This is a genomic window from Parasedimentitalea nitratireducens (assembly GCF_057444295.1).
Genome location: NZ_JBYAXC010000005.1, coordinates 166,294 through 222,669 on the forward strand (window position 1 = coordinate 166,294; position 56,376 = coordinate 222,669).

Genomic DNA, 56,376 nt, shown 5'->3' on the forward strand with positions numbered 1-56,376 from the left:
CACGCACCGCTTTTTGCGGCTGTTTCTGCCCAATGTTCCCCTCCTGCCGCCCCTGCGACGAATTTGTGGTTCCACTGGCCTCTTTGCGCCGCTATAGGGGGGCCGGTTTCAGACAAACACAAAAGGACCAGATATGGCCAATGTCGTCGTAGTCGGCGCCCAATGGGGTGACGAGGGTAAAGGCAAGATCGTGGACTGGCTGAGCGAACGCGCTGATGTGATCGCGCGCTTCCAGGGCGGTCACAACGCAGGACACACATTGGTCATCGATGGCAAGGTCTACAAGCTGCACGCGCTGCCTTCGGGTGTAGTGCGCGGCGGCAAGCTGTCGGTCATTGGTAACGGCGTGGTGCTGGATCCATGGCACCTGATGAACGAAATCGCCACCGTGCGCGAGCAGGGCGTCGAGATCTCTCCCGAAACCCTGATGATCGCGGAAAACACCCCGCTGATTCTGCCAATCCACGGCGAGCTGGACCGCGCCCGCGAAGAGGCAGCCTCCAAGGGCACCAAGATCGGCACCACCGGTCGCGGCATTGGCCCGGCTTATGAAGACAAGGTTGGCCGTCGCTCGGTCCGCGTCGCTGATCTGGCAGACGAGGCAACCCTGATTGCCCGTGTTGATCGTGCCCTGCAGCACCATGATCCGCTGCGCAAAGGTCTGGGCATTGAAGCGGTCGATCGTGATGCACTGATCGAGCAACTCAAAGAGATTGCTGCAGAAATTCTGCCATTTGCCGCCCCTGTCTGGAAAGTGCTGAATGAGAAGCGCAAGGCCGGCAAACGGATCCTGTTCGAAGGTGCCCAGGGCGCGCTGTTGGATATCGACTTTGGCACATACCCCTTTGTGACCTCGTCCAACGTGATTGCCGGACAGGCCTCAACCGGTGTTGGCATTGGCCCCGGATCGATCGACTATGTCCTGGGCATCGTCAAAGCCTATACCACCCGCGTCGGCGAAGGACCTTTCCCGTCTGAGCTGCTGAACGAAGACGGCACCCCGGATGCAGATGGCCAGCGTCTGGGCGAGCGCGGCCACGAGTTTGGCACCACCACTGGCCGTCAGCGCCGCTGTGGCTGGTTTGATGCAGCTCTGGTGCGCCAAACATGCGTGACTTCCGGTGTAACCGGCATTTCACTGACCAAACTGGACGTGCTGGACGGCTTTGAAACCCTGAAAATCTGCACTGGCTACATGCTGGACGGTGAAACGCTGGACTATCTGCCGACAGCCGCTGACCAACAAGCCCGCTGCACGCCGGTCTACGAAGAAATGCCAGGCTGGAGCGAATCGACCGAAGGTGCGCGCAGCTGGGCGGAGCTTCCGGCCAACGCGATCAAATACGTGCGCCGCGTTGAAGAGCTGATCGGTTGTCCGGTTGCCATGCTCTCCACCAGCCCGGAGCGGGAGGACACCATTCTGGTCACCGACCCGTTTGAAGACTGATGGCTGATAAAAAAGGTCTAAGCTACAAGGCCCGGCGTCGCTGGGCCCTTGTGGTGCTGCTGATCGGCTTGCCCCTGTATATCATGGTGGCAACTGTGCTGGGCGGTCTGCTGGTTGATTATCCGGTTGTATTGCAGCTGCTGGTTTTTGTTGTGCTTGGGATTGTCTGGGTTCTGCCGTTCAAATCGCTGTTTCGCGGTATTGGTCAGGCCGATCCGGATGCGCCCAAGGATCCGCTGGAAAAATAGAACCGCTGCGCTGCTTTGGTGGCGCTGTTGCGTGAAAAAGCAAAAAGGCAGGCGCTTGGCCTGCCTTTTTTATTGGGTAGATGTCTGGCGGCTTAGCCCGCGACGCGTTCGTCCGGGCGGAAACCGATTTCGCCAGATGCGGTAAAGTGGCCGCTGTTGGTTTTCTCGATCTTGCCTTCGCGCAGCAACTGGCCAAAAGAGCGCAACCCGTCTTCACGATTGAATTCGGCGCTGTTCAGCAGCTTGACCTTGTTCATCAGCTGTGGGCGCGAAAAGTGATCGCGGCCTTCGACAAAGCTCATGTAAGAGGCCGCAGCTTCAAGCAGTTCGCTGAGCTCAATGGCACCACTTTCCGAGGCGTATTTGGCAAATCCACCTTCTTGGCCGTTCTGCGAAAGCTCAGCTTCGCTTTCTTGCATTGCCGCAATCCGGCGTGGACGGATCGGGCCGCTTGGCTTGGCGGGTGCTTCGTCGATGCGCTGTTCTGCCACCAGTTTCAAAGGCGCCGGGCGCGAGGCAGTGGATGGCCGCTGGGAGACTTTTTTTGTTGGCGCAGGGCGGCGCGGGCGAACAACGCTGGCCAGATCCTCACGATAAGGGTCATCCCGGCTGCCACTGCCTGCGGTGCCACCAGCGGCACGATCTGCCTGCGCAGCGGCCATTGCAGCGCGCAAATGGTCATAGGTCTCGCGCGAGGAGGAAAGTTCAGGATCCTCTAGCTTTTCGTCTGCGGCGTCCATCAGACGCGACACATCGCTGTCTACGGTCGGGGCCGCAGTACGCACCGCAGCGGATTTTGACGGCGCCTCAGCGGTTTCCACTTCAGGCGCTTCTTCAGGCTCGGGCGTGGTCTCGGCCGCCAGGTCCGACGACAAGAGTTCAGCTTCAACGGCAGCCAGCTCTTTTAGCAAGTCAGCTTCTTCAACATCTGTCAGAGATGTCTTGGGCGCTTCTTTTGCGGCCTTCTCAGGCGCATCTTCTTCGGTGATTTCTTGCAGGGCACCGGTCTGCACCGCAGCTTCAATCTGCGACCGTTTCACCCGCATAATGCGGGCACGTCCAACAGGTTTGGCTGGCTGTACCTTGGCTTCTGGTTCTGCAGGTGCTGACTGGGCCGCAATCTCGGCAAGTATATTTGCCTCAGCTTCCAGCTTTTCGCCGTCGCCTTTGGCGGTGTCTTCCTCCAGATCCTCGAATAGGCTGCTGTCATCAGAAAGATCGGTTGCTTCGGTGTCAGCAGGCTCGTGTTCGTCAACCAATGCTTCGGCTGCGGCTTCGGTATCCGCGATGGCTTCGATCTCAGCTTCGACGTCGCCCTGGTCAGCCTCAGCCTCAAGCTGACGCTGGTCGATCCGGTCCAGTGCCTCGGCGATGTCGATCTGGTCCTGAAGGTCCTGATCATCTTCGTCAGCCAGTTCAGCTTCGTCATCCAACCGCATCGCAGCGGCGATATCGACCGCCGATTCTTTGATGAAATTGTCGGCGTGCTGATCTTCCGAGAACTCTTCTTCTTGCGGGGCTTGGGCCACCACGGCGCGGATACGCTGAAGCTTGGCAGCGATGCTGTCAGCCGCAGGGATGGCATCCTCTTCAGCTTCAGGCTCCTCGGCAACCTCGACTTCGGCGGTCAGGTCCTCGACTGGGGGCAGATCCGCAACTTGTTCAGCCTTGGCGTCGACCGAGACTTCGACTGTTTCGGCTGGCGCAGCGACGGCGGCAGCTACGGCAGCCAAGTCCACAGCATCATCCGGCTCATCGACCACTAGCTCATCGACCTGTGGTGCAGGCTGGGCTTCAACTTCAACAGCAGCTTCAACAGTTTCCTCTGCCTCTGCCTCTGCCTCTGCCTCTGCCTCTGCCTCTGCCTCGGCGACAGGCTCAGAAACTGTGGCGACGTCTTCAACTACCTCTGCGGCAATGTCCTGAGCGGCGTCTTCGGCCTCTTCGATAGGCGCGGCTTCAACAGGTGCAACAACCTCGGGTTCGGCTTCCTTGACGGGCTGCGCAACAACAGGTTCGGCTTCAATGGCCGATGCCTCGGCTTGGGCAGCGGGCGGGGCAGGCGTTTGGGCAACAACGGGAGCTGTAACGGCAGGGGCTGCTGGTGTCGGCGCGGCTGGTTCAGCTGCACGCAAATGAACGGCACCTTCGCTGGTGCGGGCTTCAACCTGGCGGTCAATTTCTTTTTGGGCAATGCGTGCCAGCATATCGGCATCGGGCTGGGGAGGTTCAGCGCCAAAATATCGATCATCAGATGCCAGATCGCGGAAATACTCGGCAATGGCCTTCATGGTATCAAACGAATCTTCGAACCCCTCTAGCGTGCAGGAGAAGGTTCCATAAGAAACGGTTAAAACTTTATTATTCTGTACCATAGGAATCTTGTCCTCGCCAAAGCCATTGCCGTTTACATAATAGGCGCAGAGCGTCAAATTCTGTCCGAATCCATGCAATTGATCGTATCTTTTTGTGACCAGATTATGGCTTGTATCGATTATTGCATAAAATCCCGGGAGCGAGCGGTGATTGTTGAAGAATCTGAACCAGTAACCTTGATCGGTGGCGGAGTGGTCGCGGCAGGGGATTTGGAGTTTGCGTTAAGTGTGGCTCCCTTCCTTGTTGCTGCAGACGGTGGCGCCGATTTGGCAGTGGCCAAAGGACACGTTCCGCTGGCAGTGATTGGTGATTTAGATTCCCTATCGAATGTAGTGCGTTCACAATTAGCGCCAAATTCATTGTACGAGATTGCCGAACAGGACAGCACCGACTTTCATAAGGCATTACGCAATATCAAAGCCCCGGTGGTACTGGCGGTCGGATTTTTGGGCGCTCGAATTGATCATCAGCTGGCGGCCTTTCACACCTTGGTTCAGCCATTAGAGAGCCCCTGCATCTTGCTGGCCGAGACCGAAGCGATTTTTCATGTTCCCGCCAGGATCGAACTACCCACGCGGGCCGGGGATATTGTCTCTGTGTTTCCAATGGACGTGGTTAACGCGCGTTCATCCGGTTTGGAGTGGCCGCTGGATGGAGTGCAGTTTTCACCTATGCACTGTGTTGGGACCTCAAATCGGGCAATCGGTCCTGTTTCATTACAGATGGAAGGGCCGGGAATGCTGGGCATTGTGCCACGACGCCTGTTGCCCCAGTTGATGCAGGCTATTCAGCAGGTACCTGGTTTTTAAGCTCAACCTGTCGGGCAGAAATCTGTTCGCGCAGAATGACATAAAGCCCAGCTGCTATGGTTAGCGCGATGCCAAATGAGGCCAAGCCATTGGGAAGCTGTCCAAAGATCAGCCAGCCAAATAGGGTTGCCACCGGAATTTCGAAATACTGCATCGATGCCAAAGTTGCGGCCGGCGCATAGCGCAGGCTCCAGGTCATCAACAGATGGGCGACGGTGCCAAGACCGCCAATGGCAAACAATAAGAACCAGCCATATTGATCTGGCGCCATAATGGTTAACACGTCGAGCTTAAAGAGATCGCCGACCAATAGCACTGGCACCAGCAATACACAGGCCATCACACCCGAAACTGTCTGCAGGCCAATCGGATCGGTTTCTTTGGCGATCTGTCGTGTTACCAGCATAAAGAAGGCAAAGATGACCGCGACCATTAGCGGCCACAAGGCATGCCAGCCCACTTCGGTAAAACTGGGTTGGATGACCATCAAGGTGCCAATGAAGCCGACAATACAGGCGCCCAGGCGCCGCATGCCGACCTGTTCGTCGAGCACGTATTTACCAAGCAGCAGCATGATAAAGGGCATGACAAAAGCAATGGCCACAGCATCTGCCAGGGGCAGGTGTTTAAGCGCGGTGAACATGGCCCCGATGCCCGCGATATGCAGAAGGGTGCGGACAAAGGTCAGGTGCAACACCCGTCCGTTCATCCGCCATTGCCGCCGGGTCATCATCACAATCGGCAACAGCAACAAGACTTGAACCGCAAACCGCACAAAAATAACTTCACCCAATGGCACCGCGTTGGACAATAGCTTGGCGACCGCGTCTCCCAGTGGGGCGACGACGCAGAAGCCCAACATCAACAGGATGCCAAGTATGGGATGATCGCGTGTCATTCTTGAAGGTTAGAACGAAATCCACAAAATGCAAGTAAAGGTTGTGATGCGTTTACGTTTTCAACAATTTGGGATGTTGACCGCAAGCCCCCCAAGCGAGGTTTCCTTGTAGCGCTCATGCATATCCAATCCGGTCTGGCGCATGGTCTCAATGACCGAATCCAGTGGAACAAAGTGCTTGCCATCACCGCGCAATGCCAATGAGGCAGCGGAAACAGCCTTGATTGCACCCAGGCCATTGCGCTCGATACAGGGTACCTGCACCAGGCCTTTGACCGGATCGCAGGTCATGCCCAGATGATGCTCCAGCGCAATCTCGGCGGCGTTTTCCACCTGCTCGGGCGTGCCACCCATCACCGCGCACAGACCAGCGGCAGCCATAGCAGCGGCCGACCCAACCTCGGCCTGGCAGCCAGCCTCGGCCCCGGAAATCGAGGCGTTGTATTTCACCAGCCCGCCAATCGCGGCGGCGGTCAGTAGGAAATCCTCAACATGGCTAGGCGCAGCCCCAGGCACATGGTCCAGATAATAGCGCAGGGTAGCGGGCATCACCCCGGCAGCCCCATTGGTCGGGGCGGTGACCACTTGGCCGCCCGCCGCGTTTTCCTCGTTCACTGCCATGGCATAGACGCTCATCCAGTCGTTGATGGTATGCGGCGCGGTCAGGTTCATGCCGCGTTCGGCCACCAAGGAGTCATAAATCCCCTTGGCGCGGCGGCGCACGTTTAACCCGCCAGGCAAAATACCATCACGAACCAATCCACGTTCAATACAGTTGTTCATCACTTCCCACAGGCGCGCGGTGCCCTTGGCAAAGCTCTGTTCACAGCCCCGCGACACCTCGTTGGCGCGCTTCATCTGCGCAATCGACTTGCCGCTGGCCTTGGCCATCTCCAGCATCTGGGCGGCTGACTGAAACGGAAACGGCACAGGTGCCCCGTCATCGGTGTCTTTGCCATCCGCCAGTTCCTGTTCAGTCAGAACAAAGCCACCACCGATCGAGTAAAACACCTGCTGCAGGATCACATCGCCCTGCGCATCCGTGGCCATCAGGATCATGCCGTTGGCGTGGCCTTCCAGTGCTTGGTCATAGTCGAATATCATGTCCGACTTGGGGTTAAAGGCCAGCGCGCCCAGTCCCTCGGGAGTAACCTGATGATTGGCGTTGATCTCAACCAGGGCCGCATCCGCCTTTTCATCGTCATAGGTATCGGGCAGGAAGCCAGCCAGCCCCAAAATGGTGGCACGGTCGGTGGCATGCCCAACCCCGGTAAAGGCCAGGGAGCCATGCAACGAGGCGTGCACGCCGTGAAATTCAAACGGCGAGGCGCGCATCATGTCCAAAAACCGCGCAGCTGCCACCATCGGCCCCATGGTGTGCGACGACGACGGGCCAATGCCCACTTTGAACATGTCGAAAACAGAGAGAAACATTAGACGGCATATCCTTCTGGCGGAGTGGCTAGGGCAGGGCGGCAAAGGTGAATGGCAACAAACGATCGGGTTACGCCCAAGTCCTAGTTCAGCGTCGGGCAGGACAAGAGTCCGTTTCCGACGTTTCCCATAGGAAACACGCAGTTTCAATGCGTTTTCCGGCGCCAATTGTGATAAACTAGGCTGTCAAGGCATCCCTAGGCTTTGTGGGCCGGATGGAGGTTTGCGTGACTTGCCCGGTCCCAAGGGGTGATAGTATTCTGACCATGGATACGGATCCGTCTCCGAATCCAACTTGTTTTGTTTGTATTTTGTTTAACGAGTGTTGGGAGCGCGCCATGGCCAAAGCCTCAAGTAACATCTCCAAAAAAGCCAAAGAATTTGCCGCAGGGTTGAATGCGGTGATGAAAGCGAAGCGAGACAAAAAGGTCGCCGATCTTACCAAGAAAGGCACCAAGGATGCCGAGAAGAAAGTCTACAACGTAAACTTCAAAGTCTCCAAAAGCTCGATCACACTGAGCAGAACCCCAGAGCAACAGGCCGCCTCCGTTGCCTCGGGGCGCAGCTGGACCTGCGCCAGCGCCCATATGGTGGACAAGGCGCGGCATGTGCCGATGTATTACACTTCCCCCGGCAAGAAGCAGAAATACTCTAGCACAGCCAAAGAACCTTGGGGCAACAAGGACGAGCATTTCATGACCTATGCCCAGTTCTCGGCAGCCTGGACCAAACAGTTGGCTAAGCAGGATATACGCAACTACAAAGGCAAAAAGGCCTTTGACGCCGGGGACGCTTGGCATGTGGAATTGCCATCGGGCAAGTTGCTGTCGTCGGATCCGGCGGTAAAAACCTGCATGGTTGAATATGCCAAGCTCACTCGAATTGATGGCGGCAAACCAAATACCGAATTTGAATCCTCCAAGCACTGGAAGTCTTCACTGGCGCCTCACATCAAGGCCGCCGAGGCCGAGAAAGCCAGGCAGTTGAAAGAAGAGGCGGCCAAAAAGGAAAAGGAGAGGATCGAAGAACTGAAGCAACTCCGCTGGGATGGTTCGATCACAGGCAGCCAGAACCTGCTGAAAAAGGCCAATCGGGACAAGGCGCCCATCGGCAAGTCGTTTGGGGATCTGGAGTTTCATGGCCCGATTGACTGCGGTGCGGGCAAGGAGGCAAAGGTGATCTATCGCCATGTGATCCAGTGGGACTCTTTGGCGCGGGATCTGTTTGAATTTTTGGGGCTGGCGGAAACCAAAGGCTTCGATGTGCAACTCACCTGCGCTGTAGCCTATAAGCTTTGGACCTATGACAACCTAAGCCAGACCTTCCTCAAGGATCTCATTCCCTCCTGCAGGCTGGTGTTCAATACACCAGCGGCCAAGGCGATGGGCATGTCTGTAACAGCAACGGCGGATGTCAAACTCAAGAAAAGCAGCCTGCTGCCCGAAGGATCAGTGACCTTTAACTATGATCTGAAAACGCCAATTGACCGCGAAAAAGGCAAGGCCGTTTTGAAAATCAACGGGGCAAAGGTCACCGCCAAATAGCTCTGCGGGCCGTTTTGCTGTGCGGGTGTGGTGTGCAACTTTGAATTGTTGCTCGCAACACCTGCGGGCTTTGCCTATAACCCCAACAACCAAAGTTACGGAGACACAGTCATGACCGGAGAACTGTCCCCCATCGACAAGGCCAAGTTTGTTGCCGCCAAACGGGCCGCCGACATGGTCGAGGATGGCATGCGTGTTGGGCTGGGCACCGGATCCACCGCGGCCTGGCTGGTGCGTTGCCTGGGCGAAATGGTGCGAGACGAGGGGCTCAAGATCAAAGGGATCCCCACCTCCACCCGCACGGCTGAGCTGGCGCGCGAGGTGGGCATTGATGTGATCTCGCTGGACGAGGCCAAATGGCTGGACATGACCATCGATGGCGCGGATGAATTTGATGGCGATATGAACCTGATCAAGGGCGGCGGCGGCGCGCTGTTGCAGGAAAAGATTGTCGCCACCGCCTCCGATCAGATGGTGGTGATTGCCGATGTGGGCAAAGAGGTGGAAACCCTGGGTCACTTCCCCCTGCCGGTCGAGGTGATCCCATTTGGCTGGCAAACCACCCATGCACTGATCGAGGAAACACTGATTTCCATGGATGTTCTGGGCCGCTCGGCCACGCTGCGGATGAATGGCGAACGTCCTTTTATTACGGACGAGGGCAACCACATTCTGGACCTGCACCTGCAACGGATCGGCAACGCCCGCCAACTGGCGCTGGTGATGAACCAGATGCCGGGTGTGGTGGAAAATGGGCTGTTCATCGATATCTGCGACACCGTGGTCATTGGCTATGGCAACGGCAAGGTCGAGGTGCGCGACATCAACGAAGGCACCATCGAACGCGACCATCTGGACTTTGTTGAAACCGACAACCTGTTCACGGATCTGGCGGACTAAGACGTGGCACGCCAAAAGGTTCAAGAATTTCACGCTACTCGGAACATTCTGGGAAAGCTGCCCTTTGCCTTGATGGCAGGGGTACCCTTGTTTGTGCTGACCCCTGTGTTGCAGCTCATGGGCATCCCCAGTTTTCTGATCGTTCTGCTGATCGGTGTTTTTGTCTACTGCCTCGTGTCCGGGAAAATCCCCCGGCGGTTTTCTATGGGTGGCCGTGTTCGCTATATCGCTGAAACCGACCTGATCGCCAAGGTCGACCGAAAAGGGCTCGACCTCCTGTCTGCCTCAGGAACCTTGGAAACCATCAAATGGAAACAGGTCCGCGCTATCGAGATCCCGGCTTTGGTTGGGAACACGGGCAAGGCCTTTGTGAATTTCCAGAACGCCCAGAGCCAAAAGGAAAGCCAGGAGCTGCCGCTGCGGTTTATGGATCAAGAGGCAACCGCTGAGTTTATCGAGGCGCTGAGACGTCACTGGCCGGATATTGACGCACCATGGCAAGAGCAACTTTGATTTAGAGAATTTTAGAGAGGCAAATTGTGCAAAATTCAGAAGCTGAGCTTGTTCAGTCTAACCGATGGCCCAAGGCGGCACTAAGAATTTATACTTGGTTTTTTATGCTGTGTTTTGGCCTTTATTTGTTGTTGGATTTTGTTCTGGGACTGTACGAATTCAAAACTGTGTATCTCAGTTTGAATACGTTGATTTTCATCTGGGTCCTTCATTACAGCAGCTACCGAGACGAAGTTCCCAAATTCACTTCGATTTCAGGGCAGGGACTAAAGTCGAATGCACGGGGATGGGAGGGGCAGGTTCTGGCTTGGGATGATATCGAGGCCATCAAGCGTAGCTACAAAATCCTGCCATTTGCCCGTAGCAAGGCCAAGGTATTGTTTCGAGGTGACCAAGACCGTCTGACCACGTTGAGCTTTCACGTTGAAAACGAAAACAAGCTGGAAACCGAGCAGTTTCAAACCGTGCTGAACCACTATTGGTCTGATTGGCGAAGACCATAAAACGCCCTCTCACGAACTAACCCAAGGCTGGGAGAGCTCTTAAGCCGTTTCGGTATTGCCAAGTCTCGAGCCTTGGATCGTATGGGGTGCTTCCATTCTAGTGATTTTCTCGGTGGAACACCGGGCAGCACCCACCTCGGCCGAGCGCTGTCCTTATTTTTTTTGAGACTTAGTCCGAGACGAGCAGAGTTTGCGTCGCCAGAATGTTTTTCGCGTCAATTGATGACACCAGAACCTCTGCCTGCGTAACAAGTTCTTGGAATTGTGGGTTCTGTAAATCGATACTTTCAATCTCTTCAATCTGCACCCCTGCAATGCCGTCCGGATCGGCAAGATCGACCAGCAGGAACCGCGTGTCCTTTTCGAAAAGAGCCTGATGCTGATGTCGAAGTAAAACCAACCCCGCACAGATGTCATCGAAAGTGTCGGGGAGGTTCACATGATCAATGAACAGGAACTTGTGAAAGACATCATTCAGACTGGCGGTATCTGGTGCCGCTTGTGCGAGATCAATCACCCAAATCGCTGGGGAGGCCGTCGCCAATATGATCTCATCCGCCCAGTGCGACAGATCCTGGGGTCGCCAAAACCCGCTTTCGATCATGGCATACAGGGCAGCGATCAACTCGCCCTTTGTGCTGGGGCGGCAAAATGGCTGGGTCATGTATCAAGGCTTACGGGTTGACGAGGTGACTATCTGCCTGCACCATAACAACATATTTTCAATTACTTTAGCCCGGACCATACATGACCACGCCTCCCTCCGCCAAACTCTTTGAAACCAAAACGAAGGCGCTGATCGAGATCGGTGGTGGTTTGCTCTGCATGGCCTTGAGTTCTTGGTATATCTATATGGATGCTTTTGACCGACTTCAGTTCCATATTGTCCTCATCGTTTGGGCGTGGTTCTTGATGTTAAAAGGTATCGACGGGTTTCTTCGCGGTATTGGAAGCCTATTGAGGCGCCGGAGCCTTTCGGAGATTTCGCCCAATGGGCTAAATGGGACGCCTTGGCACGACATCCGTTATTTGGACACTATTGAATTTGACGGCACGGCGCGGAAAAAAGGGTTCATATCCTTAAGCAACAGAAACCGATCCGATATCGGCTTCCGGTTTGCCACGCCAGACCGCGAAAGCACCCGCGTTTTTCAGCAAGCGCTTGGCCACTATTGGCCGGACTGGCAGCAAACCTGGAAACAGCAGCTTGCCAATCGCGCCGATTGAGCCGGGATACGAATGGCGCATTACACCTTTGCGTCATCCCCTGCTGCAATAGGTTGAATTCGTCCCATTAGACCCCACCTGCGAGGCTGGTAATTGCGCCCTCCCTGTGGGATAGATCGCGCAAGATATAAGGAAGGCGACGCGAATGAGCTTTGACTACGATCTTTTTGTTATCGGCGGTGGATCCGGCGGTGTGCGTGCGGCGCGGGTTGCCGCAGGCGACAACGGTGCCAAAGTGGCACTGGCCGAAGAAGACCGCTATGGTGGCACCTGTGTGATCCGTGGCTGCGTGCCCAAAAAGCTGATGGTCTTTGCCTCTGAGTATTCCGGTATGGTGGAGGACGCCCAGGCCTATGGTTGGGACATCCAGCCCGGTGCCTTTGACTGGCCCACTTTCAAGGGCAAGCTGCATGCCGAGCTGGACCGGCTCGAAGGGATCTACCGCAATATCCTGAAAAACAATGGCGTTGAAAGTTTTGATGCCCGTGCCAAGCTGGTGGACACCCACACGGTTGAGCTGTCGGATGGCACCCGCAAAACCGCCAAGCACATCCTGATCGCCACCGGCGGTCGCCCGATTGTGCCGGACTTCCCCGGTTCCGAGCTGGCGGTAACCTCGAACGATATGTTCCTGTTGGACAAAATGCCCGAGAGCCTGCTGATCGTGGGTGGTGGCTATATCGCCTCTGAGTTTGCGGGCATCATGAATGGCCTCGGCGTGAAAACCACTCAGTTCTATCGCGGCCCGCAGATCCTGCGCGGGTTCGACGAAGAGGCCCGCAACGTAGTGGCCGAGGGCATGATCGAGGCTGGCGTTGATCTGCAGACCAACACCAATGTGGTTGAGATGCGCCAAGAGGGCGACCAGATCCGGGTGATCGACACCCATGGCAACGAGCAGCTGTTTGACAAGGTGATGTACGCCACTGGTCGCGCGCCAAACGCTGATAACCTAGGCCTCGAAGAGCTGGGTATTGAACGTGGCCGCAAGGGCGAGATTGTCGTTGATGATTACAGCCAGACCGGGGTGCCGTCGGTTTATGCCATTGGCGATGTGACCGACCGGGTCAACCTGACGCCGGTCGCGATCCGCGAAGGCATGGCCTTTGTCGAAACTGTGTTCAAAGCCAATCCAACAAAACCAGATCACGAGCTGATCCCCACGGCGATCTTTACCCAACCCGAAATGGGCACGGTGGGGCTCAGCGAAGAAGAAGCGCGTGAGCTCGAAGAGATCGAAGTTTACGCAACCAGCTTCAAACCGATGCAACAGGCCTTTGCAGGCCGCGCACAACGTGTTTTGATGAAACTGGTGGTTAGCAAGGCCAGCCGCAAGGTTCTGGGCTGTCACATTGTGGCACCGGGGGCGGGTGAAATGATCCAGCTGGCTGGCATCGCGGTCAAGATGGGCGCGACCAAAGAAGATTTCGACCGGACCGTGGCGGTACACCCGACCATGTCCGAAGAATTGGTAACACTGAAAACACCTGTGCGCAGCGCTTGAATTTTTGCGGCCAAGGTCTCAGTTTAGCACAAATGCCGCATTTTGCGGTAAGTAAGGGATAGGAACATATGTCGGGCAATAGTGGTGGCCCCTGGGGGGGCGGAGGCTCTTCCGGTGGCGGAGGCAACCGGGGAAATAACGGTGGTGGCAACAACGGTGGCGGTAAAGGCCCCGATGATGACGGTCCACAGATCCCCGAGATCGACGAGCTGATGAAAAAAGGCCAGGAACAACTGCGTGTGCTGATGGGCGGACGTGGCGGCGGCGGCCAGGGCGGTGGTAATCGTCAAGGTGGCGGTGGCAATGGGCCGCTGTTCACCACCGGCACTGCAATTATCGGTTTGGGTGCTGCTGCTATCCTTTGGGGCATGGCCAGCTTTTACACCGTGAAACCAGAAGAACAGTCGATTGAATTGTTCCTTGGTGAATATTCGGCCACTGGCGAACCAGGCTTGAACTTTGCCCCTTGGCCACTGGTCACCGCCGAGGTGATCCAAGTAAAAGTGGAGCAAACCGAGACAATTGGTGCGGGCGCACGCGGCAACGATGCCGGTCTGATGCTGACCGGAGATGAGAACATCATCGATATCGATTTCCAGGTTGTTTGGAACATCAACGATCCGGCCAATTACCTGTTTAATCTGCGTGATCCACAGCAGACCATTCAGGCGGTGTCTGAATCGGCGATGCGCGAGATTATCGCGCAGTCGGAACTTGCGCCGATTCTCAACCGGGACCGGGGAATCATCTCGGACCGTCTGCAAGAGCTGATCCAGTCGACACTTGATAGTTACGACAGTGGCGTCAACATCGTCCGGGTTAACTTTGACCAGGCCGATCCGCCTGAGCCCGTCAAAGATGCTTTCCGCGCCGTTCAGTCGGCTGGTCAGGAACGCGACCGGTTGGAAAAACAGGCTGATGCCTATGCCAACCAGGTTCTGGCTGGAGCGCGTGGTCAGTCTGCGCAAACACTGGAAGAAGCCGAAGCTTACCGTGCCCAAGTGGTCAACGAAGCCCAGGGTGAAGCCAGCCGTTTTGCTGCGGTTCTAGAAGAATACAGCAAGGCGCCAGACGTGACACGCAAGCGTTTGTATCTGGAAACCATGGAAGAGGTTCTGAGCCGGGTCGACAAGGTGATCCTGGATGAAACCTCGGGTGGTAATGGTCAGGGCGTCGTGCCTTATCTGCCGCTGAACGAATTGCGCCGGACGGAGGGCAACTAATGCGGAAAACTACATTTCTCTTGCCCTTGTTGGTGCTGGCCGTTGTTGCAGGCCTGTCGGCGATATTCATCGTAGACGAGCGCGAAAAAGCGCTGGTTCTGCAATTTGGTCGTGTGGTTTCGGTGAAAGAAGAGCCAGGACTGGCCTTCAAGATCCCACTGATCCAGGAAGTTGTCACCTATGACGACCGTATCCTGAGCCGCGAAGTTGGCCCGTTGGAGATCACTCCGCTGGATGACCGTCGTCTGGTGGTTGATGCCTTTGCACGCTATCGCATCGCCGATGTTCGTCAGTTCCGCCAAGCAGTGGGTGCAGGTGGTATTGCAGTGGCAGAAAACCGTCTGGATTCCATTCTTCGTGCTGAAACACGTGAGGTTCTGGGTTCGGTTAGCTCAAACGACATTCTGTCGTCGGATCGTGCGACCTTGATGCTGCGGATCCGCAATAGCGCCATCACTCAAGCTCGCTCTCTGGGCCTGGAAGTGATCGACGTGAGATTGAAGCGGACCGATCTGCCAACTGCCAACCTTCAGGCGACTTTTGACCGGATGCGGGCCGAACGTGAGCGGGAAGCTGCAGACGAAATCGCCCGTGGTAAAGAAGCTGCGCAGCGAGTTCGTGCGCAAGCGGATCGTACTAAGGTCGAACTGGTCTCCGAGGCTGAACGTGAAGCCGAGATCATTCGCGGTGAATCGGACGCCCGACGCAACGCGATCTTTGCCGAGGCTTACGGTAAGGATGTTGAGTTCTTTGAATTCTATCGGACTTTGGCCGCCTATCGTGCGTCGATGCTCGAAGGCAATTCGTCGATGGTGCTGTCACCTGACTCTGAGTTCTTCAACTATCTGAAGTCCTCGACCGGGGCAGCAGCCAACTGATGGCGATGATCTTTCTGGCCTTCGGGCTGGTGTTATTAGTAGAGGGGCTGGCCTATGTGCTGGCCCCTTCGCTTGTGGAGCGGTTGCTGGAGATGATGCGGCAACTGCCAATGTCCGAACGGCGCCAGGTTGGGGCCTTGTCTGTGGTTCTGGGACTTATTCTGTTGTGGATTGCTCATCAGTTTGGTGTTTGAGCTCTGATTTTAGCCGGAAAACTCTGCTGGATCCGCCTGCTGGGCGGATTTTAGCGCATCCAAGGGCCGGAATGCCCGGCCAGCGCTGAAAGTTTCCTCACTTCAACTTGAAACCTTGCAACATTTATTGCGGCAAGCGCGGAAGTGACTACATTGTCATCTATGCCTCCTTGGGACCTGTAAGGACCCGCGCCCTAACGGGGAGGAGGAAGAGAACAATGACAAGGAGTAGTTCCGTGCAGCCTCAGGCAAAAGCAATTTCAATCAGCCAAGATGGATTGGTCGCGGGTCCCCGGCTGATGTGGCTGGCGTTGGTCACCACCGTGATGGTTCTGGCTCAGGCCTTGATGGCTCAGGCGCGTCCCGAGAGCCTTGCACCGCTGGCTGAGAAAATCAGCCCTGCGGTGGTGAATATCACAACGACCACAGTGATCGAGGGCCGTACAGGTCCACAGGGCGTGGTTCCCGAAGGGTCGCCGTTTGAAGAGTTTTTCCGCGAGTTTCAGGACCGCAATGGCGGGGACGACAATGGCAACGGCAACGGTGGCAGCGAACACCGCCCGCCACGCCGGTCGTCGGCTTTGGGGTCGGGGTTTGTGATTTCGGAAGACGGTTACATCGTCACCAACAACCACGTGATTGCTGATGCAGACGAGATCGAAATCGAATTTTTCCCGGGTGATGGTCAGCCTGCAGAACTGCTGCCTGCCAAATTGATTGGCACCGACGAGAAAACCGACATCGCATTGCTGAAGGTTGAAGCGGAGATGCCGCTGAGTTTTGTCAACTTTGGTGACAGCGATACCGCCCGCGTTGGCGATTGGGTCGTGGCCATGGGCAACCCACTGGGGCAGGGGTTCTCAGTTTCGGCAGGTATCGTATCAGCGCGTAACCGCGAGCTGAGCGGCTCTTATGACGACTACATCCAGACCGATGCGGCGATTAACCGGGGCAACTCGGGGGGGCCGCTGTTCAACATGGACGGTGACGTGATTGGTGTGAACACAGCAATCCTGTCGCCCAACGGCGGATCGATTGGCATTGGCTTCTCAATGGCATCTAACGTTGTCACCAAGGTGGTCGACCAGTTGAAAGAATTCGGCGAAACCCGTCGCGGCTGGCTGGGTGTGCGTATCCAGGATGTCGATGAAGACTTGGCCGAAGCCATGGGGCTAGCCAGTGCCTCGGGTGCTCTGATTACCGATGTGCCTGACGGCCCGGCTAAGGAAGCGGGAATATTGGCAGGCGACGTGATCCTGACCTTTGATGGTGTGGATGTCGAAGACACTCGCGCGCTGGTACGCCAGGTTGGCGCCACCGAGGTCGGCAAGGCTGTGCGTGTTGTAGTACACCGCGAAGGTGGCACTGAAACTTTGCTGGTCACTCTGGGGCGGCGTGAAGACGCCGAACGGGCTGCCGGATTGACGCCCCCAACAGAGGATGAGGCGCCGGTCACCGCCGAGAAAGAAATATTGGGGCTGACCATCGGTACGCTGACCGACGAAATGCGCGCCGAACTGAATGCGCCCGAGGGCCAGGAAGGCTTGGTGATCCTGTCGGTGGATGAAGCCTCGGAGGCCTGGGAAAAAGGCCTACGCAGCGGCGATATCATTACCGAAGCAGGGCAGCAAAAAGTCGCGTCCATCAGCGATTTCGAAGATCGCATTACCCAGGCTCAGGAAGCCGGTCGCAAGTCTCTGTTGTTGCTGGTGCGCCGCAATGGCCAGCCTCGGTTTGTGGCGCTGAACCTAGGTAAGTAAGCCACGACTATTTTAGAGTAAAAGGGGCCGGGTATCATGCTCGGCCCCTTTTTGTTGCGCAAATTCACGAGAGCGGGCCGACTGCGAATTGCGCCGTAGACGATCCGAAGTAGACCGCTAACTTTTGACCAGCTGTAATGAAGGAAAGACCGTTTATGACAGTTCCTAAACCACCCTATCAGGGTGCCTGCCTTTGTGGATCCGTGCAGATCCGTGTGACAGCTTCTCCGCTCCTGACTTTGGCCTGCCATTGTCGTGATTGTCAGAAACTTTGCGCAAGTGCTTTTTCACTGACCACAATGTTTCCAGCCGATAGTTTTTCCTGCACCGGAGAACTGATCAAAGGTGGCCGAGGCACGACTGGGCGCAGGCATTACTTTTGCAAATCATGCCTGAATTTCGTGTATTCGCAAATTGGTGAAACAGGTCAGCGGATCAATCTTCGAACTTCAGTCCTTAGCGAAGCCGGGGCTTTTGAACCCTTTGCTGAGATTATGACAGAGCAGAAAATGCCATGGGTAAATGTGCCCGCCGCTCACAGTTTTGCCCGCTTTCCAGAAACTATGGAGGAGCTACAGGTGTTGATGGATGAGTATTCCAAGCGGTGAAGGGCTTTGCTGAGAGGTGTCCGGAATATACCTGTGTGGGCAATATTGCTGGTCACAAGCCTGCGCACCAATTATTTCATCATGGCAGAAAACTGGCGACGATTTTTCAAAGTGATGTATACTAAGAGGACACCAGGGAATTACCAAGATTTGAGTATTTTCCCGACCCAATCGGGAATGGTTGCGTGGTTGAGAAACTCAGCTCCTGCCCGTGTTGTGAACAGGAAAGAACCTTCATGTACGTCGGGCCCATTTACTGCGTGGATGACATAAGCGAGGTATGCCCATGGTGCATTGCCGACGGTTCAGCCGCAGCAAAGTGGACTGCAAGCTTTAACGACCTCTACAATATACCTCGAGATGTGCCTCAAAATGTTATCGCGACTATCGATGCACGAACGCCTGGATACTCAACTTGGCAAGGCTATAGATGGTTGTTCTCAGATAAAGACGCTCTCATTTTTGTCGGTGAGGTGACTGGATCAATTATTTGCAAACAAAACGAAACTGGTAAAATTGCAGCCTGCCGAAAAGCTCAGGTTGAATGGAATTTCCCCGATGACTTTGATCTGTGTAACGTTGTCGTAGGTGGCCAGCCGGCCATTTATCTATTCCAAGATAAGAACACTGAAGAATACTGGGCTTACGCGGACATGACCTAAGCAATGTGGAGGATCAGACGTTTTCGGCACGGTGAATTTAATCCACTCTGGGCTATTTGTCGGCCTTAACAGGTCTCCAACATGTGTATTACACGACATCAAAACCTAAAGAGCCATGTGCGCTGGGCACATGGCTCTTGTTTGGACGGACGCGCCGATGGGATGGAACAATCACGGCGCTACCAATTCCCATCATGGGCCAAACCCGGCAGGAGATCTGTGATCTAGTTCACACCAACACTGTTTTTTGGTTTCATTTCTGCGTTTAAGGCGGCGATGGGGGCTAGATGAATTCGGGCTCGGCCAAGCCTTGCAGGACTGGACGGTCAAGGATCACCACGCCGCCACGCGAGATTTCAATTACACCGCCACGTTTCCAGGCTGCCAGTGTTTTTGACACGGCTTCACGGGTGGCACCGATAAACTCGGCCAGCTCAGATTGCGACAGTGCCAGTTTTCCATCCCCGGTTTCCGAGGTCAGATGCAGTAGCTTACGAGCCAGCCGGACCGGCATCGCCAGGAAAACCTGTTCGTTATATTGATTGCCCATCCAGCGCATGCGCTGGCCGGCCAGTCGCAGCAGGTCTCCGGCCAGTTCTGGTTGGCGCAGGATCTGGGCCAGCACATCGCGATTGCGAAGTCGCAACACCCGGCTTGGTTCAATGGCTGTGGCGGTGGCGGTGCGCTCACCTGGGTCAAACAGGGCAATTTCTCCAAAGACCGAACCACTGCGCATGATATCGAGCGAAAGTTTTCGCCCCGCAGCCGAGAGAATCGAAAATTCCAGTGCCCCACTGGTGATGGCAAACAGCGCATCTCCGGCATCGCCTTGCTCAAACAGCACGTCGCCAGGGTCCAGGCGAATTTCACTGGCCTGGCTTTCCAGCATTTGTTTCAGGCCCGAGGAGCTCCCTTTGAGAAAACCTGTTTGCGGCAGGGTGTCGCTTGGCATTGTTAGGTCTCCGGTAGACTGCTGAATTGGCGTGTCATTTTGTGATGGCCACAAGGCCCAATTGGCGGGCGGCGGCGAGGGACAGGATGCTACTATCAAGTCCCAGTGGTTTTTGATAGCGGCGCACGGCGGCAAGTGTCGGGCGGTCGAGCTGGCCAGTGATTGGCCCGCGATAGAGGTCCCGCGCGGACAGGGCACGCTGTACGGAGGAAACCAATTCAAGTGTCAGCTCTTCGGTACACAGCACCTCGTACCAGGTTTCGCGGCGCGGGCGGACGATGTCCTGGCGGGTTTCGGTCTTAAACACTGCGGGGCGGGTTACTGTACCATCTGACAGCACCTCGGCCGGTTGCAACATCACCTGATGGGTGACGGTTTCGATGATAGCAGGGGTGGTCTGCTTACCCCAACAACTGTCTGGTGGCGCCCCCGGAGGCGCATTCTGTCCCGCGCGGGTGACCACACCCAGATCGCCCCCGGTCGGGGTGCAGGCGCTTAGGGTACCTAGCAGCAGCGCAGCTAGGAAAAGGGGGCGTGTCAAAGTCATGCTCGAAAGCCTCTGGTGGCAGTGATGCCGGGCAGTTTGGCGCAGAATAACCTAGTTCCGGCGGTGGCGCAAAGGGGCGTCGTGTGAAGAGGGGCGGATGCAGCACCGCGACTGTTGAAAAACGGCGACAAATGGCGGTCTGATCCAGTGGCGTTGCAAATGGGTCTGGTGTTGCAGGGGGGGCTTGGCTACACAGACCGTCGAGTACCGAAAGGGGAAGACCTGATTATGGCAAAGATTACTTATGTCGAGCATAACGGCACTGAACACACCATCGACGTGGCCAATGGGCTAACGGTGATGGAAGGTGCGCGCGACAATAACATCCCGGGCATCGAAGCAGACTGTGGCGGCGCCTGTGCCTGCTCTACCTGCCACGTCTATGTGGACCCTGCCTGGGTAGAAAAAGTCCCGGCCAAGGACGACATGGAAGAAGACATGCTGGACTTTGCCTTTGAGCCCGATCCAGCGCGGTCACGCCTGACCTGCCAGATCAAGGTCACCGATGCACTGGACGGCCTGGTTGTGCAGATGCCGGAAAAACAGATCTGATGTTTGCCTCGGGTCCAATGGCGCGGCGTCTGATGCCCCGCCCTTGGCTCGGTTCCTTCCGCCGCGCGCTGCAGCTGTTGTGTTTGTGGCTTGGTGGGATATGCGTTGCCGGGGCGGTGCAAGCCGCGCCGCCGGATGTTATTGTTGGGGCCGAGTTCATTGAGCCCACCACCCGCTATGACCATGCCATATTAGGCGATGATGTAGAGTGGGGCGCCCTGCGGCTAGAGGTCGACGCGTGCTGGCAATGCGAGAGCAGTCAGACCTATAGGCTGATCATCCGCCTGCCGGAAAATCACGTATTCGAAGACCTGGAACCGCGTATCATCGAAGGTGACGATGGTCCGACGCTGGTGATGGTGGTGGAAACCAGCCTGACACAGGGCGCGCGGTTGTCGCTGTATGACGAGGCTGGGCTTTACGCCGCAACGCCATTCATTGGCCGCCCACATCGTTGGCTGGCCCCCATCGGCTCGGCGGATCTTGATGGAGATGGCTGGCCCGAGGTGGCGTATATCGATCGGCCTCATTTGGCCAAGACATTGCGGATCTGGAGCTTGCGGGATGGCAAACTGGTTGAAGTTGCCAGCAAGGCTGGGCTGACCAATCACCGCATCGGCGAGGATTTCATTACCTCGGGTATTCGCGACTGTGGGGATGGTCCTGAGGTGGTGACGGTTGATGCCACATGGTCTCGGATCATGACGTCGGGGCTGGAAGGTGGAGAGATCAAAAGCCGGGATATTGGGGCGTTTGAAGGGCGCGCGAGTATGGACCGGGCGTTGGAGTGCCGGTGAGGAGGACCCGCTGATGCTTTGGTCACTCGTCTTCGGTAGTCAGTATCTCTAAGCAACGGGTTTCCATAACAAGATCCGCTTGAAGCTCGGAATCATCGAAAGGCTTGCTTATCAGTTCTCGACACATTTCCAGCTCTCGGTTCATCCTCACCAAATTTCGATATTCTTGATAGCGCTTTGCATCATTCCAGTTTCCAAATACAAGGAATGAATAAAAAATCTCATCGGCTATTCTTGCAACTCCCCATTCGATGCTTGACTCGGAATATCCATATTCACTTGAAATATCCCCTAGGCACCGGAACTTGCTCATGTCCTTTATTTCAAATGGATGGAAAAGCCATACACTCAACGCAAACCGCGAAAGCAGGCGTTGTGACCTATACCCACATTGGTACCCGAGTTTTACTACAGCACTGAGGTAGCCTGTCGAGAACCGTTTGAATAATCCCGGAGCGGTAAAGCCCAATTCGGTGTCAGCATACTCAAAGACACCAGTGAGGCAGTCTTTCAGTTAAGCTTCTTCGCCTGATGTTAACTGAAACTTCCCAAATTCGTGTCTTTTGAAAAATTCAGCAAAATCTTCTTTATTTCCACAGGAAAGGAGAAGTGTCGGTAGGATCTGTTCTGAGACGACCTCAAATTTCAAAATATTAGATAGATCGAAGTCATTTGAATGCTGGTCAATATTTCGAATACGAGTTCGAAGCTCTTCCACATCAACAATCGTATCCTCGATAGACTTTATTGGCGTAGCTATTGTGAAAGAGGTTTTGGGGTCTGCAGAGATTTCAGATGAAACCAGTAGACAGGAAAAAAGTGCAAAAATGTATTTCTGCATGCTTTGTCGAAATCCGTATTAGGGTAAATCGTTAGTTTGAAAGGCATTAATTGATCAAATAGGTTGACCTTGCACATACTGCCTCTCGTTCGCCTTGCGCACAAGCCTTTTGAATATGTTGCGAATGAACTGTCTATGCCCTACGCCGCGCAGCGGCGCTGGGCCCAACGGGAGACGGCATCGATAGATGCCAGCCAACTGACGGGAGGACCTGGGGTTGCGGGGTAACCCATGGGTTACCTGGGAGGCTGTGCCCTTGGTGTTGGAATGCAAAGAGCACAGGAACCCATAGTTAAACACATTTGGATTGCTAAGGTGTCAAGGCAGCGTTCGCCTGATCGCGCAATGGGCAACGCTGGCCTCTCAACAAAGTTTCTGGGTCAGGCAGCCACGTGTTCAGCAACACCTCGCCGTTAGATTTTGTCTACCGGAGGTCGGACCAATTGATACCAGCCCACGAGATGTCCGGTTGTGTTCTTGCAGCTTTTCCCGGACTGTTTGTGAAACCGTTTTTGAAAGCAATTTTGATGTTACGCAAGATCTTGTTGGGCCTGGTATGGATCGCTGCCTTGTTCGCTGTTGTCGGGTTCTTGGGGCCGTTGCACCGGGCTGCCGACAGTTTTTCAATTGGAAGGCCTGTTTTTGGCCTTGCCTGCCTTTTGGGAATAGCTCTTGGCAGGTCGCTTTGGGACAGGACGGTTTTTGCAGCAATTGCGGCTTTGGCATTGATCAGCACTGCGATCTCATTTCTGCCGCAGCGCCCGGGCGGAGACATTCGCGTGTACTCCAAAAACCTCTGGTTTGCGACTGCGCAGGTTCAGTCTGTGGTCGCTGATATTGAGGCCGCAGATGTGGATGTTGTGATGTTGCAAGAAGTGTCGAGCAAGAACAGGTCCATCCTTGCGCTGCTGGAACCAAGCTTTCCTCATCAGCATTTATGCAAGTTTTCAGGCCAGATCGGGATTGCTGTGATTTCGCGTCATCCGTTTGCGGGGGAGCCTGTGTGTTCTCGCCAACGGGCGATTGCGGCAGCACCTGTCAATTTAGATGGTCAAAAGGTCTGGGTCGTGTCGGCGCATCTTCCGTGGCCTTGGCCGCACAACAGTGTTGAGAATGAATTGGCCGCCTCTGATGTCTTATCCGTGCTGGAGGGGCCTGTGGTCATTGCAGGGGATTTCAACAACGTTCCGTGGTCTGACCGGGTGAAGTCAATTGCGGCGATGACCAATTCGCAATTAGCGGGGCCGACTTGGCCGGCGTTTTATTTGCGAGGCATTCCACTGCCGATCGATTTCGTGTTGGCTCCGGGAGGTGGGGCGATGGAGTTGCGACCGTTATTAGGATCACGTCATGCAGGTGTGGTTGCAAACTTGAAGTTTTAATGACGGTCAAGCCAACGTCCGAAAATCTGTTCAGTCTTGTGCTACGAATGTTTATGCAGGGGGGTAGCGTACGGTCGAAGAGGGGCTGCCTGTGTGAGATGTCGACATCTTTAACCTGATCCGCCCGGTTTTCTGAACTTGCTCAGTGAGCCGAGCCACGCATAGCTGACCCAAACGTCAAGTATTTCTGACCCAGGCCATCCATCCAGCACGCCAGTGCAAACACTGCACATCACATTCTGAAGCAACCTTCCCCAATTGGCTTGCCGTTTGAGGTCAAGCCGAAACGCTCTAGAATTTGCCGCCTATGCCGAGACCAAAGAAAAACTGTAGCTTGCCCTTCTCGATGCTTTTCCAAGGGTCGACGCCTATGAATATCGGGATGTTCAGTTCCACTTTGTCTTTGGTCAAGACTTGGACTTTGACTTCCTTGTAGAGTGCGGCACCCTTTGGTTTCGGTAATTTTAACGGCTTTTCAGGATTAACGACCGTGGCCTTTTTTGCTTTTTCCAAATCATCACGGAAGCCGTCTAATTTCAATTTTTGGGCTTTGGCGGGATCCTTCTTGATCACTGCCTCGGCCTTCTTTTTCTCCTTTTCCGCACTTTTCTTTACGACGGTTTGAAGGTTTTTGGTGAGATCCTTGCCGAGTTTTCCAATCTCGGCACAAATCGTCTCCTCAACAATTTTTTCGGTGAATTTCGCGCGCGGTAGCGACTTCGCGCTCTTCTCAATTTTTTTTGATGCCTCTTTACAGGCTGCTTCGAGATGTTTTGTCCATGGCAAAGCAATGATTGTCGGCAGCAGGGTAGGTATGACAGCAGCGGGCAGCATGGGTTGGCCTTCCCTGTGAGAACGCTTTGAATGCGACTAATGTAGCACAAAACGCGGCTCTGAGGAACGGCAAACGAATGATTGAATTGTCCGGCCAGGCCATCATCGAGCTCCGCAGAGGCGGTCTCAATTCACATTGAGGATTGGTGAGTTTCCACTGAAGCTGTCATTCGTTTTTCATGCAGCATTTACCACTTGGGTTCAAATCTGACATTTGAGGCGTCGCTGCAAATGTCTGGGTTGACGCAAAGGTCAAATCATCTGATGCCCAATAGCCCGGCCTTACGGCCGAGCGATTTTCGTGTCGACCAACCGCTTATTTCAGCGCGCGCCAGCCGATGTCTCGGCGCATAAAGCCTCCGGGCCAATCGATGGCATCGGCGGCGGCATAGGCGCGGTCGCGGGCCTCTTGCAGGCTGTCACCGCGGGCAGTCACGTTTAGCACCCGGCCACCGGTGGCGAGCACCTTGCCGTCTTGCGCCTTGGTGCCTGCGTGGAACACCATGTTGTGGCCATCTTCGGTCAGGGCGTCCAGCCCCTTGATCTCGGAGCCTTTATCGTATGATCCCGGATAGCCCTTGGCGGCCATGACAACGGTGATGGCGTGGTCATCGGCCCAGTTCACCTGAGCCTGATCCAACCGGCCCTCGGACGCGGCGTGCATCAGGTCCATCGTCTGCGCGCCAAGGCGCATCATCAGCACCTGACATTCGGGATCACCAAAGCGCACGTTGTATTCCACCAGACGCGGCTGGCCGTCTTTTATCATCAGACCAGCGTACAGGATGCCCTGATAAGGCGTGCCACGGCGGGCCATTTCTTCCATGGTGGGTTTGATGATTTCAGCCATTGCCTTGGCCTCGATCTCGGCGCTGAGCACTGGGGCAGGGGAATAGGCCCCCATGCCACCGGTGTTCAGCCCGGTGTCGCCGTCGCCGACGCGCTTGTGATCCTGCGCGGATCCCATCGACAGAACATTGGTGCCGTCAACCAAGACGAACAACGAGGCTTCCTCGCCTTCCATGAATTCTTCGATCACCACCTCGGCGCCGGCCTCGCCAAAGGCACCGCCGAACATATCGTCGATGGCGTCCAGCGCGGTGGCTTCGTCAAAGGCCATGATCACGCCCTTGCCAGCGGCCAGACCGTCAGCCTTGACCACGATGGGCGCGCCTTGCTGGCGGATGTAGTCCTTGGCAGCGTCTGCGTCGGTGAAATGGCCGTACCCTGCGGTTGGTGCATCGACGGCGGCGCAGATTTCCTTGGTAAAGGCTTTGGAGGCCTCCAGCTTGGCGGCTGCCTCGGAGGGGCCAAACACCAGCAGGCCCGCATCGCGCAGGCGGTCGGATACCCCTGCGGCTAGCGGGGCCTCGGGGCCGACGATGACAAAGTTGATGGCGTTTTCTTCGGCAAAGGTGACAACCGCGCCACCGTGATTGATGTCGAGATCAGCGCAGGTGGCGATCTGCGCGATGCCCGCATTGCCGGGGGCGACGATCAGCCGGTCACATTTGGGGTTCTGCATCACCGCCCAGGCCAACGCATGTTCGCGCCCACCGCTGCCGAGGATAAGGATATTCATCGTGCTCTCCAAATGCTAAGCTTTGCGCGCGGTCTAGAGGCTGACGACGAAACAGGCAAGAGTAGCATTATTTTATGGCGCATTTAAGCAAGCCCGACTTATGGGCGAAAATTGAGGCTTATGAGTTCCCTGAGTTTGAAGGGGGTTTGAAATTCAGGAATCTGGTTGGCAAAGAAACTGGGTTTTCGGTTGGCAAGACACAACAGGCAATTTTTGAATACCGAAGATTTGTATACATTTCACAGGTTAGCCAAGATGCTGTTGTCCCGTCAAAAGAGGTGGATGCTGTCTGGCACGTCCATTTGACGCTGACCCGAGACTATTGGCAGGGTTTTTTGATGGAGTGCTAGGCAACAAGCTGCACCACACGCCAGAAGGTGGATCTGTTCAGGAGAACAAAGGTTATGCCCAGACATTAGAGCTATACCAACGTGAATTTGGTGAGCCTGCGCCAAAGGAAATATGGCCGGGACAACGGAACGTGGCTGCTAGTCGGGCTTGGCTTCTGGGTGCTTTGGGTGCTGTAGTCCTGTCTTGGCTTTCAGGTGAACCAGAACTGCTTTTTTTCGCCCTTGTTTTCGGCATTTTCTCTGTGACGCATTTGTTTACTTCAAAGAATAAGTCAGACGGCGGAAGTTGTAGTAACGGCAGCAGCTGTTCCAGCTGCGGCGGTGACTGAGCTTTCCGGGATTGGCCTTGGCAAAGGCTGCCTCTATGGTGGCTCGACAAATAGACCTCACCTAACCAACCGAGCCGAGTACCAGCCCCGTGTCAGACCTGTTTGACGACCCGACACCGGGTCAGAATACCCCCGAATTCACCGTCTCGGAACTCTCCGGCGAGGTAAAGCGCACGCTTGAGGGCACGTTTGGCCGGATCCGGGTGCGCGGCGAGGTAGGCCGGGTGTTCACTGCGCGCTCGGGCCATTTGTATTACGACGTCAAAGATGATCGCTCGGTTCTGGCCTGCACCACCTGGAAAGGTCAGGTGTCAAAACTCGCGGTTGTGCCCGAGGAAGGGCTGGAGGTGATCGTCACCGGCCGCTTGACCGCCTTTGGTGCGCAGTCGAAATACAACATGAATGTCGAAGAGGTTGCGGTTGCCGGGCAGGGCGCACTGATGGCGCTGCTGGAGAAACGCAAGAAGCAGCTGGAGGCCGAAGGGTTGTTTGCAGTTGAGCGCAAAAAGTCGCTGCCCTACCTGCCGCGCTTCATTGGCGTGGTGACCTCGCCATCCGGCGCGGTGATCCGCGATATTCTGCACCGGCTGCGCGATCGTTTCCCGCGCAAGGTTCTGGTCTGGCCCGTCGCGGTGCAGGGTAAAAACTGTGCGGCTGAGGTCGCCAATGCCATCAACGGGTTCAACGCATTCACTCCCGGCGGTGCCTTACCGCGTCCGGACCTGATTATTGTTGCCCGTGGTGGCGGCTCGGTCGAGGACCTGTGGGGGTTTAACGAGGAAATCGTTGCCCGTGCGGTCGCAGCCTCACAAATCCCGTTGATCTCGGCGGTGGGGCACGAGACTGATACGACGCTGATTGATTTTGTCTCGGACCAGCGCGCGCCAACGCCAACGGCGGCCGCAGAACTGGCGGTGCCGGTGCGGTTGGAGCTGCTGAGCTGGACAAACGACCAAGGCGCGCGGATGTCGCGCGCCGCAGGGCAGGGCATCCAGCAGCGTCGCCAACGGCTGCAAGACTTGGGCCGCGCTTTGCCGCGCCCGGAAACCCTGCTTGAGTCCTCGCGCCAGCGGTTGGATCATATTAGCGACCAACTGCCCAATGCGCTGATCCGTGGGGTGCAGAACCGCCGGGTTGCACTCAGCCAGAAATCGGCCGGTTTGCGCCCGCAAGCGCTGCAGCAATTGGTGGCCCGACGGCGGGATAAGCTGATCAGCCTGTCGTCACAACTGAACCTGCGCAGCACGTCACAGAAACTAGCGTTGCAAAAGGAGCGGTTAGAGCATCTGGGTAAGCAGTTGGACAGCGCCCATCGGCAGCGGGTGGAGAAAACCCGCCAGCAGTTGGACAGTACCGGGCGGCAGTTGGAAATCCTTAGCTATCGCGCCACGCTGGAGCGCGGCTATGCAGTGGTGCACAGTGGCAAGGATCTGGTCACTTCGACCGCCCAAGCCAAGAAAGCCGCAGCGCTGACCGTCGAGTTTGCTGATGGTTCGGTTGATCTGGGCAAAGCCAGAGCCTAAATCCCCAAGGGGTTCTTTTTGCTGACAATACTCAAATCCCGGCGCAGGCCTTATACCCCAACGTCGGGGCCATAACACAGCATCTCTTCGTCAAGTTCCTGAACCTCAAACAGTTCGGTTGCGCGGGGATCGTTTTCGAACTGGGCGCGCAGGCCTTGTGGCTCCTGATAAAAGCTCCAGCACTGTGGCTCTATCTGACCTTCATAGACAAAACAGATCTGACTGTTATCTTCGTACCAGCGCCCCTCTTGGCAGCGCCCGTCAAGAAAGGACCACAGCACCCGCTGGTCTGACAGATACCGCTCTACGCCGTAGATAGAGCCCTCAAAACCATAATAAAGCGTGCGGCCCTGGGTGTAGCGTTCAAATTCTTCACCTGACATCGGTTCAGCGGCGGTCAACGAGCTGGGCAGCAAGAACCAGAATAACAATGGAATCATCAACATGAGGCGCATGAGCGAATTGTGCCAGATTCCACGGCTTCAGGCTATGGGTTTGCTTGGCGTCGGCGTTTGGTTGGCGCGGCGTCACCTTTGACCAAAGGAGCCTGTTGGGGCAAGCATTGGGGCCTATCCCAGAGGGCATCCTGTGTCGCCAGAGCAAGTTCTATTCGTTATCGCCGCGCTCTGCGCCATTGCCTATTTGTGGCAAACCTCCCTGTCCGAGGGCGCGCTGCGCAGCCTGACCAAAACAGCGGCTGTGGCCATGCTGGCCCTGGCGGCAGCTTGGGTTGGGGCACCTGTGTTACTGATCGTGGCGCTGGCAGCCTGCGCGCTGGGCGATTTTTGCCTGTCGCGTGAGGGTGAGCAGTTCTTTATGGGCGGCGTTGGGGCCTTTGCACTGGGGCATCTGGGTTATATCGCCTTGTATTTAGGGCTAGAGGGCAGTGATCTGGCGCGGGTGATGCAAGTGCCGCAGATCCTGTTAACGGTGGTTTTGATTTGCATTGGTGGTGTCATGGCGATGGTCCTTGCACCGCGTGCGGGTGCGCTGAAACTTCCGGTTCTATGCTATATCCCGATCATTCTGGGCATGGGGCTGGCGGCGCTGACTGTACCGGGGCAGGGCGATATGGTTTGGCTGCTGCCTGCTGCGCTGCTGTTTATCTTATCAGATCTGGTGCTGGCCTTTGAAACCTTTGTGCTGGCGGATGATCATGCGGCCCGTCGGGTCACCCCCTATGTCATCTGGGTTACCTATTGGGGCGCACAGCTCGGGTTTTTCACAACATTTACCTGAGGCGCTTTGCATGTGCCGCAAATCCGCATTAAGTGGGGAAGAAACCCTTTGCGGAGACCATGATGGCGTTTTTCTCCAAACTAAAAGACAAACTGTTCAAGTCTTCATCGAAGCTGGAGCAGGGGCTTGATGCAATTGTCGAAGAGGCGGCTGAGCCAGCCGCTCAGGCCGCCGAGCCTGCACCGGTTGAGGCCCCCGAGGCATCGGCCCCCAAGGCGGCTGAACCTGCGGCTCCGCGACCCGTTGCTGAACCTGCTCCGGCGCCGTCTTCGCCCGGATTGGTTGGGCGCCTGCTGGGCCGCAAGCCAGACGAGCCGCGCCGGGTTCTGGATGATGACATGCTGGAGCAGCTTGAAGAGCTGCTGATTACATCCGACATGGGCGTGGACACGGCGCTGCGGGTCACCGCCAATATGGCCGAAGGGCGGTTTGGCAAAAAGCTGTCGACGACCGAGATCAAGGAACTGCTGGCGGCGGAAATCACCCGCATTATGGAAAATGTTGCCAAACCGATGCCGATTTACTCCAAGCGCCCGCAGGTAGTGTTGGTGGTTGGCGTCAATGGATCCGGCAAGACCACCACCATCGGCAAGCTGGCTAGCCAGTTTAAGGCGGCGGGTAAATCTGTGGTGATTGCCGCTGGCGATACCTTCCGCGCCGCTGCTGTGGAACAGCTGCAAGTCTGGGGCGAGCGCGCTGGGGTGCCGGTACTGACCGCTCCCGAAGGCTCCGATCCAGCTTCGCTGGCTTTTGACGCCATCACCAAGGCGCAGGAAGACGGCGCAGACCTGTTGATGATCGATACCGCCGGCCGGTTGCAGAACCGGGCGGATCTGATGGAAGAGCTGGCCAAGATTGTGCGCGTTATCCGCAAAGTGGATGAGACCGCACCGCACAACACGCTGCTTGTGCTGGACGCCACCACTGGCCAGAACGCGCTGAACCAGGTTGATGTGTTTCGGAAAATTTCGGATGTTTCGGGTCTGGTCATGACCAAGCTGGACGGCACCGCGCGGGGTGGTGTTTTGGTGGCGCTGGCAGACAAATTCGGCCTGCCGATCCATGCCATCGGTGTGGGGGAGCAGATTGACGACCTGGCCCCGTTTGACCCTGAAGATTTTGCTGCGGCCCTGACCGGGATTGAGAAATGAAACTAGCACTTGTGGTTTCGGTTCTTGCTGCTGGGGCTGGCCTATTACAGGCTTCCTTGGCACGGGCTCAGGATGGTCCGATAATGGGATTTCGGCAGCATGATAGCGCCGAGGAAATTGCTGGTATCCGCGACACGTTGGTTGCAGGGTTTGGGATGAAAACACGCGCTGAATGGGGCTTTGTGACTGTGCACGCTGACCCATATATGCGTTGCTACTTTACCTCAGAACAGCATGAAGAACACCCGTCGTATGTGTGCCAAGAGCTAAAACCTCGTAAAAGCCAGACCGTGGTTTCTTATTTCTGGGGCACTGCGAGAGCGGATGATGTTTTCAAGGATAATGCTTGGGATCAGATCAAGCTCTGGGAATACGGTTTGCCAATGATAGTAAGCACCTATTCGCTTCCCAGAGAAATTGTCTACGAATGATCCTTAGTTCTGGTATTGCCGTCTGGCTAAGCCGTGAGTGAATGGCTGATCTCCCTCGAAGGCACCGAAGCGGGCCATACGGCGGCGCTGGTGCTGGCACTGATGGCTGCGGTGCTGCACGCGGTGTTTGGCGCCTTGCAAAAGGGCCGGCATGACCCTTGGCTGTCGCGTGGCGCGATTGATTTTTTCTATGGTTTGATGGCCGCGCCTTTTGCGCTGTTTGTGGTGCCTTGGCCGGAACCACATATGTGGGTGATTTTTGCCTGGGTTTGGCTGATTCATATTCTGTACAAGACCCTGCAGGCGCTGGCCTATACCAAGGGCTCATACACCGTGGTTTACCCGGTGGTGCGCGGCACCGGGCCGCTGTTTACGGTGATTGGCGCCTATTTTCTGTTTGGTGAGAGCTTTACCCTGATCCAGTGGGGCGGTGTGATGGTGCTGTTGATGGGGATCTTTGGCCTGGCCGCCTATAACCTGCGCTATCTTGAAACCAACCGCGACACGCTGGTGATTGCCCTGACGTTGGCTGGGATCACGGGACTGTTTGTGGCGCTGTACACCACGTATGATGCATATGGGATCCGGGCGACGGCGGATCCGTTCACCTTTTTGGCCTGGTTCTTCATGATCGACGGCGCGGCGCTGCCGGTGTTTGCGTTTCTGCGTTGGCGCAATATGGCGGATCGGCCCACTGTTGGCCCGCTGATGTTGCGCGGCTTCTTTGGCGGCTTGGTGGCGTTTATGTCCTTTGGTGCGGTGATGTTGGCGACGCGTTTGGACAAGGTCGGCGAGGCGGCAGTGCTGCGGGAAACCTCAACCGTGTTTGCGGCGTTGATCGGTTGGCTGGTGCTTAAGGAAACGGTGGGACCGCGCCGCATTGCCTTGATGGCTTTGATCGCGCTGGGTGCCGTGATAGTGGAGATGGGCGGATAGGCTCAAGACAGGAAGACAGGAATAAAAATGGCAGGCAAGAAGATCAACCCGACATTGAAGATGGCGCTGGAATTTGGCCCCATCGTTCTGTTTTTCCTTGGCTATCTCAAGTTCAAGGATGAGATTTTTCTGATCAGCGGCACGGAATACAAAGGCTTTATCGTCATAACGGCGGCGTTTATTCCGCTGATGGTGGCGTCCTCGATCGCGCTGTGGAAACTGACCGGCCATATCTCAAAAATGCAGATCCTGACCTTGGTGCTGGTGATCCTGTTTGGCGGCATGTCGGTCTGGTTCAATGACGAACGTTTCTTCAAAATGAAGCCAACAATGATTTACATGCTGTTTGGCGGATTGCTGGGCATTGGCCTGCTGCGCGGGCGCAGCTACCTGAAGGTGGTGATGGAAGAGGTGATGCCGCTGGAAGATGAAGGCTGGATGATGCTGACCCGCCGCATGTGTGTTTTCCTGTTTGCTCTGGCTGTGGCGAACGAGCTGATCTGGCGCACCCAAAGCACCGAAACCTGGGTGTATTTCAAAACCTTTGGCCTATCGATTGCGATGTTTGGCTTCTTTATGAGCCAGGCCGGGCTGTTCCAGAAGTACGGCATAGAAGACGAAGAAGAAGAGGCCTGAGCCTTTTGAGCATCGAATAAATGCCATTTTGAGCCTGTTGCGCGAGCAGCAGGCACGCGTCCGCCCGCCCCTCGGCGGGCGCGTTCGGCACCCACCCGGGCGCACGCTCAGTACATTTGTTGAATGGTCGGCGCAGATTACCCAAACAGATCTTCTTGCACCCAGGTATCTGACCGATCACCTCGCAGTTCCGCACAAAGTGCGCGGCCAGCCCGGACGCCGGGGCGCTGCCAGACCTCTTGCAACCAACGGTCCAGATGCGGTTTGTCGTCCAGAGTTTGTTCTTGCCCTTCCCACAGCGAGGCCCAGGGCCAGATCGCCATGTCGGCGATGGTGTAATCCTCACCGGTGACAAAGCGATTGTCGGCCAGTTGTCGGTCTAGCACGCCGTACAGGCGGGCGACTTCGGAGCGATAGCGGTCTTTGGCATAGGGCAGGTCTTCGCCTGCGTATTTCAGGAAGTGATGCGCCTGACCGGCCATGGGGCCAACGCCGCCCATTTGCCACATCAGCCATTGTTCGACCTGCAACCGGCTACGTTCGTCCTTGCCATAGAACTGTCCGGTTTTACGGGCCAGATACATCAGGATCGCGCCGCTTTCGAACAGCGAGACCGGTTCGCCATCGGGGCCGCTGGGGTCGGTGATGGCGGGCATGCGGTTGTTTGGGGCGATTTTCAGGAAATCAGGCGCAAACTGGTCGCCCGCGCCAATGTTGATCTTGTTCAGCTCATAGGGCAGGCCCATTTCCTCGAGCGCGATCGAGACTTTCCAGCCGTTTGGGGTTGGCCAGTAATAGAGCTGGATTGGGTCCTGCATGCGGGTGCCTCCTGTTGGTTGCCTAAATCTTGGGCAATTTCGTCGCAAGCACAAGAGGGCAGGCGCCTGTGATCTTGACCTTATCCCACAATCATCGTATGCGCGGGGCATAGATATCGTGGCGATTTGTTACCGGATTGCGGGCCACGTTAAACACACCCGCTAAAGAGGTCAGGATGTAAGGGACCCCCTTTTCGCTTGGCCGAATTGGGGTTTTTTTATTGCGCGATGGGCGCAGGAGGACATGTGATGAGTGACAGCTGGAACAAGGCCACCAAGATGGTGCATGGCGGCACACGCCGCAGCCAGTACAACGAGGTGAGCGAAGCGATTTTCCTCACCCAGGGCTTTGTCTATGACAGCGCTGAACAGGCCGAGGCCCGGTTTATCGAAACTGGCCCGGATGAGTTCATTTATGCCCGTTATGGCAACCCAACCGTGGCCATGTTCGAGGAACGCATTGCGGCGCTGGAAGGCGCCGAAGATGCTTTTGCCGCGGCATCCGGTATGGCGGCTGTCAATGGCGCGCTGACTTCGATCCTGAAGGCGGGTGACCACGTAGTGTCGGCCAAGGCGCTGTTTGGCTCCTGTCTGTATATTCTGGAAAGTGTTCTGGCGGGCTTTGGCGTTGAAGTGACCTTTGTGGATGGTACCGATTTGGACCAGTGGCGCGCGGCTGTGCGGCCCGAGACCAAGGCGGTTTTCTTTGAATCCATGTCCAACCCGACGCTCGAGGTGATCGACGTGGCCGCCGTGGCCGAGATTGCCCATAGCGTGGGCGCGACTGTGATCGTCGATAACGTGTTCTCGACCCCGGTGTTTTCCAATGCAATCGAGCAAGGCGCTGATGTGGTGGTTTATTCAGCTACCAAGCACATCGACGGGCAAGGGCGCGCGCTGGGTGGTGTGGTGCTGGGCACCAAGGAGTTTATCCGTGGCCCACTTGAGACCTATATGAAACACACTGGCGGCTCGCTGAGCCCGTTTAACGCCTGGGTGATGCTGAAGGGGCTGGAGACCATTTCGCTGCGGGTGAATGCACAGGCTGAAACGGCTCTGAAGATTGCCTCCGCACTGGACGGCCACGCGGCGCTGGAGCGTACGATTTATCCCGGTCTGCCCACCCATGCCCAAAACGCGCTGGTGCAGCGGCAGTTGGGTGGCAAAGGCGGCACGGTGTTGTCGCTGGACCTAAAAGGCGGCAAGGAGGCTGCGTTTAAGTTCCTGAACGCGCTGACCATTCCGGTGATTTCCAACAATCTGGGCGACGCCAAATCTATCGCCACTCATCCGGCCACCACCACCCACCAGCGTTTGCCCGAAGAGCTGAAGGCCGAGCTGGGCATCACCCCCGGTTTGGTGCGGTTCTCGGTTGGGCTGGAAGATGCGGAGGATCTGATTGGTGACCTGAAACAGGCGCTTGAAGTGGCGCAGGGCTAGGCGACGCCGGGCTTTTCGCGACAGCACAGATCGCCGGGTTTGGTTCGGGTTCTGAGATGAACATTGCAAAGAGCGTTTTGGTGCTAATGCCAGAACGCTCTTTTCTGTTGAGCGTCAGATAAAATTTGCTGTTTCGTGATTAGGTGACGCAACCGTTACGAACCGGGTGTTTTCTTCGTAGCCGCGAATGTTAGCTTTGTGCCCACTTTGACCAAATAAAGCACCTTGTGATAAGGTCCGCTTTTTGACGCAGCAAATCCCCCTTAGGGGCTTTATGAACATGACCGACTTCAATCCACAAACCCATGTTGTGCTTTCAGATGATGAATTGGCATTTCAAACCGACTCCGCCAGTTGGCGGTACGGCCCTACTTTCGATGTCCGCTTTTTTTTCAACCATTCGCTCGATTTTACTGATTTCGAGACTGCATTGCTGAATGAACCGCTTCGTATTGTTGACCCGAGAATCGACACACCGGGCCGAGTGCTCCTTCGTCACGAGCTATGGCCAAATTGCGTTGGTGCGCGGTACTATGACTTTCAGAGACCTAATCGTCGCGAGCCGACAATCCTGTTCTACCCGAAACAGTATAAAACTATATTGGATGGAATGTATTTTTCCCGCGGTCGTCGCGAGGACATTTGTAAGTTCTTGAATCCAATCGTTGCCCTCGCGCGCCGCATCAAAACGGCTTGCGACGCTCATGAAGTTATGCTGTTCACGCAGGATTTTTACCCAAGAAAGAGCCCCGAAACTGAGATCTTTCCTGGTGTGTTTCTTGCCGAACCGATATTCGAAGCAGTGAGATAACTGGCATCGGAACTCGAAAGCGGTTGCCGACAGGCCTCTAGAAAGCTTTCGATCATTGATCGGTATCGGTTGCCACAAATTGAGCGCACCTTTGGGCAAAGCCTAGTCAGAGAAACACAGCTTATTCCCATCCAAGTCTCGGACATAAGCCGAGTAGCGTGGGCCGCGTTGGTTGGGGTTGCCTTCGCAGGTGCCGCCCAGGTCTAGGGCCAGTTTGTGTAGCCGGATGACCTCGGGCTGGGTGCCGACACAGAAGCCGACCATGGTGCCGTTGCCGACGGTGGCGGGGTTGGTGTCAAAGGGGATCGCGGTGGCAAAGGCGAAGTCTTCGCCGATCCAGTAGGTCATGCGATCAGACGGTGACAGGCTTTGCAGGCCGGACTGGGCAAAGAGCGCGTCGTAGAAGGATTTGGCGGCGGTCATGTCGTTTGTGCCAACGGTAAAGTAGTTCATTTTCATGTATTTAGATCCTGTGTACCGCGCAGGTCGGCGGGGTTGAGGGGGAGGAGAACCTCGGTTTCCTCGTCACTCATATTGATAAATATGACATTTTATGTCCTATTTGTTGCATGACACGGACACATGCAGGCGACAGGCTACGGCGGATGGAATTGCTGGCGGTTCAGCTCAAGCAGGATAGCCATTGCACGGTCAAAGATCTGGCGCAGGCACACGGGGTTAGCGCGCGGACCATATCGCGGGATCTGGCGCTGATGCGCGAGCAGGGGATGCAGATTGACGCCGACCGCGGGCGTGGTGGGGGCGTGCGGCTGGAGCGGAACTGGGGTGTTGGGCGGCTGAACCTGGACTACGGCGAGGCGGTTGATCTGTTGATCAGCATTGCGGTGGCCGAGCAGATGAACTCGCCCATGTTTCTGGCCAGCCTTGGGTCGGTGCGGCGGCAATTGGAGGCGTCGTTTTCGCCACAAAAGCGCAACAAGGTGAACCAGTTGAAAGCGCGCATACTGATTGGCGTGACCGCGTCGACCTATGTTCAGGCTGGGGTTAGCACGCCGCCAAAGCGGGTTGTGCAGGCATTACACCAGGGCTTTATCGATCAGGAAATGTTGGAAATTCGATACCAGCGCGAGGATGGCGAAGTCTCAGAGCGGCAGATCGCGCCGCATTATCTGCTGCTGAAATACCCGGTTTGGTATGTGGTAGCCTATGATGAGCTGAGGCAGGGGCCCAGAACCTTCCGCTGTGATCGGATTTTGGCGGCGGCCAAGACAGGGACGCATTTTAAACTGTTGCCCAAGGCGGCGTTCCACCCCTCGATCAAGGATGATGATTTAACGGTCGCCGGGTAGGACTGGTTTGGGCTGTCACTGGTCAAATTACAGATCCTCAATCCGCTGTGGCGCGCTTAGCACGATGGGATCGTTCGGCGTGCCGTCATTTTGATCCGCATGTTCCCTGAAAACGGGAGTATGCGCCGGGAGGATGGTTTCATCTTGGGCGGTGTCTATGAAGATATGCTTGGAGTTCTCGGGGGTGATCTTTACCCAGTTCGGATCATCGAGGGTGCCCCGGTATAGCCCAACCGCACCGTCAAAACGTTCAAAGGTTTGAAATAGCTTGGTGCCGCAGGTGTCGCAGAAATTGATGTGGATCTGTTTGCCGCTGCTCGCAGACACATAAGTGTATTGCTTGGGTGTGCCTTGGGTCACCGCAAAGTCAGAGGCGCTGAGCGCGGGTTGCACCATATAGGCGGCACCCGTTGCGCGCTGGCAGAAAGTGCAGTGGCACATGGTTGTTCTGTCGGGCTGTTTTGACACCTCGTACCGGACCTGGTTACACAGGCATCCGCCTTGCATTTTGGACATGATGGCTCCTTGTGAAATCTCTTGATTTGAACAGGGTATCCGTACCTTAAGAGGCCGCAGGATTTTGGATAGGCGTTTGAAATGTAATTATTTTGAACATACTTGTAATGCGCGTAAAGGCGAAGTGATATTGCGCGTTCATTTGGAGTGAAAAGTGATTTTGACTAACGTAAAGAGCTGTTGGGCATTCCTGAGGATGATTTTCCTGGAAGGAATGCTGCACCGAACCGAAAGTGGAGAGAAGCTTGGTTTTTTCACAAGGCGTGGTACCGGCTCAAACCATATGTTTGCGGGGATCACCGGTACGCTGATTGGAACGGTCTGGTTCGCGCAGCGCGCTCATTTTGAGCTCGACGCAATGGCAACAACGTCAGAGGTTATCGAGGTCAGCCGGGAACTCACCAGTGACAGAGAAGCAGTTTACCAACTGACGCTTCGATGGATTGATCAGGATGGTCATACGCAGGTGACCGTGCCGAAGGTGAAAGCCAACTATTATAACGTTCCTGTTGGAACGGAGCTGGACATTAAGTATGATCCAAACGATCCGGCAGATGTGCGTGTTGAGACTGAGGACGGGCCTTGGTATCTACCACGTCTGATACTGATTAGTGCTATCGTAAGCTTTTTCATTGGGCGGGTGATACGAGGGCGGCCTTGAATTGGGGCATAACGCCTTGGAAGAGTGAGTTGCCCCGGGAAAGAGTTGCTGTGGGCTGCGCCTTTTGTGGCTTTGAACGCCAGCACAACGGCTGTTTTCAATGCCAAGCTGCCGCATTTGGTGGTTCACTTTTGTATTTCTGGCGTTAAAGCCCTACAAGAGAGATCTATGGCTCTGTTGCACCCGGCATCGCGAAGGAAACGTGCTGATGAATATTCATGCCCCCAACTCTGACGCATCGCCAGATCGTGAGGCCGCCGAAGAGGCGCTGGCTGTCCTGCGCAATTGGGCGGCAAGTGCAACGGTGACGGAGATTGCACAGCTGGACCCAGCCGTGGCGCGGCTGTTGCCGGGGCAGGAGTTGAACAATTATCCTGACCTGTCGCGTGAGTATCCTGCAGATTTCAAATCGGATGAGGCCTATCGCGCCACACTGCCGGATTTGCAAAATGGTCCGGCGAGCCTGATCCGGGGCGCGCGGCAACAAATCCAACATGTGGGCATTTCCAATTTTCGCCTGCCGATCCGGTTTCACACCCGAGATGGGGGTGATCTGACGCTGGAGACCTCGATTACTGGCACGGTCAGCCTGGAGGGCGAGAAGAAGGGCATCAACATGTCCCGGATCATGCGGACCTTCTATAAACATGCCGAGCGCACCTTTAGTTTCGAAGTGATGGCGGCTGCCGTGGATGACTATCTGAGCGATCTGGACAGCCCCGATGCGCGCATTCAGATGCGGTTTTCGTTCCCGGCCAAAGTTGAAAGCCTGCGATCAGGCCTGACCGGGTATCAGTATTACGATATTGCGCTGGAGCTTGTTGATCATGACGGCATCCGCGAAGAGATCATTCATCTGGATTATGTTTACTCCTCGACCTGTCCCTGTTCGCTGGAATTGAGCGAGCATGCGCGGTCAGCCCGAGGCCAGTTGGCGACTCCACACTCGCAGCGTTCGGTGGCGCGGATTTCGGTGCAGGTAAAGCAGGGGGCCGATTGCCTGTGGTTTGAGGATCTGATTGATCACTGCCGCAAGGCGGTACCGACTGAAACCCAGGTGATGGTGAAGCGCGAAGATGAACAGGCCTTTGCCGAGCTGAACGCCGCCAACCCGATCTTTGTCGAAGACGCGGCGCGTTTGTTTTGTGAGGCCTTGCAAAGCGACGGACGTATAGCCGATTTTCGGGTGTTGGCCAGCCATCAAGAAAGCCTGCACAGCCATGATGCGGTGAGCGTATTGACCAGTGGTGAGACCTTTGTGGCGCGCAGTTTTGACCCCAAACTGTTTTCAACTCTGATCCATCAGGGGTGATCTGCCGGGCCTGTTTCGGCACCTGTAAGTGACTTCAATTTAACACAGCGTTTGATGTCTGGTTCCTGGGCTCCGCCCGTTCGCGCCTCAAGCCCTCTCCCAGAGGGTTTGCCGCTGCGCGGACCGGCGCGAACTCCCGCCCGTCGGCGGTCTCTGGTCAGAGACACCCTCCCGTTGGGCGTGGCACCGCGCATAGCGCGGTGCCACGCCCAACCCTGCAAGGGGATCGGCGAAAGCCGATGGTCCGCGCAAGGGGCGGGAGCTCTTGTGATAGCACTGTCTTTGGCTTGACACTTGCGGCTGCGGAGGCCAACGCTGCGCGTCATGTTGGATATACGCCCTATTGGATATGTGATTGGCCTGCTGGTCTCCATTTTGGGAGCAACCATGTTGCTGCCGCTGCTGATCGACCTGTTTGATGGACAGGGCGAGTGGCCGGTATTCCTGCAAAGTGCTGTGTTCACGGTATTGGCGGGCGGCGTGATTGCGCTGAGCTGTGCCAATGGGGTGAAACAGGGGCTGACCATTCAGCAAACCTTCTTGTTGACCTCTGGTGTTTGGTTGGCATTGCCCTTGTTTGGGGCTTTGCCGTTTGCGCTGGGCGAAACCGAGCTGCGGTTTGTGGATGCGTTTTTTGAGGCGATGTCGGGGCTGACCACAACCGGGTCCACCGTGATTTCGGGACTGGATGAGCTGCCACGTGGAATTTTGTTGTGGCGCGGGATACTGCAGTGGCTGGGTGGCATTGGTATCATTGTTGTTGCGATGGTTTTCTTGCCTGAACTGCGGGTGGGGGGCATGCAGATCTTCCGGTCCGAAGGGTTTGATACCTTTGGTAAAATCTTGCCGCGCGCCACCGAGATTTCATCCAGGATTTCAGTTGTGTATGTGAGCCTGACGGTGATCTGCGCGCTGGCTTATGTGGCGACCGGGATGCAGGCTTTTGATGCGGTAGTACATGCAATGACCACCATTGCGACGGGCGGTTTTGCCAATTACGACGCCTCGTTTGGGGCGTTTACTGGCCAGGCTGAATATGTGGCTGTGGTGTTTATGCTGCTGGCAGCGCTGCCGTTTGTCCGTTTTGTGCAGTTGACCGCTGGTCATGCGCAGCCGCTGTTACGCGATAGCCAGATCAGGGTTTTCTTTGCCACCGCGTTGGTGCTGGTTTTAGTTCTGACGTTGTGGAACATGACCCGGATCACCAACACCGAGGTGGGGTTTCGCGAAACTCTGTTTAATACCGTATCCCTGATGACAGGCACCGGCTATGCCAGCACTGACTACATGGCCTGGGGCGGCTTTGCCGTGACCGTGCTGTTCTTCACTGGCCTTATCGGGGGGTGCGCGGGATCAACGGCTTGTTCGATCAAGATCTTCCGGTATCAGCTGCTGTTTGCCTCTATCCGGGCGCAGATTTACCGCATCCGTTCCCCGCATGGGGTGTTCACGCCGCGCTATGCCGGGCGGGCAATTGGTAATGATGTTCTGAGCTCGGTGATCTCGTTCTTTGTGTTTTTCATCGTCACGATTGGCGTCGTCGCCTGGGGTTTGGCGCTGACAGGGCTGGATTTCACCACTGCCGTATCCGGTGCGGCCACGTCGGTGGCCAATATCGGCCCCGGTCTGGGCAGCACAATTGGCCCGGCGGGCAACTTTGCCAGCCTGAATGACACCGCCAAGTGGATCCTGATTGCAGCCATGCTGATTGGCCGATTGGAACTGCTGGCGGTCTATGTCCTTTTTACCATCCGCTTCTGGAGAGCTTGATATGACACGACCCTTGGGTGTGCAAATTTCTCAGATGTTGAGCGACCATGGGGTCGAGGTGATTTTTGGTGTGCCGGGTGTGCATAACCAAGAGCTGTACCGCGGCATCGAGGAGGCCGGGATCCGCCATGTGCTGGCGCGGCACGAGCAGGGCGCGGGGTTCATGGCCGATGGCTATGCGCGGGCCACAGGGCAGCCTGGGGTAGCCTATGTGATCACCGGGCCGGGGCTGACCAATATCATGACCCCGATGGGGCAGGGCTATGCGGATTCGGTGCCGATGCTGGTGATCTCATCCGGCTTGGACGAGACGGGCGCCCGGCGCGGGCAGTTACACCAGATGAAGGATCAGGTTGGGGCTGGCGCTGCGGTGGCCGACTGGTCCCAAGAGGCGCGCAGTGCGGATGCGGCCTATGGGCTGATTGAGCGTGCTTTTGATGAGTTTGAGACGCGTCGGCCACGCCCCAAGCATATTCAGGTGCCGGTTGCTCAGTTGATGGCTGAGGCTGAGCCACCCTTGCCGCCGAACATACCTGCGCAGCGGGTGGAGGCCAGCAAGGAAGCGGTGGCCTCGGTTGTGTCCTTGTTGAATATCGCGCGCCGTCCGCTGTTCATTTTGGGCGGTGGGGCGACTGGGGTTTTGTGGCGGGATGTTCTGGAGCCTTTGGGAGTTGCGACATTCACTACCAGTGCTGGACGGGGCGCAGTGGGCGATAGCTACGCTTTGGATTTTGGCAGTTATCTGGCCCGCGAAGACAGTGCCGAGATCATTGGATCAGCGGATCTGGTAGTGGCAATTGGCACTGAGCTGTCCGAGGTGGACCTGTGGCGCAAGCGTTTGGGACATACGTCGACGCTGGTGCGGGTGGATCTGGACAGCGAGGTCCTAACAGACGCGCAGCGCGCCATGATCAAGCTGGACTGCGATGCCGAGAGCTTTGCCCGGGCGCTGTGGGAGGCGGCCAAGGATCAGCCCCCGGCAACTGGTTGGAGTGCGCAAGAGGTGGTTGAAGCCAAGGCGCGCTGGCAGGCGGAGGTGGACGCGGTGCGACCCGGTGTTTTGCCTGTTGTCGAGGCGCTGCGGGAAGCGGTGCCGCTGGATGCGATGATTTATTCGGACATGACCCAGCTTTCCTATGTTGCCAAACAGATCTGGCAGATGAGCCGGCCGGGACACTGGCACCATCCTAGTGGTTTTGGCTGCTTGGGCTATGCGCTGCCAGCGGCCATTGGTGGTGCGGTTGCGCGGCGCGGCTCTCCAACATTGGCCATCGCAGGTGACTATGGCTTTCAGTACACTCTGCAAGAGCTGGGCATTGCGGTCGAACTGGGGCTGAGCCTGCCGATTATCCTGTGGGACAATGGCAAACTGAAAGAGATCGAAGACAGCATGACCCGCGCCCAGATCGCGCCTTTTGCGGTTGAAGCGCGTAATCCGGATTTCTGCAAGCTGGCCGAGGCCTATGGGGCAGGGGCCGTGGCGCCTAAATCATTGTCGGAGATGCAAGAGGCGGTAAAAGCAGCGTTCCATGCACAAGGGCCAACCCTGATCCATGTGACACCAGAGGTTCTGGAAGGGTGATGAGTGGTGCGTGCAAGCACGCACCCTACACTGAGAGCACCCGGTGGGATGCCGGGTGATCTGTTGGAGCTGTTACTTGTTGTCCAGCAGTGAATTTGGGATTTCAAACCGTTCTTCGGGGGTGATGTGAACGATGGTGGTGTTTGCCAGACGTTTGGACCCCAGCGAACCGGTGCTGTCGGTCGAGGTGATCGCACCCTCGGTCACATACAGGTAACGCACTTGGCCGCCGGGCAGCATGACCCGCAAAGTGACAGTCCCATCATCTTTGGGCAGGATCTCGATCGGGCAATCCGCGTAGGGTTGGCCATCCTGGGCGGCACAGGGCACGTGACCAATGGAGCGGGTGCCATCGGTGCCTGCGATATTTGCGCCGCTGGCTAAGGCGGACAGGGGTAGAAGGGTGGCACCAGCCAGCAAGGTAAAAAATCGCATGAAAATCCCTTTCTCGGATAACTATTTATCGAACTTTTGCACTCGCGCGCCGACGCTGTAAACCCAAGGAATGTGGCAGCACAGGCAGCGGCGCTTGGTCGCGACCAATCAGGTGCTCTTGCTCTTGGCTCGGGGCTCGCTTATGAGGCGGGAGATCAAAAACCGCGAGCGCACGGAGACACTCCCATATGCCGGTACTTGTGATGAAATTCGGCGGCACATCTGTCGCCAACCTGGACCGCATCAAGCGCGCTGCAAAACGCGTTGGTGTTGAAGTGGCCAAGGGCTATGACGTGATTGTCATCGTCTCGGCGATGTCCGGTAAAACCAACGAGCTGGTGGGCTGGGTTGAAGAAACCTCGCCGCTGTTTGACGCCCGCGAGTATGATGCAGTTGTCTCATCTGGCGAGGCGGTGACGGCTGGCTTGATGGCACTGACGCTGCAAGAGATGGATGTTCCGGCACGCAGCTGGCAGGGGTGGCAGGTGCCGCTTCAGACCACCAGTGCCCACAGTCAGGCCCGGATCGAAGAGATCGGCACTGACAACATCACCCAGAAGTTTGGTGAAGGCATGAAGGTGGCGGTGGTTGCCGGTTTCCAAGGGGTGAGCCCCGAAGGCCGTATTACCACATTGGGTCGCGGTGGATCGGATACCACGGCGGTGGCCTTTGCTGCGGCATTTGAGGCCGAGCGCTGTGATATCTACACCGATGTCGACGGCATCTATACAACTGATCCACGGATCTGTGAGAAGGCCCGCAAGCTGGACAAGATCTCGTTTGAGGAAATGTTGGAGCTGGCGTCGCTGGGAGCCAAGGTTCTGCAGACCCGCTCGGTTGAGCTGGCGATGCGATTTAAGGTTAAACTACGTGTTCTAAGCAGCTTTGAAGAACAATGCGATGAGGCGGGCACGCTGGTCTGTGCCGAGGAGGAAATCATGGAATCCAATGCAGTAGCCGGTGTGGCCTATTCCCGCGACGAAGCCAAGCTGACCCTGTTGTCGGTGGCAGATCGCCCGGGCATTGCGGCCATCATCTTTAACTCGTTGTCCGAGGGCGGCGTGAACGTTGACATGATCGTGCAGAACATCTCGGAAGATGGGCGCACTGACATGACATTCAGCTGCCCAACCGATCAGGTGGCGCGGGCTGAGCAAGCCCTGCTGGGCACCAAGGATGCTGGCGAGTTGAACTATGCCGAGCTGGTGGCTGACAAGGATGTCGCCAAGGTGTCGGTTGTTGGGATTGGCATGCGCTCGCAGTCTGGTGTTGCCGCCAAGATGTTCAAGGTGCTGTCGGATGAAGGCATCAATATCAAGGTGATCACCACATCCGAGATCAAAATTTCCGTGCTGGTTGATCGGAAATACATGGAACTTGCGGTCCAAGCACTGCATGATGCATTTGATCTGGACAAGGTTGCCTGAATACCTCTGGCAACCTGACACCAAAATGCGTGAACAGGGGCCATGTCGGACGGTACTGAATCTGAGAGCCGCAAGCTGCTGGGGCGGCTGCGCGAGGCAATGGCTGGCGATGACGCTGGCCAGGCCCGTCTTAACAAAATTACCCATCTGATTGCAGATAGCATGGGCACCGAAGTGTGCTCGGTCTATCTGTTTCGCGATGATGAGACGCTGGAACTCTGCGCCACCGAAGGTCTGAATACAGAATCGGTACACCAGACACGGATGCGCATGGGCGAAGGTCTGGTTGGGCGGGTCGCCAAGTACGGCAAGATCGTCAACACCGCTGATGCGCCCAACGCTAAGGGCTTTCGCTATATGCCGGAAACTGGCGAAGAGCGGTTCTCGTCGTTTCTGGGTATTCCTGTTCAGCGACTAGGCGAGAAGCTTGGGGTTTTGGTGGTTCAGTCCAAAGAAGCCCGAGAGTTTTCCGCCGACGAGGTTTACGGCCTGGAAGTGGTGGCCATGGTCATTGCTGAGATGACTGAACTGGGGGCCTTTGTTGGCGAAGGGGCAGCCCTGTCGCCGTTGCACCAGCAATCTGTCCTGATGCATGGAACCACGGCGCAGGAAGGCGCGGCCGAGGGGCATGTCTGGCTGCATGAGCCCCGTGTTGTCATTACCAACCCTATTGCCGACGATCCACACCGCGAGAGCGAGCGCCTGCACGAGGCGGTGGAGGAACTGCGGGTGGGCGTCGATAAGATGCTCGAGATGTCGATGGATGGCGACAAAGAGCAGATGCAGGTGATGGAAGCCTATCGCATGTTTGCCAATTCCAAGGGCTGGATGCGGCGCATGGAAGAGGACATCGCCCGTGGCTTGAGCGCAGAAGCTGCTGTTGAGAAAGAACAATCGCAGGCACGCGCCCGGATGGGGCAGGTGCAGGATGCCTATCTGCGCGAACGGTTAAGTGATCTGGATGACCTGTCTAACCGGTTGTTGCGCATTCTGACAGGGCAGGGGAGCACATCGAGCACTGACTTGCCTGCTGATCCAATCTTGATTGCCCGCAATATCGGCCCCGGTGATCTGCTGGAATACGGCCGCAGCCTGCGTGGTGTGGTGTTGGAAGAAGGATCAGTTGGTAGCCATGCAGCGATTGTAGCGCGTGCCCTTGCGATACCTTTGGTTGTGAATGTTGATCGGATCACCAACGAGGCGCTGAACGGTGACCATATCATGGTTGATGGTGAGCAGGGGGTGGTTCACCTGCGCCCTGAAGACACTGTCTCCGGCGCATTTCGTGACAAGATTGCGATGCAGGCCGAGGCACAGGAAAGATACACATCGATCCGGGACATGCCAGCGGTTACCAAGGATGGCAAAACCGTCAATATGATGATGAACGCGGGGCTGATGGCAGATTTGCCGTCGTTAGAAAGCTCGGGCGCCGAAGGTGTTGGGCTGTTCCGGACCGAGTTACAGTTTCTGGTGCGTAACAAGATGCCCAAACGGCTGGAACTGGTTGAGCTATACAAACGCGTTCTGGACGCCGGTCATGGTAAGAGGGTGGTGTTTCGCACGCTGGATATCGGGTCGGACAAGGTGCTGCCCTATATGAAGCCCACGGACGAACCAAACCCAGCCTTGGGGTGGCGTGCGATCCGTGTGGGGCTGGACAAGCCCGGCGTCATGCGAATGCAGCTGCAGGCGCTGATGCGTGCGGCGGATGGTCGACCTTTGACTGTGATGTTCCCGTTTATCGCGCAGTTCGAGGAATACCGGGCCGCGCGTGCCGAGGTTGAGAAAACCCTGGAGCGCGAACGAAAGCTGGGCCACCCGTTGCCGGAAACCCTGGATGTGGGGGCCATGCTGGAAACGCCCTCGTTGGCCTTTGCGCCGCAAAAGTTTTTCGAAGAAGTTGGGTTTCTGTCGATTGGCGGCAATGATCTGAAACAGTTCTTTTTTGCGGCGGATCGTGAGAATGAACGGGTCCGTAAACGGTATGATACGCTGAACGTCAGCTTCCTGAGTTTGATTGAGCGGATTGTTGAGCGTTGCCAATCCACCAATACACCGCTGAGCTTTTGTGGCGAAGATGCGGGGCGCCCGATCGAGGCGGTTTGTTTGGCGGCAATTGGGATCCGCACATTGTCGATGCGACCGGCCTCGATCGGTCCGGTGAAATCACTGCTGATGCGTGTTGATCTGGATGCCTTGCGTAAGATCATCACCGATGCGCGGCATCGCGGCGAGCAGTCTGTGCGGCCGGCAGTGATGAGCTATCTACGCGATCTTTGAGGAAATTCGGGAGACGAACTACACCAGCTTGCTTTGACGTGTGCTGGTGTCTTTCTGCGAGTGCGAGATTGGCCTGATTTGTGGCGAATAACGGGTGGGTTGGGGGTGCGTTGATGTGCATGCATTGCACTAATGGATCCATAATTGGCGCGAATATGGGTAAATTGCTATGAAAGTTTCAGTTTTACGACCATTTGTGATTTTTGGGAAATTCCAGCAGAATTAGAGTGAATTTGCCGAGTAGCGGTGAAAATCAGGTATCCAACTAAAGAATATTCCTCAGTTCATGGCATGATCAAACTATCCGCAAGTACTTGGTAAGTTAATAACATCATATATGCCTGTTTAGCATTTGTTTTTTAACGAATTATTAAGGTTATCCTCGGGCCAAATTTTAACTTGTTTCCGGTTCACGCTGCGATTTTTTCAAATTTGAGAACCGCAGCAGCATAAGATAACGCGTTGATTATAAATAATTTTAGAGACCTTGTTCTTTAAGCTTATTTATGGCTGCGAGCCTTGTTTGAGGCGGAGATCCAGACCTGGAGATCAGATGCGGACAGACAAATATTAGAATGTCTATCTAGCTTGTTGATTAATAAGTAATAAACAGAAATGCTTGCGGAAAATTTGATCAAGCGCAAAGGTGACTTTACCGTTTGAAAGGATAGTCCATAGGCAGGGATAAATGCTTCTATTGGCGTGTTTTTTTTGTTGTTTCTGCAACTGCATGGGTGCGGTCATTTCTGGGGGGGCGTCGCTGCGGGAATTTCATTTTACACTTGAAGCTTTAAGCTTGAAATTTATTTTCGGTGACCTATCGTGATGGTGAGAAAGCCGTTTGCATGGAGTGTGGTTGATGAAGATCGTTTGTCTTGGAGGAGGACCCGCGGGTCTATACTTTGCAATCTCGATGAAGTTGCGACAACCCGAGGCAGAAGTGACTGTAGTTGAACGCAACAAACCGGATGATACTTTTGGCTGGGGCGTTGTCTTGTCAGACGATGCATTGGACAACCTGACCTCAAATGATCCTGTGAGCGCAGAACAGATCCGTCAGAATTTTGCCTACTGGGATGACATCGCCGTTATTCACAAGGGGCAGCGCACCGTTTCGGGTGGCCACGGCTTTGCCGGGATTGGACGGCGCAGTATGTTATTGATTTTGCAGCAACGAGCGCACGACCTGGGCGTGGATCTGAAGTTTGAAACCGTGGCTAAACCCGCTTCTCAATACCAGGACGAATACGATTTGGTGGTCGGGTGTGATGGGTTGAACTCGGCTGTTCGAGCAGAGTTTACCGATAAGTTCATACCCAACATCGATGTCCGCCCCTGCAAGTTCCTATGGCTTGGAACTCATCAAAAATTCGATGATGCCTTTACCTTTATCTTCGAGAAAACAAAGCATGGATGGGTCTGGATCCATGCCTATCAGTTTGATGATGATACCGCGACGGTGATTGTCGAGTGTTCTGCCGAAACCTGGGAGGCCTGGGGTTTTGAGGCGATGTCCAAAGAGGAGACCATTCGAACATGCGAGCAGATTTTCGCAGAACATTTGGACGGCCACACGTTGATTTCGAACGCAGGCCATTTGCGTGGGTCTGCTATTTGGATCAATTTCCCCAGGGTTCTTTGTGAGTCCTGGCATCATGAGAATATTGTTCTGCTGGGCGATGCCTCGGCAACGGCGCATTTTTCTATCGGATCTGGCACGCGGTTGGCCTTTGACAGCGCCATTGCGCTAGCGGAATTTGTCAGTTCCGAACCCAACTTGCCGCAAGCCTTTGATCGCTACCAAGAAGAGCGACGATTGGATGTGCTGCGCCTGCAATCAGCGGCGCGCAATTCATTAGAGTGGTTTGAAGACGTGGAACGATATCTTGATATGGATCCTGTTCAGTTCAATTATTCCCTGCTGACCCGATCGCAGCGCATCAGCCATGAGAATCTAAGATTGCGCGATGCCAAATGGCTGGCGTCAGCCGAGGCCTGGTTTCAGGCTCAGGCGGGTGTTCCTGTGACTGCGCCGGTGCGCGCGCCAATGTTTGCCCCTTACAAACTGCGTGAGATGGAGTTGGCAAACCGGATCGTTGTTTCGCCAATGGCGCAATACAAAGCCATGCATGGCTGCCCGACGGATTGGCATTTGATTCACTATGCAGAGCGTGCAAAGGGCGGGGCCGGGTTGGTCTATACCGAGATGACCTGTGTAAGCCCCGGGGGGCGGATTACACCGGGGTGTACCGGCCTGTACTCACTAGAGCATGAAGTGGCTTGGAGACGCGTGACAGATTTTGTTCACGCGGAAACCTCAGCCAAAATCTGTTGCCAGATTGGTCATTCCGGGCGCAAAGGCTCGACCCAGTTGGGGTGGGACGAGATGGATGCGCAGTTGTCAGATGACAACTGGGATTTGGTGTCAGCATCGGCCATCGCATGGTCACCTGACAACGCGACCCCACGAGAGATTACGCGAGCTGAAATGGATGAGATCCGCGAGCAGTTTGTTGCCTCGGCTCAAATGGCAGAGCGTGCTGGGTTTGATATGATCGAGCTGCATGCCGCACATGGGTATTTGATTTCCTCGTTCATTTCACCGCTGTCTAATCAGCGAACGGATGAATACGGTGGGAACCTGGACAATCGCATGCGGTATCCGCTTGAAGTGTTCCGGGCGATGCGGGCTGTTTGGCCTGTGGATAAACCCATGTCGGTACGTATTTCCGCAAGTGATTGGGTTGGACAAGGTGGAGTGACACCGGAAGATGCCATAGAAATTGCTGCGAAGTTCAGCGCAGAGGGTGCGGATATTATTGACGTCTCTGCAGGTCAAACATCTGTCGATGCTAACCCGGTTTATGGCCGAATGTTCCAGACACCGTTTTCAGACCAAATTCGTAACACGGCAAAACTATCCACAATGGCTGTGGGTAACATTTACGAGGCGGATCATGTCAATTCGATCCTGATGGCGGGGCGGGCTGACCTTGTTTGTATCGGAAGACCACATTTGGCGGACCCTTACTGGACGTTGCACGAGGCTGCCAAAATTGGGGATCGCCAACAAGATTGGCCTTTGCCATATCATGCCGGGCGCGATCAAACTTGGCGCTTGGCCGACCGCGAAGCGGAGGTGATCCGCGCATGACCGTGGCAGGTAAGCATGTGGTTATTTCAGGTGGTGGGTCCGGTGTTGGAGCTGAAATGGCTGCGAGGTTCATTGAGGCAGAGGCCAAGGTAACCATTCTAGGGCGGCGGGCTGAAGCCTTGGATGAAGTGGCGCAGAAGATAGGCGCATTGCCGGTGTCCTGTGACGTGACGGATCGCGCTGGCTTGGATGCTGGGCTGAAAGTTGCTGTGGACCGAAATGGACCAATTGAGATTGCGATTGCCAATGCGGGTGCAGCGCCAAGTGCAGCGTTTGAAAAGACCTCTCCAGAGGAGTTTGAGAGCACGCTAGCAGTGAATCTAACAGGGGTGTTCAACCTTTGGCAGGCCTGTGTGCCAGCTATGAAAACGCAAAGCTGGGGGCGGCTTATTGCGGTTTCTTCAACTGCTGGCTTGAAGGGTTACCCCTATGTGGCGGGCTACTGCGCGGCAAAACATGGGGTAATTGGGCTGACCCGCGCATTGGGTGTTGAACTGGCCAGGACCGGCGTAACGGTGAATGCAATTTGTCCCGGATTTGTTGACACGCCTATGTTGCAAAACTCCATCGACAATATTGCCGCCAAGACCGGACGAAGCCCGGAAGAGGCGGCAAAGTCTTTGCTGGTGGGCAATCCCCAACGACGCTTTATTCAACCGGCTGAGGTCGCCGAAATGGCGCTTTGGCTGGCAAGCGATGCGGCCCAATCGGTGAACGGTGCTGCATTGCCTATTTCAGGAGGTGAGATTTGAACGTGGAAACCCCGATCGAAACTAATGGATCAAAAGACCGGCTGCGGCTGTGGCTACGGGTGCTAAAGGCAACCCGCGCAGTTGAGAGCGAAGTGCGTGAAAAGCTGCGTATTGAGTTTGCGACAACATTGCCAAGGTTTGACGTGATGGCGGCGCTGACACAACACCAAGATGGCTTGAAAATGAGTGAGTTATCTTCGGTTCTGAAAGTGTCAAATGGCAATGTGACCGGGATTGTTGACCGGCTTGCCGAGGATGGATTTGTCATTCGTGAACAGGTTCCGGGGGATCGGCGGGCGAGCCTGGTCAAGATGACCGACAAGGGAAATGTCGAGTTTGCGGCCCAGGCGACGCATCATGAGACTTGGATAAATGCGATGTTTTCTGATGTCTCTGGGGAAGACGCGGTGCAGATTTCTAACATTCTGGACGCTGTAGCCCGACAGCTGGACAGTAAGGGGGAGTGAAATGGTCAACACGGAAACCAAACATTTTCTGTGCAGTGTACAGACCGGTATAGCCACGATTTCACTGGATCATCCCGAGCGAAAGAACCCGCTTAGTTTCGATAGCTATGCGGAGTTGCGAGACTGGTTTCGCGACCTTGTTTATTGCGATGAAATCAAAGCCGTTGTGTTTGCCCCAAATGGTGGCAATTTCAGTTCTGGCGGGGACGTACATGACATTATCGGCCCGCTGACCAAGATGAGCATGAAGGAACTGCTGGATTTTACCCGGATGACGGGGGATCTGGTGAAGGCCATGGTCAATTGCGGGAAACCGGTGATTGCTGTTGTGGATGGCGTCTGTGTTGGGGCTGGCGCGATAATTGCCATGGCGTCGGATCTGCGGATTGCCACGCCCGAGGCCAAGACGGCGTTTTTGTTCACACGGGTTGGATTGGCAGGCTGCGACATGGGAGCCTGTGCGATCCTGCCGCGTATAATCGGGCAGGGGCGCGCGGCGGAGTTACTGTATACTGGTCGGTCTATGACCGCTGAAGAAGGCGCGAACTGGGGGTTTTACAACAAACTGACCGGATCAGACGAGTTGTTGGAGGAGGCTCAGAAATGGGCCGCACGTATCGCCGCGGGGCCAAACTTTGGGCATATGATGACCAAGACCATGTTGGCGCAGGAATGGTCGATGTCGATTGAGCAGGCGATAGAAGCCGAAGCGCAGGCGCAGGCCATTTGTATGCAGACCGCGGATTTTGAACGCGCGTACAAAGCCTTTGTGAACAAAGAAAAGCCGCTGTTTGAAGGGGATTGAGGAATGGTGCGTGCAAGCATGCACCCTACGCAAGAGCCAAGAGTAAAGTTTGAGTGCCGAACTGGTGTGGCCCTTGGAGGGCGTGTTTGGTCGAGAAAGAGTTGAGGGAGGCATCAGATGTCGGATCAAACGTTTTTAAGCTGGCCGTTTTTCGAGGATCGGCATCGGGTTCTGGCGGAAGAGCTAGAGAGCTGGGCCAAAGAGAGCCTGGGAACCGTAGATCATGGCGATGTGGATGCCAGCTGTCGTAAGCTGGTGGCGGATTTGGGCGCGGCGGGCTGGACGCAGCACACAGGGGCTGCAACTGGTGAGTCATTGGATGTACGCACGCTATGTCTGATCCGCGAGACCTTGGCGCGGCATGACGGGCTGGCGGATTTTGTTTTTGCCATGCAGGGATTGGGGACTGGGGCAATTTCACTGTTTGGCACGGCTGAACAACAGGCACAGTGGTTGCCGCTGACCCGGTCTGGCCAAGCCATTGCGGGGTTTGCTCTGACCGAACCGCAATCTGGGTCGGATGTGGCAAACTCGACGATGACGGCGGTGAAAGATGGCGAACACTATGTGCTGAATGGGGAGAAGACCTGGATTTCCAACGGCGGGATTGCAGATGTCTATACGCTGTTTGCGCGGACAGGTGAGGCACCGGGAGCCAAAGGGTTGAGTGCATTCATTGTGCCAGCGGACCTGCCAGGCCTCGAAGTCGTTGAACGGTTAACTACTATTGCGCCGCACCCGCTGGCGCGGTTGCGCTTTATCGAGTGTCGGGTGCCTGTATCGGCGATGTTGGGCCAGCCCGGCGCGGGCTTCAAGATTGCGATGTCGGTGCTGGATGTGTTCCGCTCAACCGTGGCGGCGGCGGCCTTGGGGTTTGCGCGGCGCGCCTTGGATGAGGCGTTGGGGCGGGTTTCCAGTCGCGAGGTTCAGGGGGCTCCCCTGTTTGAATTGCAGATGGTGCAGGGGCATATCGCCGATATGGCACTGGACGTGGATGCGGCGGCGTTGCTGACTTATCGGGCTGCCTGGGCCAAGGACAGCGGCGCGGCGCGGGTGACGCGCGAGGCGGCGATGGCCAAGTTGTTCTCAACCGATCAGGCGCAGCAGGTGATTGACCGGGCGGTGCAATTGCACGGTGGCGATGGCGTGCGCAGTGGTCAGAAGGTTGAGGAATTGTATCGCGATATCCGCGCTTTACGTATTTACGAAGGGGCGTCTGATGTGCAGCGCGTGGTGATCGCGCGGCAGGCGATGTCTGCTTATTTAGGAGGGAAATGATGTTAGGTCCGACGGCGCATAGTGATACATTTTCCCGAGACAACTTACCGCCAGAGGCGCAATGGCCCGAGATCCTGCTGGAGGGGTTTGATTATCCCGAGCGGTTGAATGCCGGGGTGGAGCTGACCGATGCCATGGTGGGTAAGGGGTTTGGAGATCATACGGCGCTGATCGGCAATGGGCGGCGGCGTACCTATAAGGAACTGTCGGACTGGACCAACCGGATTGCCCATGTACTGGTCGAGGATCTGGGCGTTGAACCGGGTAATCGGGTGTTGATCCGGTCGGCGAATAACCCGGCGATGGTGGCCTGTTGGCTGGCGGCAACCAAGGTTGGGGCGGTGGTGGTCAATACCATGCCGATGCTGCGGGCAGGGGAGCTGTCAGCGATTGTTGACAAGGCCGAGATCAGCCATGCGCTGTGTGACACCCGGTTGTTGGAGGAGTTGGAGACCTGTGCCAAGGGATCGAAGTTCCTGAAGTCTGTGACTGGTTTTGACGGGACCGAAAACCACAATGCTGATCTGGATCACATGGCGCTGGAAAAGCCAGTGACATTTGATGCGGTAGAAACCGGGCGCGATGACGTGGCCTTGCTTGGCTTTACCTCGGGGACCACGGGATCGCCCAAGGCGACGATGCATTTTCACCGCGATCTATTGATCATTGCCGATGGATACGCACGCGAAGTGTTGGATGTTCAACCCGAGGATGTCTTTGTCGGTTCGCCGCCTTTGGCGTTCACATTCGGGCTGGGGGGATTGGCGATCTTTCCGTTGCGGTTTGGGGCTGCTGCGACTCTGCTCGAGGATGCCTCTCCCCCAAACCTGATCGAGATCATCGAAAAATATAAGGCCACGGTCTGTTTTACCGCACCTACAGCCTATCGAGTGATGTTGCGGGCGATGGATGAAGGTGCGGATCTGTCATCCTTGCGAGCGGCAGTGTCGGCCGGAGAGACCCTGCCAGCGCCGGTCTATGACGAGTGGATGGAGAAGACGGGTAAGCCGATGCTGGATGGGATCGGCGCAACCGAAATGTTGCATATCTTTATCACCAATCGCTTTTCGGATCACCGCCCGGCCTGCACGGGTAAGCCAGTGAAGGGCTATCAAGTCAAGATCTTGGATCAGGATGGCAACGAGGCAAATCCGGGTGAGGTGGGACGATTGGCGGTCAAGGGGCCAACGGGTTGCCGGTATTTGGCCGATGATCGCCAGGGCAGTTATGTGCGAGATGGCTGGAATATCACCGGCGACAGTTTCCGCATGGATGAAGATGGCTATCTGCATTTCGCCGCTCGCAATGACGATATGATCATCTCGTCGGGCTATAACATTGCTGGACCCGAGGTAGAGGCCGCACTGTTGGCGCACCCGATGGTCGAGGAATGTGCTGTTGTTGGCACACCTGACGAGGCCCGCGGAGAAATTGTGCAGGCGCATGTGGTGCTGGCCGCCGAGGCCGTGCCCGACGACGCCACGGTCAAGCTGTTGCAGGACCATGTAAAAAGCGTGATTGCACCTTATAAGTATCCGCGCTCTGTGGTGTTTATCTCAGCGCTGCCAAAGACTTCGACAGGCAAGATTCAACGGTTCCGGCTTAAGAGCTAGGGCGAATATGTCACAGGTTTGTGAGCTGATTGCCCCTGCGGCAAGCCGCCGCTTGTAAGGGTGCATATTGGTTAATATCAATTTACGAGTTACTAGGCCATTTGCCTGCGTGTTGTCAGTGGTCCGAGGATGTCAGTGCATGCCCGGGCAGTGGTTCTGTTTCTTTCTGGTTTTTTTGTAATCGAAACGTGCAAACGCCAGAAGGAAATGACACGCGCCATGAATCTACTTGTTCGAGAAGACTTGGAAGATCTGCAACAGCAGAGCTCTTTTCAGTTATCGCGACAGATCAATGGCGTGTCTCTTGTTGCATGCGCTGGTGTGAACAGAGATTGGCTGGGCCTTGCTCCGTTGATGGGAGCTTGCTGTTCCGAATTGTCGTTTGAAACTCCGACCTGCGACATGGCTCCGGGTGCTACTGTTGGTGGCCCGCCGCAAAGCGACGGGTCGTATTTTCGCAAAAGCAGTGGCGGCACCTTGCTGGCTGGCGGTGTTCCCTCGCTGGGGGGGATTTTCCAAGTGTTTCAACACGCCCGGTCGCTGGCGATTGAAACTGGATTGTATACCGAAACCGATGACGTGGATGTTCTGACGTCGCCTCAGGCACGTGCGGTGTTTGCCAATCATGTGATAAGTGTCGCAGCATCAAGCAACGTTGGATTGGCTGTTGGGCTGGCGGCGCGGGCGCTTGGGTTTATGACCGAAGTGCATTTTTCTGCAGCGACCGCGCAGTGGAAGATTGATGTATTGCGTAAGCAGGGTGCTATTGTGGCCAGCCACCGCGGGAACTTTCAGGATGCCGTTGCAGTTGTTCGCGCGCAGGCTCAGGCAGATCCGATGGGGTATCATGTCGATGACACGCGGCAGGATCTTCTGAATTCGGGTTACAGTGCAATGGCTTTTGAGTTGCAGGCGCAGTTGGCTCAGCAGGGCGTGCAAATTACCAGAAGCAACCCGCTACATCTGCATTTCTCTAAGCAAAGTAAGAGTGGCCAATCTCCGTTTTCTTTGGAGATGGCAATGCGCCGAGTTTTTGGAAACCATGTCCAGTGTACATTCGATGCCGTCGGCCAGGTGGACGCTGCACTGGGGCTTGTCGCCGGAAGCTATCAGGGTGACAAATTTTCACCTG

55 protein-coding genes, 1 pseudogene and 1 riboswitch (1 of these 57 only partly in view) are annotated in these 56,376 nt (G+C 55.9%); of the genes and pseudogenes, 41 read left to right on the plus strand and 15 right to left on the minus strand.

Annotated features, from left to right (window positions below; genetic code table 11):
- Positions 1-133 precede the first annotated feature (133 nt).
- Positions 134-1,447 (plus strand): adenylosuccinate synthase, encoded by a 1,314-nt coding sequence (locus AC2T28_RS16280; RefSeq protein WP_486749685.1) that lies wholly within the window; start codon positions 134-136, stop codon positions 1,445-1,447.
- Positions 1,447-1,695, plus strand: a complete 249-nt coding sequence (locus AC2T28_RS16285; RefSeq protein ID WP_486749686.1) for a DUF2842 domain-containing protein — start codon at positions 1,447-1,449, stop codon at positions 1,693-1,695. Before AC2T28_RS16280 ends, AC2T28_RS16285 begins: the two co-directional genes overlap by 1 nt.
- Positions 1,696-1,787: 92 nt before the next feature.
- On the opposite strand, the gene AC2T28_RS16290 is transcribed toward AC2T28_RS16285, so the two are convergent.
- Positions 1,788-4,070, minus strand: coding sequence for a chemotaxis protein CheA (locus AC2T28_RS16290; protein WP_486749687.1), 2,283 nt, complete (start codon positions 4,068-4,070; stop codon positions 1,788-1,790).
- 72 nt (positions 4,071-4,142) lie between these two features.
- On the opposite strand from AC2T28_RS16290, the gene AC2T28_RS16295 reads away from it, so the two are divergent.
- Positions 4,143-4,880 (plus strand): thiamine diphosphokinase, encoded by a 738-nt coding sequence (locus AC2T28_RS16295; RefSeq protein WP_486749688.1) that lies wholly within the window; start codon positions 4,143-4,145, stop codon positions 4,878-4,880.
- Here the strand turns inward: AC2T28_RS16295 and AC2T28_RS16300 are convergent.
- On the minus strand, positions 4,855-5,778 hold the full coding sequence (locus AC2T28_RS16300) for a DMT family transporter (RefSeq protein ID WP_486749689.1): 924 nt from the start codon (positions 5,776-5,778) through the stop codon (positions 4,855-4,857). The genes AC2T28_RS16295 and AC2T28_RS16300 overlap by 26 nt on opposite strands.
- A 60-nt stretch (positions 5,779-5,838) precedes the next feature.
- Positions 5,839-7,212, minus strand: coding sequence for an L-serine ammonia-lyase (locus AC2T28_RS16305; protein ID WP_486749690.1), 1,374 nt, complete (start codon positions 7,210-7,212; stop codon positions 5,839-5,841).
- 338 nt (positions 7,213-7,550) lie between these two features.
- Here AC2T28_RS16305 and AC2T28_RS16310 point away from each other — a divergent pair, with 338 nt between their 5' ends.
- From AC2T28_RS16310 to AC2T28_RS16325, 4 genes are all read left to right on the plus strand, one after another.
- Positions 7,551-8,756 carry a hypothetical protein gene (locus AC2T28_RS16310; protein WP_486749691.1) on the plus strand — a complete coding sequence of 402 codons (1,206 nt, stop codon included), beginning with the start codon at positions 7,551-7,553 and terminating at the stop codon, positions 8,754-8,756.
- 111 nt (positions 8,757-8,867) lie between these two features.
- Positions 8,868-9,656 carry a ribose-5-phosphate isomerase RpiA gene (gene rpiA, locus AC2T28_RS16315; protein ID WP_486749692.1) on the plus strand — a complete coding sequence of 263 codons (789 nt, stop codon included), beginning with the start codon at positions 8,868-8,870 and terminating at the stop codon, positions 9,654-9,656.
- A 3-nt stretch (positions 9,657-9,659) separates the two neighbouring features.
- Positions 9,660-10,169 carry a hypothetical protein gene (locus AC2T28_RS16320; RefSeq protein WP_486749693.1) on the plus strand — a complete coding sequence of 170 codons (510 nt, stop codon included), beginning with the start codon at positions 9,660-9,662 and terminating at the stop codon, positions 10,167-10,169.
- 26 nt (positions 10,170-10,195) lie between these two features.
- Entirely contained in the window at positions 10,196-10,672 is a 477-nt protein-coding gene (locus AC2T28_RS16325; RefSeq protein WP_486749694.1) for a hypothetical protein, read from the plus strand.
- A gap of 169 nt (positions 10,673-10,841) precedes the next feature.
- Here AC2T28_RS16325 and AC2T28_RS16330 read toward each other — a convergent pair whose 3' ends face one another.
- Complete coding sequence (locus AC2T28_RS16330) at positions 10,842-11,336, minus strand: hypothetical protein (RefSeq protein ID WP_486749695.1); 495 nt, start codon at positions 11,334-11,336, stop codon at positions 10,842-10,844.
- 83 nt (positions 11,337-11,419) lie between these two features.
- On the opposite strand from AC2T28_RS16330, the gene AC2T28_RS16335 reads away from it, so the two are divergent.
- The 8 genes and pseudogenes from AC2T28_RS16335 to AC2T28_RS16370 form a co-directional block, all read left to right on the plus strand.
- On the plus strand, positions 11,420-11,899 hold the full coding sequence (locus tag AC2T28_RS16335; RefSeq protein ID WP_486749696.1) for a hypothetical protein: 480 nt from the start codon (positions 11,420-11,422) through the stop codon (positions 11,897-11,899).
- A 145-nt stretch (positions 11,900-12,044) separates the two neighbouring features.
- The gene (gor, locus tag AC2T28_RS16340; RefSeq protein ID WP_486749697.1) at positions 12,045-13,403 is read left to right on the plus strand and encodes a glutathione-disulfide reductase; all 1,359 of its coding nucleotides are present in this window, start codon (positions 12,045-12,047) and stop codon (positions 13,401-13,403) included.
- Positions 13,404-13,471: 68 nt separating this feature from the next.
- On the plus strand, positions 13,472-14,626 hold the full coding sequence (gene hflK, locus AC2T28_RS16345; RefSeq protein WP_486749698.1) for an FtsH protease activity modulator HflK: 1,155 nt from the start codon (positions 13,472-13,474) through the stop codon (positions 14,624-14,626).
- Positions 14,626-15,504, plus strand: coding sequence for a protease modulator HflC (gene hflC, locus AC2T28_RS16350; protein ID WP_486749699.1), 879 nt, complete (start codon positions 14,626-14,628; stop codon positions 15,502-15,504). Before hflK ends, hflC begins: the two co-directional genes overlap by 1 nt.
- Complete coding sequence (locus tag AC2T28_RS16355) at positions 15,504-15,698, plus strand: DUF2065 domain-containing protein (protein ID WP_486749700.1); 195 nt, start codon at positions 15,504-15,506, stop codon at positions 15,696-15,698. Before hflC ends, AC2T28_RS16355 begins: the two co-directional genes overlap by 1 nt.
- A gap of 218 nt (positions 15,699-15,916) precedes the next feature.
- On the plus strand, positions 15,917-17,458 hold the full coding sequence (locus AC2T28_RS16360; protein WP_486749701.1) for a Do family serine endopeptidase: 1,542 nt from the start codon (positions 15,917-15,919) through the stop codon (positions 17,456-17,458).
- Positions 17,459-17,613: 155 nt separating this feature from the next.
- Positions 17,614-18,066 (plus strand): GFA family protein, encoded by a 453-nt coding sequence (locus tag AC2T28_RS16365; protein ID WP_486749702.1) that lies wholly within the window; start codon positions 17,614-17,616, stop codon positions 18,064-18,066.
- 152 nt (positions 18,067-18,218) lie between these two features.
- Positions 18,219-18,728 (plus strand): annotated as a pseudogene (locus AC2T28_RS16370) (CbrC family protein); the annotation flags it as partial.
- 283 nt (positions 18,729-19,011) lie between these two features.
- Here AC2T28_RS16370 and AC2T28_RS16375 read toward each other — a convergent pair.
- The gene (locus tag AC2T28_RS16375) at positions 19,012-19,680 is read right to left on the minus strand and encodes a Crp/Fnr family transcriptional regulator (RefSeq protein WP_486749703.1); all 669 of its coding nucleotides are present in this window, start codon (positions 19,678-19,680) and stop codon (positions 19,012-19,014) included.
- Positions 19,681-19,714: 34 nt separating this feature from the next.
- Positions 19,715-20,227, minus strand: a complete 513-nt coding sequence (locus AC2T28_RS16380) for a peptidoglycan-binding domain-containing protein (protein ID WP_486749704.1) — start codon at positions 20,225-20,227, stop codon at positions 19,715-19,717.
- A 228-nt stretch (positions 20,228-20,455) separates the two neighbouring features.
- Between AC2T28_RS16380 and AC2T28_RS16385 the strand changes: the two genes are divergently transcribed.
- On the plus strand, positions 20,456-20,779 hold the full coding sequence (locus tag AC2T28_RS16385; protein WP_486749705.1) for a 2Fe-2S iron-sulfur cluster-binding protein: 324 nt from the start codon (positions 20,456-20,458) through the stop codon (positions 20,777-20,779).
- Between the two features lie 17 nt (positions 20,780-20,796).
- Positions 20,797-21,576, plus strand: a complete 780-nt coding sequence (locus AC2T28_RS16390; RefSeq protein WP_486749706.1) for a VCBS repeat-containing protein — start codon at positions 20,797-20,799, stop codon at positions 21,574-21,576.
- Between the two features lie 22 nt (positions 21,577-21,598).
- On the opposite strand, the gene AC2T28_RS16395 is transcribed toward AC2T28_RS16390, so the two are convergent.
- Together AC2T28_RS16395 and AC2T28_RS16400 are read right to left on the minus strand one after the other, a co-directional pair.
- Positions 21,599-21,889: a hypothetical protein gene (locus AC2T28_RS16395; RefSeq protein WP_486749707.1), complete on the minus strand. Its 291-nt coding sequence runs from the start codon at positions 21,887-21,889 to the stop codon at positions 21,599-21,601.
- Between the two features lie 201 nt (positions 21,890-22,090).
- On the minus strand, positions 22,091-22,417 hold the full coding sequence (locus AC2T28_RS16400; protein ID WP_486749708.1) for a hypothetical protein: 327 nt from the start codon (positions 22,415-22,417) through the stop codon (positions 22,091-22,093).
- Positions 22,418-22,809: 392 nt separating this feature from the next.
- On the opposite strand from AC2T28_RS16400, the gene AC2T28_RS16405 reads away from it, so the two are divergent.
- Complete coding sequence (locus tag AC2T28_RS16405) at positions 22,810-23,799, plus strand: endonuclease/exonuclease/phosphatase family protein (protein WP_486749709.1); 990 nt, start codon at positions 22,810-22,812, stop codon at positions 23,797-23,799.
- Positions 23,800-24,090: 291 nt separating this feature from the next.
- Here the strand turns inward: AC2T28_RS16405 and AC2T28_RS16410 are convergent, their stop codons facing one another.
- Together AC2T28_RS16410 and purD are read right to left on the minus strand one after the other, a co-directional pair.
- Positions 24,091-24,633, minus strand: coding sequence for a hypothetical protein (locus tag AC2T28_RS16410; RefSeq protein WP_486749710.1), 543 nt, complete (start codon positions 24,631-24,633; stop codon positions 24,091-24,093).
- A 316-nt stretch (positions 24,634-24,949) separates the two neighbouring features.
- Positions 24,950-26,215: a phosphoribosylamine--glycine ligase gene (gene purD / locus AC2T28_RS16415; RefSeq protein WP_486749711.1), complete on the minus strand. Its 1,266-nt coding sequence runs from the start codon at positions 26,213-26,215 to the stop codon at positions 24,950-24,952.
- Positions 26,216-26,537: 322 nt separating this feature from the next.
- On the opposite strand from purD, the gene AC2T28_RS16420 reads away from it, so the two are divergent.
- Positions 26,538-26,894, plus strand: coding sequence for a hypothetical protein (locus AC2T28_RS16420; RefSeq protein WP_486749712.1), 357 nt, complete (start codon positions 26,538-26,540; stop codon positions 26,892-26,894).
- An 89-nt stretch (positions 26,895-26,983) separates the two neighbouring features.
- Entirely contained in the window at positions 26,984-28,417 is a 1,434-nt protein-coding gene (xseA, locus tag AC2T28_RS16425) for an exodeoxyribonuclease VII large subunit (protein ID WP_486749713.1), read from the plus strand.
- Positions 28,418-28,467: 50 nt separating this feature from the next.
- On the opposite strand, the gene AC2T28_RS16430 is transcribed toward xseA, so the two are convergent.
- Positions 28,468-28,863, minus strand: a complete 396-nt coding sequence (locus AC2T28_RS16430; protein ID WP_486749714.1) for a hypothetical protein — start codon at positions 28,861-28,863, stop codon at positions 28,468-28,470.
- A 142-nt stretch (positions 28,864-29,005) separates the two neighbouring features.
- Between AC2T28_RS16430 and AC2T28_RS16435 the strand changes: the two genes are divergently transcribed.
- From AC2T28_RS16435 to AC2T28_RS16455, 5 genes are all read left to right on the plus strand, one after another.
- Positions 29,006-29,656: a lysoplasmalogenase gene (locus AC2T28_RS16435; RefSeq protein WP_486749715.1), complete on the plus strand. Its 651-nt coding sequence runs from the start codon at positions 29,006-29,008 to the stop codon at positions 29,654-29,656.
- A 62-nt stretch (positions 29,657-29,718) separates the two neighbouring features.
- On the plus strand, positions 29,719-30,807 hold the full coding sequence (gene ftsY, locus AC2T28_RS16440) for a signal recognition particle-docking protein FtsY (protein ID WP_486749716.1): 1,089 nt from the start codon (positions 29,719-29,721) through the stop codon (positions 30,805-30,807).
- On the plus strand, positions 30,804-31,238 hold the full coding sequence (locus AC2T28_RS16445; RefSeq protein WP_486749717.1) for a hypothetical protein: 435 nt from the start codon (positions 30,804-30,806) through the stop codon (positions 31,236-31,238). The genes ftsY and AC2T28_RS16445 overlap by 4 nt, the downstream gene beginning before the upstream one ends.
- Before the next feature lie 33 nt (positions 31,239-31,271).
- Positions 31,272-32,174 (plus strand): EamA family transporter, encoded by a 903-nt coding sequence (locus AC2T28_RS16450; protein ID WP_486749718.1) that lies wholly within the window; start codon positions 31,272-31,274, stop codon positions 32,172-32,174.
- A 27-nt stretch (positions 32,175-32,201) separates the two neighbouring features.
- Positions 32,202-32,810 carry an inner membrane-spanning protein YciB gene (locus tag AC2T28_RS16455; protein ID WP_486749719.1) on the plus strand — a complete coding sequence of 203 codons (609 nt, stop codon included), beginning with the start codon at positions 32,202-32,204 and terminating at the stop codon, positions 32,808-32,810.
- Between the two features lie 137 nt (positions 32,811-32,947).
- Here AC2T28_RS16455 and AC2T28_RS16460 read toward each other — a convergent pair whose 3' ends face one another.
- A complete protein-coding gene (locus AC2T28_RS16460) occupies positions 32,948-33,628 on the minus strand; it encodes a glutathione S-transferase N-terminal domain-containing protein (protein ID WP_486749720.1) in 681 nt (226 codons plus the stop codon).
- 108 nt (positions 33,629-33,736) lie between these two features.
- A riboswitch (SAM riboswitch) is annotated at positions 33,737-33,815 on the plus strand.
- A 62-nt stretch (positions 33,816-33,877) separates the two neighbouring features.
- Between AC2T28_RS16460 and metZ the strand changes: the two genes are divergently transcribed.
- Positions 33,878-35,068: an O-succinylhomoserine sulfhydrylase gene (gene metZ / locus AC2T28_RS16465; protein ID WP_486749721.1), complete on the plus strand. Its 1,191-nt coding sequence runs from the start codon at positions 33,878-33,880 to the stop codon at positions 35,066-35,068.
- Positions 35,069-35,348: 280 nt separating this feature from the next.
- Positions 35,349-35,879 (plus strand): hypothetical protein, encoded by a 531-nt coding sequence (locus tag AC2T28_RS16470; protein ID WP_486749722.1) that lies wholly within the window; start codon positions 35,349-35,351, stop codon positions 35,877-35,879.
- Positions 35,880-35,981: 102 nt separating this feature from the next.
- Here the strand turns inward: AC2T28_RS16470 and AC2T28_RS16475 are convergent, their stop codons facing one another.
- The gene (locus AC2T28_RS16475) at positions 35,982-36,338 is read right to left on the minus strand and encodes a VOC family protein (protein ID WP_486749723.1); all 357 of its coding nucleotides are present in this window, start codon (positions 36,336-36,338) and stop codon (positions 35,982-35,984) included.
- A 110-nt stretch (positions 36,339-36,448) separates the two neighbouring features.
- Between AC2T28_RS16475 and AC2T28_RS16480 the strand changes: the two genes are divergently transcribed.
- Positions 36,449-37,189, plus strand: coding sequence for a helix-turn-helix transcriptional regulator (locus AC2T28_RS16480; protein ID WP_486749724.1), 741 nt, complete (start codon positions 36,449-36,451; stop codon positions 37,187-37,189).
- A gap of 27 nt (positions 37,190-37,216) precedes the next feature.
- On the opposite strand, the gene AC2T28_RS16485 is transcribed toward AC2T28_RS16480, so the two are convergent.
- On the minus strand, positions 37,217-37,705 hold the full coding sequence (locus tag AC2T28_RS16485) for a GFA family protein (protein ID WP_486749725.1): 489 nt from the start codon (positions 37,703-37,705) through the stop codon (positions 37,217-37,219).
- A gap of 196 nt (positions 37,706-37,901) precedes the next feature.
- Here AC2T28_RS16485 and AC2T28_RS16490 point away from each other — a divergent pair, with 196 nt between their 5' ends.
- The 4 genes from AC2T28_RS16490 to AC2T28_RS16505 all read left to right on the plus strand — a co-directional run bounded on the left by AC2T28_RS16490 (position 37,902) and on the right by AC2T28_RS16505 (position 43,030).
- Positions 37,902-38,366: a DUF3592 domain-containing protein gene (locus AC2T28_RS16490; RefSeq protein WP_486749726.1), complete on the plus strand. Its 465-nt coding sequence runs from the start codon at positions 37,902-37,904 to the stop codon at positions 38,364-38,366.
- Positions 38,367-38,574: 208 nt separating this feature from the next.
- Entirely contained in the window at positions 38,575-39,678 is a 1,104-nt protein-coding gene (gene folE2, locus AC2T28_RS16495; protein WP_486749727.1) for a GTP cyclohydrolase FolE2, read from the plus strand.
- A gap of 324 nt (positions 39,679-40,002) precedes the next feature.
- Positions 40,003-41,448, plus strand: coding sequence for a TrkH family potassium uptake protein (locus AC2T28_RS16500; protein ID WP_486749728.1), 1,446 nt, complete (start codon positions 40,003-40,005; stop codon positions 41,446-41,448).
- A 1-nt stretch (position 41,449) separates the two neighbouring features.
- Positions 41,450-43,030 (plus strand): thiamine pyrophosphate-binding protein, encoded by a 1,581-nt coding sequence (locus AC2T28_RS16505; RefSeq protein WP_486749729.1) that lies wholly within the window; start codon positions 41,450-41,452, stop codon positions 43,028-43,030.
- A gap of 72 nt (positions 43,031-43,102) precedes the next feature.
- Here AC2T28_RS16505 and AC2T28_RS16510 read toward each other — a convergent pair whose 3' ends face one another.
- A complete protein-coding gene (locus AC2T28_RS16510) occupies positions 43,103-43,465 on the minus strand; it encodes a hypothetical protein (RefSeq protein ID WP_486749730.1) in 363 nt (120 codons plus the stop codon).
- Positions 43,466-43,653: 188 nt separating this feature from the next.
- Between AC2T28_RS16510 and AC2T28_RS16515 the strand changes: the two genes are divergently transcribed.
- The 9 genes from AC2T28_RS16515 to AC2T28_RS16555 form a co-directional block, all read left to right on the plus strand.
- A complete protein-coding gene (locus tag AC2T28_RS16515; protein WP_486749731.1) occupies positions 43,654-44,892 on the plus strand; it encodes an aspartate kinase in 1,239 nt (412 codons plus the stop codon).
- Positions 44,893-44,934: 42 nt separating this feature from the next.
- Positions 44,935-47,175 (plus strand): phosphoenolpyruvate--protein phosphotransferase, encoded by a 2,241-nt coding sequence (gene ptsP, locus AC2T28_RS16520; protein ID WP_486749732.1) that lies wholly within the window; start codon positions 44,935-44,937, stop codon positions 47,173-47,175.
- 859 nt (positions 47,176-48,034) lie between these two features.
- A complete protein-coding gene (locus AC2T28_RS16525) occupies positions 48,035-50,329 on the plus strand; it encodes a bifunctional salicylyl-CoA 5-hydroxylase/oxidoreductase (RefSeq protein WP_486749733.1) in 2,295 nt (764 codons plus the stop codon).
- On the plus strand, positions 50,326-51,081 hold the full coding sequence (locus tag AC2T28_RS16530; protein WP_486749734.1) for an SDR family NAD(P)-dependent oxidoreductase: 756 nt from the start codon (positions 50,326-50,328) through the stop codon (positions 51,079-51,081). The genes AC2T28_RS16525 and AC2T28_RS16530 overlap by 4 nt, the downstream gene beginning before the upstream one ends.
- Positions 51,082-51,083: 2 nt before the next feature.
- Positions 51,084-51,548: a MarR family winged helix-turn-helix transcriptional regulator gene (locus tag AC2T28_RS16535; protein ID WP_486749777.1), complete on the plus strand. Its 465-nt coding sequence runs from the start codon at positions 51,084-51,086 to the stop codon at positions 51,546-51,548.
- 1 nt (position 51,549) lies between these two features.
- On the plus strand, positions 51,550-52,353 hold the full coding sequence (locus AC2T28_RS16540) for an enoyl-CoA hydratase family protein (RefSeq protein ID WP_486749735.1): 804 nt from the start codon (positions 51,550-51,552) through the stop codon (positions 52,351-52,353).
- Between the two features lie 117 nt (positions 52,354-52,470).
- On the plus strand, positions 52,471-53,631 hold the full coding sequence (locus tag AC2T28_RS16545) for an acyl-CoA dehydrogenase family protein (RefSeq protein WP_486749736.1): 1,161 nt from the start codon (positions 52,471-52,473) through the stop codon (positions 53,629-53,631).
- Complete coding sequence (locus AC2T28_RS16550) at positions 53,631-55,244, plus strand: AMP-binding protein (protein ID WP_486749737.1); 1,614 nt, start codon at positions 53,631-53,633, stop codon at positions 55,242-55,244. Before AC2T28_RS16545 ends, AC2T28_RS16550 begins: the two co-directional genes overlap by 1 nt.
- A 219-nt stretch (positions 55,245-55,463) precedes the next feature.
- A protein-coding gene (locus AC2T28_RS16555; RefSeq protein WP_486749738.1) for a pyridoxal-phosphate dependent enzyme crosses the window boundary here: on the plus strand, positions 55,464-56,376 show its 5' portion. Its footprint extends 56 nt past the window's final position; 913 of the gene's 969 nt are visible here — the first part of the coding sequence; it begins with the start codon at positions 55,464-55,466; its stop codon lies beyond the right edge, outside the window.

What these genes read in the sequence shown, in the direction of transcription:
- AC2T28_RS16280 (WP_486749685.1), top strand. Translation starts at nt 134, where the DNA reads ATGGCCAATGTCGTCGTAGTCGGCGCCCAATGGGGTGACGAGGGTAAA.
- AC2T28_RS16285 (WP_486749686.1), top strand. Translation starts at nt 1,447, where the DNA reads ATGGCTGATAAAAAAGGTCTAAGCTACAAGGCCCGGCGTCGCTGGGCC.
- AC2T28_RS16290 (WP_486749687.1), bottom strand. Translation starts at nt 4,070, where the DNA reads ATGGTACAGAATAATAAAGTTTTAACCGTTTCTTATGGAACCTTCTCC.
- AC2T28_RS16295 (WP_486749688.1), top strand. Translation starts at nt 4,143, where the DNA reads ATGCAATTGATCGTATCTTTTTGTGACCAGATTATGGCTTGTATCGAT.
- AC2T28_RS16300 (WP_486749689.1), bottom strand. Translation starts at nt 5,778, where the DNA reads ATGACACGCGATCATCCCATACTTGGCATCCTGTTGATGTTGGGCTTC.
- AC2T28_RS16305 (WP_486749690.1), bottom strand. Translation starts at nt 7,212, where the DNA reads ATGTTTCTCTCTGTTTTCGACATGTTCAAAGTGGGCATTGGCCCGTCG.
- AC2T28_RS16310 (WP_486749691.1), top strand. Translation starts at nt 7,551, where the DNA reads ATGGCCAAAGCCTCAAGTAACATCTCCAAAAAAGCCAAAGAATTTGCC.
- rpiA (WP_486749692.1), top strand. Translation starts at nt 8,868, where the DNA reads ATGACCGGAGAACTGTCCCCCATCGACAAGGCCAAGTTTGTTGCCGCC.
- AC2T28_RS16330 (WP_486749695.1), bottom strand. Translation starts at nt 11,336, where the DNA reads ATGACCCAGCCATTTTGCCGCCCCAGCACAAAGGGCGAGTTGATCGCT.
- AC2T28_RS16335 (WP_486749696.1), top strand. Translation starts at nt 11,420, where the DNA reads ATGACCACGCCTCCCTCCGCCAAACTCTTTGAAACCAAAACGAAGGCG.
- gor (WP_486749697.1), top strand. Translation starts at nt 12,045, where the DNA reads ATGAGCTTTGACTACGATCTTTTTGTTATCGGCGGTGGATCCGGCGGT.
- hflK (WP_486749698.1), top strand. Translation starts at nt 13,472, where the DNA reads ATGTCGGGCAATAGTGGTGGCCCCTGGGGGGGCGGAGGCTCTTCCGGT.
- hflC (WP_486749699.1), top strand. Translation starts at nt 14,626, where the DNA reads ATGCGGAAAACTACATTTCTCTTGCCCTTGTTGGTGCTGGCCGTTGTT.
- AC2T28_RS16355 (WP_486749700.1), top strand. Translation starts at nt 15,504, where the DNA reads ATGGCGATGATCTTTCTGGCCTTCGGGCTGGTGTTATTAGTAGAGGGG.
- AC2T28_RS16360 (WP_486749701.1), top strand. Translation starts at nt 15,917, where the DNA reads ATGACAAGGAGTAGTTCCGTGCAGCCTCAGGCAAAAGCAATTTCAATC.
- AC2T28_RS16365 (WP_486749702.1), top strand. Translation starts at nt 17,614, where the DNA reads ATGACAGTTCCTAAACCACCCTATCAGGGTGCCTGCCTTTGTGGATCC.
- AC2T28_RS16375 (WP_486749703.1), bottom strand. Translation starts at nt 19,680, where the DNA reads ATGCCAAGCGACACCCTGCCGCAAACAGGTTTTCTCAAAGGGAGCTCC.
- AC2T28_RS16380 (WP_486749704.1), bottom strand. Translation starts at nt 20,227, where the DNA reads ATGACTTTGACACGCCCCCTTTTCCTAGCTGCGCTGCTGCTAGGTACC.
- AC2T28_RS16385 (WP_486749705.1), top strand. Translation starts at nt 20,456, where the DNA reads ATGGCAAAGATTACTTATGTCGAGCATAACGGCACTGAACACACCATC.
- AC2T28_RS16390 (WP_486749706.1), top strand. Translation starts at nt 20,797, where the DNA reads ATGGCGCGGCGTCTGATGCCCCGCCCTTGGCTCGGTTCCTTCCGCCGC.
- AC2T28_RS16395 (WP_486749707.1), bottom strand. Translation starts at nt 21,889, where the DNA reads ATGAGCAAGTTCCGGTGCCTAGGGGATATTTCAAGTGAATATGGATAT.
- AC2T28_RS16400 (WP_486749708.1), bottom strand. Translation starts at nt 22,417, where the DNA reads ATGCAGAAATACATTTTTGCACTTTTTTCCTGTCTACTGGTTTCATCT.
- AC2T28_RS16410 (WP_486749710.1), bottom strand. Translation starts at nt 24,633, where the DNA reads ATGCTGCCCGCTGCTGTCATACCTACCCTGCTGCCGACAATCATTGCT.
- purD (WP_486749711.1), bottom strand. Translation starts at nt 26,215, where the DNA reads ATGAATATCCTTATCCTCGGCAGCGGTGGGCGCGAACATGCGTTGGCC.
- AC2T28_RS16430 (WP_486749714.1), bottom strand. Translation starts at nt 28,863, where the DNA reads ATGTTGATGATTCCATTGTTATTCTGGTTCTTGCTGCCCAGCTCGTTG.
- ftsY (WP_486749716.1), top strand. Translation starts at nt 29,719, where the DNA reads ATGGCGTTTTTCTCCAAACTAAAAGACAAACTGTTCAAGTCTTCATCG.
- AC2T28_RS16445 (WP_486749717.1), top strand. Translation starts at nt 30,804, where the DNA reads ATGAAACTAGCACTTGTGGTTTCGGTTCTTGCTGCTGGGGCTGGCCTA.
- AC2T28_RS16455 (WP_486749719.1), top strand. Translation starts at nt 32,202, where the DNA reads ATGGCAGGCAAGAAGATCAACCCGACATTGAAGATGGCGCTGGAATTT.
- AC2T28_RS16460 (WP_486749720.1), bottom strand. Translation starts at nt 33,628, where the DNA reads ATGCAGGACCCAATCCAGCTCTATTACTGGCCAACCCCAAACGGCTGG.
- metZ (WP_486749721.1), top strand. Translation starts at nt 33,878, where the DNA reads ATGAGTGACAGCTGGAACAAGGCCACCAAGATGGTGCATGGCGGCACA.
- AC2T28_RS16470 (WP_486749722.1), top strand. Translation starts at nt 35,349, where the DNA reads ATGACCGACTTCAATCCACAAACCCATGTTGTGCTTTCAGATGATGAA.
- AC2T28_RS16475 (WP_486749723.1), bottom strand. Translation starts at nt 36,338, where the DNA reads ATGAAAATGAACTACTTTACCGTTGGCACAAACGACATGACCGCCGCC.
- AC2T28_RS16480 (WP_486749724.1), top strand. Translation starts at nt 36,449, where the DNA reads ATGACACGGACACATGCAGGCGACAGGCTACGGCGGATGGAATTGCTG.
- AC2T28_RS16485 (WP_486749725.1), bottom strand. Translation starts at nt 37,705, where the DNA reads ATGTCCAAAATGCAAGGCGGATGCCTGTGTAACCAGGTCCGGTACGAG.
- AC2T28_RS16490 (WP_486749726.1), top strand. Translation starts at nt 37,902, where the DNA reads ATGATTTTCCTGGAAGGAATGCTGCACCGAACCGAAAGTGGAGAGAAG.
- folE2 (WP_486749727.1), top strand. Translation starts at nt 38,575, where the DNA reads ATGAATATTCATGCCCCCAACTCTGACGCATCGCCAGATCGTGAGGCC.
- AC2T28_RS16500 (WP_486749728.1), top strand. Translation starts at nt 40,003, where the DNA reads ATGTTGGATATACGCCCTATTGGATATGTGATTGGCCTGCTGGTCTCC.
- AC2T28_RS16505 (WP_486749729.1), top strand. Translation starts at nt 41,450, where the DNA reads ATGACACGACCCTTGGGTGTGCAAATTTCTCAGATGTTGAGCGACCAT.
- AC2T28_RS16510 (WP_486749730.1), bottom strand. Translation starts at nt 43,465, where the DNA reads ATGCGATTTTTTACCTTGCTGGCTGGTGCCACCCTTCTACCCCTGTCC.
- AC2T28_RS16515 (WP_486749731.1), top strand. Translation starts at nt 43,654, where the DNA reads ATGCCGGTACTTGTGATGAAATTCGGCGGCACATCTGTCGCCAACCTG.
- ptsP (WP_486749732.1), top strand. Translation starts at nt 44,935, where the DNA reads ATGTCGGACGGTACTGAATCTGAGAGCCGCAAGCTGCTGGGGCGGCTG.
- AC2T28_RS16525 (WP_486749733.1), top strand. Translation starts at nt 48,035, where the DNA reads ATGAAGATCGTTTGTCTTGGAGGAGGACCCGCGGGTCTATACTTTGCA.
- AC2T28_RS16530 (WP_486749734.1), top strand. Translation starts at nt 50,326, where the DNA reads ATGACCGTGGCAGGTAAGCATGTGGTTATTTCAGGTGGTGGGTCCGGT.
- AC2T28_RS16540 (WP_486749735.1), top strand. Translation starts at nt 51,550, where the DNA reads ATGGTCAACACGGAAACCAAACATTTTCTGTGCAGTGTACAGACCGGT.
- AC2T28_RS16545 (WP_486749736.1), top strand. Translation starts at nt 52,471, where the DNA reads ATGTCGGATCAAACGTTTTTAAGCTGGCCGTTTTTCGAGGATCGGCAT.
- AC2T28_RS16550 (WP_486749737.1), top strand. Translation starts at nt 53,631, where the DNA reads ATGTTAGGTCCGACGGCGCATAGTGATACATTTTCCCGAGACAACTTA.